The organism is Parvimonas sp. D2, assembly GCF_035282635.1.
Taxonomy (GTDB): Bacteria; Bacillota; Clostridia; order Tissierellales; family Peptoniphilaceae; genus Parvimonas.
The window spans coordinates 1-57,671 of the sequence record NZ_JAYKBO010000001.1 but is presented as its reverse complement, the minus strand read 5'-3'; the positions used below and the strand labels follow the sequence as shown (position 1 = coordinate 57,671).

The window sequence follows — 57,671 nt, the reverse complement described above, 5'->3', positions numbered from 1 at the left end:
ATTATGTGGAAATTCCTCTTGAATATTCTTAAGTCTTTGATAAGTAATTTTCTCGCAAATATTGTTTTCATTATTCGTACAGAGAATATATTTACGATTACCACCATCTTCCTTATTAAGTTGCATAACAGCATGACCTGTAGTTCCAGAACCTGCAAAAAAATCGAGTATAACCAAATGACTCCCTAATTTTTTTAACATATTAAGCAAATATGCAATTAATGATACTGGTTTAGGATTAGTAAATGAGTCTTCTAACTCAATTCCTAGAATATCACTTAATTCCTTACTTGCATCTTCATTAGTCCCAACACCATTATCTGAGCTTATTAAACTTGATGGAGTTTTATATTTATCTAATTGATTATATCTAAGAACATTAAAACCATATTTTGAAGATAATTCTATTTTTGTTCCAAGTTCTACCTCATTGTCTAAAAACTCTTGCGACCACACAAATCTTGCATTCGTTAATAACTCATTTATAATGATTCCGTTAACTACTTCAAAATCATTTAAAAACTCCACACCAGTATTACCTTTTACATATTTCCCAGCTATATATTTACCATCTCTTAATTTCGTAGTTACAACATTTTTTGGAAATACTAGCCTGTGCAAGTTATTAGTACGTTTTACAATTGGCTGATATTTATTAACATATGCTTGTTCTCCAAAAAACTTAAAATCAGACCCTAAAGATGAATAACATAACACAAATTCGGTCATCTTTCTTATCTTATTATTTAAAAATGATCCTTTTTTCTTCCTTATCCATTTAAAATTTCCAATAAAATTATCCTCACAAAATACACTATCACAAAGCAATTTCAGTTGAGCATGTTCATTGTCATCAATTGATATAAATATAACTCCAGTATCTGACAATAAATCTCTCGCAATTAAAAGCCTCTTTTCCATAAAAGAAAGCCATTTACTATGAGAATATCCATCAGTCTTATCAACAAAACTGTCATCATAAATAAAGTCCTTATTCCCAGTATTATATGGCGGATCAATATAGATAACATCAATCTTTCCCTTGTGAGTTTTCTCCAGTAATTTTAAAGAATGAAGGTTATCTCCTTCAAGTAAAAAGTTGTATGGTTCATCTTCGTTTGCAATGATTTTTCTATTCTCCTCTTCAACAAAGATTGGAATATTATGTTCCAACATTTCATCGACTTTTTCCGAATGCTCTTCCCATATTAGTCCATATTTCTTTTCATTAAGTGCATTTTCAATCTCTGTAATAGCACGAATATTTTCATCATCATTATTGATTTCTTTTAATTTTTCAAGATATTCCAGCATTTTTTCACGCTTAATTTTTGATAAATTAGCCATTATATTCCTCTCTATATTACTAATCTTATATAAAATAAGTATATTGTATTTATTATGATTATTTAATATAATCCATCTCTATTCCCACTCGATTGTTGCTGGTGGTTTACTTGTTATGTCATAGACAATTCTGTTTATATTTTCTACTTCGTTTACTATTCTTACGGAAACTCTGTCCAATACTTCATAAGGGATTCTAGCCCAATCAGCTGTCATAAAGTCTGTTGTTGTAACTCCTCTTAACGCTAGAGTGTAATCATATGTTCTAAAGTCCCCCATTACTCCAACTGTTTTATTGTTTGTAATAACTGCAAAATATTGACTTATATTTTTATCTTCTCCTGCTTTTGCTATTTCTTCTCTAAATATTGCATCTGCATTTCTTAGTATTTCTAATTTTTCTTCTGTTACTTCACCCATTACTCTTATTCCTAAACCTGGTCCTGGGAATGGTTGTCTGAAAACTAAATATTCAGGCATTTTAAGTTCTAAACCTAATATTCTTACTTCATCTTTGAATAAATCTCTTAAAGGTTCTATTAAATCTTTAAAATCTACAACATCTGGAAGCCCTCCTACATTATGATGTGATTTTATAACTTTTGCATTTCCAAGACCTGACTCAATAACATCAGGATATATTGTCCCTTGTGCCAAGTAATCTACCTGACCAATTTTTTTAGCTTCATCTTCGAAAACTCTAATAAATTCTTCTCCAATTATTTTTCTTTTTTGTTCAGGATCTGTTACTCCTTTTAGCTTTTCTAAAAATCTGTCTTTTGCATTTACTCTTACAAAATTTAATTCATCATTTTTAAAGGCTTCTTCTACTTCATCACCTTCATTTTTTCTCATAAGTCCAGTATCAACAAACACACAAGTTAATTGGCTTCCAATAGCTTTTGAAAGTAAAGATGCGCAAACAGAAGAGTCAACTCCTCCTGAAAGAGCTAATAAAACTTTTTTATCTCCTACAGTTTGTTTTATTTTTTGTATTTGTTCATTCATAAAGTTTTGCATTGTCCAATCACCACTTGCATTACAAATATCGTAAAGGAATGATTTTATTAATTCTTTTCCTTCTTCTGAGTGATTAACTTCTGGATGATATTGAACTGCATAAATTTTCTTTTCTTCATTTTCTATTCCAGCATAAGGACATGTATCAGTATGTTGAATACAGTCAAATCCTTCGGGAAGTTTTACAACTTGATCTTGATGACTCATCCAAACAGTTGTTTCAGATTTCATATTTGAAATAAGTTTTGAATTTTTATCTTTGATGCACAAAGTTTTTCCAAATTCCTTTTTGTCAACTTTTTCAACAACTCCACCAAATGTTTGAGATATTAATTGCATTCCATAACATAATCCCAAAATTGGTATATTAAATTCAAAAATTTCTTTTTCAATTTTTGGCGCTTTTTCGTCATAAACACTATTTGGTCCACCTGTAAAAATTATGCCGATAGGTTTTTTTCTCTTTATTTCATTAACTGCTTTATTATAAGGAACAACTTCACAATACACATTAAGATCTCTTACTCTTCTAGCAATTAATTGATTATATTGTCCTCCAAAATCAACAACAAGTATTAATTCATTTTTCATAAAATAGTCTCCTTATTTTTATTTAACAATAATATTATATAATAATAATAGCAAAAGGTAAATATTAATATAATCATTTTAATTAAAAAAGGAAGCTCCCGCTTCCTTTTGGTTAATAATTTATTTTACTTCAGTTGGTACAGTAATTTTACCATCTGCAATACTCTTCTTTAATTCTTCAATTTTTTGTTTTAATTCATCAGGAATTTTAATCTTTAATTGATCTTCTTTTCCATATGCAACATCAACACCATTTGTTTTAAGTGAAAATTCTATAGTTTCTCCGCCTCTGAATTTTCCTTCATATAAATCTTTTCCAACACTCTTAATAGCTTCGTTTACTTTTTTGATTGTAGAAGCTACAACATATTCTGGTGCTAAGTAAGATTGATCTCTATCTACACCAAAAACAAATTTTTTGTTTTCTTTGGCTGATTCGATTACTCCATTACCAGTTCCACCTGATGCATGGAAAATCATATCAACACCTGATGAGTACATGCTATTTGCAATAGCTTTACCTTTAGTAGCATCACCAAAACTTTCAGCATATTGAGCAACAACTTCTACTTTTTTGTTATTGTCTTTTGCAGCAAGTTCAACACCTGCTCTGAATCCTGCTTCAAATTTTTTGATTAATGGAGATGTAATACCACCAACAAATCCTACTTTATTTGAAGTAGTTAATGTTCCAGCTAAATATCCAACTAAAAATGAGTTTTCATTATCTGCAAATATTGTTCCAATTAAATTCTTTGGTGTGTTTTCAAAAGAAGAATCAATGATTACATATTTTTGATCAGGATTAGCTTTTGCAGCAGCTTCAATATCTTTTGCTAGCGCAAATCCAATTCCAGCAATTAAATCATTTTTAGCATCAAGTAAAGTTTCTAAGTTCGTTTTGTAATCAGAAGCTTGTTTACTTTCAACATAAGTAGGTTTTTCAATTATACCTTCTTTTTCTAATTCTTTTAATCCTTCATAAGCAGATTGGTTAAAAGATTGATCATTTACACCACCAGTATCTGTTACCATAGCATACTTAATTGGTTTTTTAGTGTTTTCTTTTTTTTCTTCTGTCTTTGTGTCTTTTGATTCATTAGGTTTAGAAGAGCAACCTGTTAAGATCATAGCGCCAACTAAAAGTGCCGCAAAAGTCTTTTTGAGTTTCATATAAAACCTCCTAGTTTATTTAGTCAAATACATTATATATCAAAGTTATCAAAAATTCAATACTTTTTTACTAATCTCCGACTAAATTGTCACCATTTCCTGAATTATTGTCATTTTTCTTATCATGATTAATATTTTCACCTGATTCCGATTTACTATCTAAATACTGCCCTATTATATCTCTAACAATTGGACCACAATAAGCTCCAGCTCCACCTTGAAATATTACTGTTGCAATAGCAATTTCTGGTTTATTATAAGGTGCAAAAGAAACATTCCATGCATAGTTATCATATGCTTGTCCAGTAACTGGATTTACTCCACTTTTTTGTGCAGTACCTGTTTTTGTTCCAATTTCAATTGGTAAATTTTTAAATATTTTAGAATTTTCTGAAGTCTTAGATGCCATATTCATACCTTCCAAAATATACTTTAGATTTTTAGGATTAAAACTAGATTTTTCAGTTTCAGGATTATTTTGAAATGAAACTGTCTTATTATCATAACTTACTATTTTTTCAATAACAGATGTTTTTATCTTCTGACCTCCGTTTGATATCATCGCCATATATCTAGCCATTTGAATTGGAGTATATGCATTTTGACCTTGTCCAATTACTGTATTTAAAGAGTCTGCATTAGACCAAGAAGCTTGATTTAAATAATCAAACTTTATCATATCAGCTAGAGTAGTTTTTGAATTAGAAACAGTTTCTTCTGCTTTTAATTCTAATTTTTCTAATCTTTTAATCACTTCAGTTCTTGATGGAACAGTATCTTCATCAGCCCAACTTACAATAGTATCAATAATTTTATTAAAATCATAGTCATCTTTATTTTTTCCATCCAATATATATTTATCAATTTCTTTTTCGAGTTTTTGCTTTAACATAATTTTTGTTAAAGATTTCTTAGTATTTGAATCAGGAACAACACCCTTACTTTCTTTAGGTACATTAATTTCAATTCCTGTTCTTTCACCAAGACCCAATTCTTTTACTGTTTTTGACAAATCTTCTATTGTAACTTTAGTCCCAGTTTTTTTATTTGATTTTGGGTTTTCTCCTAAAGCTAAAGCGTAAAAATAATAGTTACAACTGTCTCTTAATGCTGTTCTTAAATTTTCATTACCATGAGTTTTTTTATATTGATTCCAAATCCAACAACCAAATTTAGTATCCCCAACATCCATTACACCTTGACAGTTAATGTTTTCATTAGGATTCAATCCTTTTTCAAGCGCTGTTAAAGCAGTTGCCAATTTAAAAGTAGAACCTGGTTGTGAAATACTTTGAGTTGCTATATTATACAGAGGTCTTGGAGCAAGAAAATCTCTTGAATCTTCAGGAAACAAACTTATCCAATCACTATTTGAAATTCCAGTTACAAAAAGATTTGGATCATAGGAAGGATAACTTGCAAGAGCTAACACTTTTCCTGTTTTTACATCGAGAACTACAACCGCTCCACTTGTTGCATTTTTATGACTTTCATTAGGTCTATAGCTTCCCCACTTACTTTTATACTCACTTCCATTTCTTATAGATTCTAAAGTACGTTTTAAAGACTCTTCTGCTACCTTTTGTAAATCTGAATCAATTGATAAATAAACATTTTTTCCAGGAATAGCTTGTGTTTCAGAAATAGTTTCTGTTCTATTCCCTCTATTATCAACCATAACTTTCTTAAATCCATCTTGTCCTTTTAAAGAAACTTCTTGACTTTCTTCTACTCCCGTTTTTCCAATGAAACTATCAGAAGAGTAACCCTTATCTTTACTATATTTTTCAATTTCATCTTGCTGTGATATTTTTCCAATATATCCTAAGATATGTGAAGCCATTTCTCCATTAGGATAGTACCTTATAGGTTCCATTGAAACCGTAAACCCATTGTTATTCTCAAATTTTTCTTTTATATGGGAAATACAGGGTTCAGAAATACCATATGTTAATGTTATAGGAATATATGCTTTATCCCCTTGTAACTCTACTTTTCTATTTAAAACCAAATAACTATATGCATTATAATCATCTAAATTTTCAATAGAATATGTCTTTTTTAAAATTTCAAATAAACTTTCAGCAGTATAATCATCTTTAATTTTATATCTATTTTTTATTTCTGTACGATTTATATTATAAACATAGTCAAATGATTTACTAGTTATTGAAATTTTTAAAATTATATTGTTTTCTGTATTTACTTCTTGAGCAACAGTTTTTATTTCATCTGATAGAACAAAATCATAGAGTATATTATTATCTTCAGCAATAGAAATTAGATGAGTTAAAGGTTCTACATCATTTTTAGAATTATCTTTATAATTAAATTGAACTACTTCCTTATCCTTTTCATCTTTAACAAGAGTATATTCAACATTTGCATCTATACCTTTTTCTTCTAATTTTTTTAATAATATTTCTGCAGGAATGATTTTATTACCATTTTTATCAACTTTGACATAGCTCAATAATTTATCCATAGTAAACTTTCTAACCATATTGTAAAAATCATCTTTTGCACTTGTCTCCATTGTTACCTTAGAATTTTGTTTATTTAATTCAGATTTAATTAATAATAAATTATATCTATTTAAATCAACTAATGGTTTTAATTCAATATTATTTAAAAGATTTCTATTTTTTAATTCATCATAAACTAATTTTCTTGCCAAAGGTTGATCTAGTATTTTTCTTATTATTGATTTATCATCTTTTACTAATGATGCAACATGAGAATAAATACCTTTAGAAAGATCTTTTCCTTTTGCATATTCATCATATTTTGTACCTTTAGTAAAAGTAATTTCTCCACTATCTACATCAAAGAAATCACTTGGAACATATATTCCTTTAAGTTGTAAATCTCTAATAACTTTTTTAATTATATAGTAAGAAAATTCTGATGATGAATTTTTTTCAATCTTTAGTTTTAAAATATCTTCTACTAAATTATTTTCCATAATAATATCAAGTACTTTCTCTTTTGGAGATTTTAATTCAGTAAAATAATCTAAATCTGAAGAATATACAAAGTAATTAATTCCTAAAAAATAATCATCAGTATCCCAACTAGCACCATCCTTATTAAGTATTTTAATTAGTTCTTCAATCTTGTTTGCTTTTTCATCCTTATTTAGTCTATTAAATTCATCTTTTAAAATTTGAACAGCTGGACTAGTTTTTACTCCTGCTAATAACTTTCCATTTTTATCATAAATATTTCCTCTAGGGGCCGTTATTTTTACATCTTTAAGTCTATTATTATCTGCTTTATCTCTATAATCATTACCATTTATAATTGTTAAGTGAAATAATTTGAGAACTAGTGCAGACATCAAAATAAATAAAATTGAATAAACTATCTTATATCTTAATTGTCTATCATTAATCTTTTCTAATTTATTCTTATCAAAAATTTTCATATAAGTACCTACTAAAATCTAAATTTTCTTTTTTTGAATACTTTTCTCAACAAATAATTACATATCAAGTATAATAAAACATTCAAAATTAATTCAATAATTATTGGACCTTTTAAATAATTTAAAAGTTCTACTGAAGATGAATTTCCAAGAATCATATTAATTATAGTATTCATAATCCAATAAAACAAAGTTGCTACTACTGTAATTATGGAACCTGAACGTATATCTCCTTTATTTATTGAATCTTCATTATATCCAACTATAAATCCTATCATATAATAAATTAATGCTCTAATCCCTATTAATTTTGAGAATAAAATATCTTCCAGAAAACCAAGAACAATTCCTGAATAACCTGATATATATGATCCATAATTCATAGCTATTGCTACAACAAGTGCTAGACTCATATTTGCTTTTGAGTTAAAAATACTAAAATTTGGCAATATAGCAGTTTGTATCATAATACTAGCAAAAAACAACAATACAATTTTTAATCTATTCATTCATATCACCATTTCCTTTTAATACGAAAACTCTAAATAAAGTTGTAAAATCTACTGGAGATTTTACACTTATCTTTTTTTCTAAATTATTTTCCGAAGTTTTTACTTCTGTAACTTCACCGATATATAGATTACTTGGAAATACACCACCTCTTCCAGAAGTTACTAATTTATCTCCAACAACAACATCTGCATCTGATTTATACATAAACCCAGATAAATAATCATTTTCTTGACCATTAATAGCACCAAAAGATTGAGTCCTTACAACATTAAATGAAACATTACTTGCAGAATCAACTAAGCTAGAAACTTTACTCCAGTTGTATCCCACTTCTATAACTTTTCCAACGACAGCCTTAATATAAGTGTTATTTTCGTCCCCTACAGTTCCCTGTACAATAATATCTCCAACTTTCACGCCATCTTTACTACCTTTATTAATATTAAATCTTACAAATAGATTATTATTATCTAAAGCAATTACATTAGCACTTAAAAGATTTTCTTTATTTTTCATATATAGATTATATTCATTTTTTAGAAATTCTTCTTTAGCAATTATATTCTCCATATTTGTCGCTTTTTCTTTAAGTTCTGCATTCTCAACTTTTAGTTTTTCATTTTCTTCTCTAATTGCTTTTGATCCAAAAATATTTTTAAAAACTTCCTTTGAATTAGCAATTGATGAATAAATTATTCTTGAAATTGAATTTGTAACAGTTCCTATCGCATTTTCTCCAATATTCATAATAGAAGAATTATTACTGAAAAAAATAATAGAACTTAAAATAATTATAGTGGTGAAAAAAGATATCTTCTTTTTACGTGCTTTAATATTTCTAAATCTATTCATTACTTTTTCTCCTATTATTTTTAACTTTTAATTCACTTGCTAGTATACTAGCTCCAGCACAAGTACAAGTCAATGGATTATCAACGACGTTAATAGCTATCCTCAATTCATTTTGTAAATATTCAACACATCCATTAATTTTGGAACATCCTCCTGTTAAAAAAATCCCATTCCTTAAGACGTTACCAGTCATTGATGGTGGTGTTTTTTCTAATATAACTTTGATTGCATCAGCAACTGCATTAAAAAGCGGAAATAAAGAAGATGTTATATCTTTCCCATAAATTGTTGCATTTCTAGGCATTCCACTATTTATATCTCTCCCAAATATTGATAAATTATTAGTAATATTGCTAGTGATAAATGACGAAAGGTTAATCTTTATATATTCAGCAGTTTCTTTATCTATCATGAGATCATATTTATTTTTAACAATATTTATAATATCATAATCAACTAAATCTCCCCCAATATCTACAAACTTAGTTGCAACAACTCCTCCTAAACTTACTAGTGAAACGTCAACTGTTCCACCACCTACATTAGCTATAATGCTACCTGATGGCTCTAAAGCAGGAAGTCCCATTCCTATTGCGGTTGCTACGGCACTTGGAATAAATTCAACACTTCTAGCTCCAGAATATATTACACAATCTTCTATAGCTCTTCTATCAACTTCGGATATTCCACTAGATATCGCTATATATACTTTAGGATGAAAAATGGAAAAATTTGATTTTGCTTTTTTTAATAAATTAGTAAGCATTACTTGTGCAATCTCAAAATTTATTATTTTTCCACCCTTTATTGGTGATAAAGTTATAATATTATCAGGAGTTTTTCCTTCCATACTTTTTGCTTTCTCTCCGACTGCAACAATTTCATAATTATTTAAATCTACAGCCACTACAGAAGGTTCTATAATCTTACCATCTTTTCTTTTTGAGTAAATTAGAGTATTAGATGTACCTAAATCTAAAGTCAAATCTTCCCCTAAAATCCATGAAAAACTCATTATTCTACCTCTCTTATCTCATTAATCCCTTTTCTTTTAAACTTATATACTTGTTATATCCAATTATAATATGATCTAATAATCTTATTCCAACCAAATCTCCAACATCTTCTAACCTTTTTGTTATGTCTATGTCTTGTGAACTTGGAGTAGGATCACCACTTGGATGATTGTGCAAACAAATAATACTATTTGCACCATATTTCAATGCATACTTAAAAACTTCTCTTGGATGAACGATAGATGAATTCAAATCTCCTTTTGATATTTCATTCCAAGATATTATTTTATTTTTTGTATCTAGTAATAAAACGTAAAAATGCTCTTTCATTTCGTCTCTTAATATATTCATGAATATATCTGCAACACTTTTTGGAGAACAAAACGAAAAATTATCAACACATTCTCTCATGTTTAATCTTTTAAAAAGCTCTAAAGCAGAAATCAAACTACAGGCTTTAGATAATCCAATACCATCAATTTCCATAAGATCATTAATTGTAATCTCACTTATTCTATGAAATTTACTCATATAAATCCATAATTTTTTTGAAAGAGTTAAAACATCTTCTTTTTTTGAACCACTTCGAATTAAAATTGCTAAAAGTTCATATTCTGATAAACTTTCAGGACCAAATTTATAAAGTTTCTCTCTAGGCTTATCCGTTTCCTTTAATTCATTTATTGAAATAGTAAAAGTTTCAATATCTTTATATTCAATATTTTTTAATCTATTTACTTCACTTATTGTTTTATCTGCAAAAGGTATTTCTCCTTCTTTAACTTCTTTTTCAAATGATTCTTTATCTTTTATTTTTTCATTTTTTAAAAATACATTTAAATCTTTTAAAAATTCTTCATAACTATAATTTGACATAATAACCTCGTACAATTTTATACATAAAATTTGAAATCACACCAACTAGTATGCCTGTAAAAATTCCAATCATTCCTAAAATAGGAATAAAATTAACTAAAGTTCTTGAATTTAAAAGAACCATAGAAACTAGTATTTGAACCATAACATGAGAAACAGAACCTAAAACACTTATTCCTATTAAACTTAAAAATTTACTACAAAACTTATTTAATACATACATAATAATAATACTTGTAAATCCAGCAGTAAAATTATATATAAAACTTATTGGATTTCCTAAAATTATCACCAATAAAATAGCTTTTAAAAATGAAATAATAAATGCTTCCTTAAAGCCAAATAATAAAATAGAATTTATTATTATTATATTTGATAATCCTAATTTCACATTTGGTACGGGAATTGGAATATAATATTCTAGTAATGAAACTATTAAAGCTACTGAAACAAATAATGAAATTAAAACTACTTTTCTTGCTTTCACTAATTTACCACATCCAAATCATTAGTTTTTCTTGATTTTATTTGTATTACAAGTCTATTAGGCATACAAATAATTGCCTGTCCAACTTTATTTATTTTACCAAATTTAACATCAAGTTTATCAGGACAACTTGCTTCTATTACTCTAACACTTTCATTATCAACCTCTAGAATATTAAGTCCAAAAGAAGTTCTTATAGGATAAACTTTTTTTTCGTTACCAAAAGTGATTTGTTTAATCTCTTCTCCATTTACTTGAACACTAATATATTTATCACCAGTTGTTATAAAACTATTACTTATATATATAAATGACAGACAAAATACAACGATTAAAGTGAAGATAACAATAATATCACCTTTTTTCATACACACATCCTTATTTTTTATTAGAAATAACAATATTATATATTTTTAATAAAATTTATCAGTTCTTGTAAGGTAACATCATACCTCAGCATTAATTTTATCAAAATTTTATCTAATTTTCAATGTTTTAGAAAATTTTTTTAGAAAATACTTATTTTTTACAATAATAAACAAAAAGTAGTAATATATATTAAAAAATTTACTACTTTTATAGTTAATTTAATATTAAAAATCTAACTAACTGAATTTATATAGTGTCCTTTAAATCCATTTCTATCATTTATTTCTCTTGAATATTTTAAACAATCAATACATTCTTTTAAAATTTTATAGACCATCATCGAATTTTCATAAGTAAAATCAAGTCTTACTCTGTCAACTCCTAATTCAAATATTTCTTTTATATCAGTTCTTAAATCAAGAGCAATATGGTTTCTTATTTCAGTTCTACAAAACATATCTTGAAATAGTCTAAACTCTCTATTTTCCATATCTTTTAAAGCATAATCACTTCTTGCACATTCCGCACAACGTCTATCTTTGTGACAATCCTTTGTTAAAACTCCCATTGCACAGTATTCTGTAAGCATTGATCTAGTATGGCCGTATATTATCATGTCAACATTTGAATTTCTTTCTTTTAATTTATCCAATATGTTTTTTATTTCAAATTTATTTATTTCTTGTGAAAGTGTTATATCTTCAGCATTAAAATATTTTTCAAAAAATTTCAATGAATATGAATTATAGATATTAAAATATGTATCTATATTGAATTTTTTGGTATCAAATTTTGATTTAAAAAAGCTTTTTGACCCCCAAGTTGATATTTGAACTTTATTAAAAATTTCATCATTTAATTTGGATAAATATTTTTCTAATACAGAATACTCTTCATTTCTTATAACACCTAACGCACTATAAATTAATTTTATTCCAATGGCTTTTAGATTATTATAATATTTTTCAAGTAAATTAAAATCCTCAGTGTAAATTTCTCTTATAAACTCTGATATATTTGGATATTCTAAAATTTTATCCAGTTGAGAATTTTGATGTACTTTTAATGTAATCTTTCCATTAAATACTTTTTTACCATTTTGATAACTAAAATTTTTAAAAGGACATACGATTCTTTTTTCTGAAAAATCTAGTTTATATTCCTCATATTTTACTATAGCTTTTCTTCTCATATTATTTAAAACTGAGACCGGAATAAAGGCATCTTTATCAATAAAAATATTTTTAAAAACAAAATTATATGGCGTTCCTCCAGTTTTAGACAATTTTTCAACAATCTTATAAATCTCAACTTCTTTATTCTTTGCTTTTTCTATTTTTTCGTCTGAATAAACTTCGATATTTTCTAAAATAAACTTAGCTTTCTGTCCAACTTTAATAAAAATTTCACATTTTAAATTTATCTTTTTATTCTCAATTCCTTCTCTAAATGATTTATTGGCATTATCTACCAATAATTTATCAGAAGTTTTGTAAACAGGAGTTTTGGGTTTTATATCTTTTAAAAAATCAATTTCTATAATTTCTCCGGCTAGTCCAGAATCAAAAATTTCTCCATTTTTAATTATTCTACCAATGTTTCCACCACCTAAATTAATGCCGTCTCCCTTTGAAAGTTTACCAGATAATATTATTTTCAATTTCTTTTTTTTGGTATTGAAACTTAAAACTTCTCCTACTTTAACTCCAACATTATTAGGCTTATCTAAATTAATAATATCAGAACCGTTTTTACTCATAAGGTATCCTGATGTGAATTTTCTATTAAAAATAGCTTCTAAATCTTCTTTTAAAGCCTTTTTATCATCTGTAATTTTATTATTTATGTAATTGTCTATAGTTTTTCTATATCTTGATATAACAACTGCTACATATTCTGGTCTTTTCATTCTTCCTTCAATTTTTAAGGATTTAACACCCGTATCCAATATTTTTTCGATATTTTCTATACTACATAAATCTTTTGGACTCAATAAGTAACTTCCATTTACATCAATTGTCTTTCCTGTTGTTTTGTTAATCAATTTATAACTTTGTCTACAAGGTTGAGCACAACGACCTCTGTTTCCTGAACGATCTCCAAGCATTGAGCTCATAAGGCATTGTCCTGAGTAACTTACACAGATAGCTCCGTGGATGAATACCTCAATGTCTATATCAACATTATCACAGATTTCCTTAATTTCTTCTATACTAAGTTCTCTTGCAAGAACTACTCTGTTAAATCCAACTTTTTTTAATTCTAAAACGTCATTTAATGAATGTGCAGATATTTGAGTTGATGCATGAAGTTCCATATTTGGATATCTATTTCTTAAAACTTCTGCAACTCCAATATCAGACAAAATTATTGCATCCACACCAATTTTATATAAAAAATCTGTATAAGAAATCAATTCTTCAATTTCTTTTTCTTTTATAGATGTATTTACAGTAACAAATATATTTACATTTCTAAGTTTTGCATATTTTACAGCTTCTACAAGCTCATCATTGTCAAAATTTGTTGCAGAAGCTCTTGCTCCAAAACTGCTACCACCTAGATAAATAGCATCTGCTCCATTTTGAATTCCGGCTTTCAAGGATTCCATAGACCCCGCCGGAGATAAAAGTTCAAACATAATATTCCTCACAATAAAAAATATATCTTTATAAAATGTATAAAGATATATTCTATTATACCATAATTTTTACAATAAAAAAGGAGAAATTATAAAATTCCTCCTTTTAAAATATTCAATCATATTTAAATTTTATAAGAAATGTATTAATAAAAATCAATATAAAATGAATTATTATTATAATTATAAACAATAATATTGATTTAGAACCTAATAATTCAACTTTCTCAAATACAACTGGATACAATATTGCTAATAATTGAAATATTACATAGGATAAATTTATAATTAAAAATTTATAATTTATCTTATACAAAATAGAAAATGTCATATATAATATGAATACTATAATGAATGTTCCTCCATTTAATTCATCAATTATAGGCAAAACCTTTAAAAATAAATATTTATCAATACTGTATATATACTCATGATTTAAATCGACATAATCCAACATAAACATAAGTAAAGTAAATATAACAAAATTTACAATCCATAAATAATTTATAAAATATTTTTTAGCAATATTCATAACCAACACCTCAATATAATATAAAATCTGTTATTTATTAAAACTTAATTTTTAAGATGTTTAAATTGGTATAAATTAATAAGATGTAGCAAAATTATTATAAATATATTTATAATAAAGTACATCATTGAAATACCATTTTCAAAACCTGAACGTCCTATTGTTATTGGATATATATTTAGAAAAAAATATATACTCAAAAATATTTGATTTATAATTAGATATATTCTATTAGAACAAAAAATTAAATTTAAAATCGAATAAAGTAATATGCTGTAAAAAAATATATGAGTCAAACCATATTCAGGGGGTGATAATATCTTATTCACTCTAAAAATATTAATTAATATATATCTGTAATAATTAAATGTAAACTCTTGATTTAACATTATATTTTCTAAAAGAAAAAATGATATTATAAACAAAAATATACTTAAAATAGAAATTGTTCTCGATTTCATAATAATTTTCTCCTATTTCACTGTACAATATATACTTTATAAAAGTATTATAATACAGCAAATTAAAAAAGTCAATCATTTAGAATTTATTTCAAAATTGGAAAGTGAGTTACCATATCTTAATTCCTTTCTTAAATCCTGAATAATATTATCCATTTTCTCAAGCTCTATAAGTAATTCCTTTTCCTTTTCAGTTGTTTCATGTATCGCAACAATAGCTCCATTATTTATTACAATTCTCTTATCAGCAATTAATGCAAGTATTGGATCGTGTGTTGCCATTAATACAATTTTATTTTCACTAACTAATAAATCTAATGCTTTTTTTCTATCAATTCCTGCGTTTTCAATCTCATCAATCAAAACAATAGGCGATGAACTTAAAATAGCTGTATCTGCAATCATTAAAGCCCTTGACTGTCCACCACTCAATGATGTTATAGGAGTGTTTAAGTCAAATTTTTCTCCAGCAAGTTTATTTGCTTCTACAATAATTTTATTAATTATTTCTTCTTCATTTTCAACCATTCTGCTTTTTGCATGAAGTTCTATAAACTCATATGCTGATAAATCCATAACAAAATTCATATTTTGGGAAAGTTGGGAAACTAATTTATTATTTGCACTTAATCGCCATTTCTTATCAGCATCTTTTCCATTTATTAAAATTTTTCTATTAGTAGGAGTATCTCTATCTGCCACCCACTCAATATCTCCTAATAATCTTGACTTTCCACTTCCTGTAGGACCAACTATTGAAATTATTTCTGATTTATTTACTATAAATTCATCGTAATTTTCTTTATTACCAAATTTATCTGTACCAGCTAGTAAAGTTATTGAATTTACTTCATCATCTTCTAGTCCTAAAAAACTTTTCATTTGATTTATATATATTTCTAATGAATCACAAAGCAATTCTTCATCTATTGCAAGTTCTTCTTTTTCTTCTTCAGAAAATGAATGTAAATACTCTGCAAATGATAAATGTTTACTATTTGAAATATCAAAGTTATTTTCTTCAAAAAAAACTTCAACAAAAGGATATTTTTCAATTAATTTTTCAATTTTTAGATTACGCATTTTTATCCTCCAATTTCATTTTTTTGATATTTCCCATTTGATATTTTGCTCCGATTTTCTTTTCTCCCAAGCAGTAAGAACATAATGCAGTTGGCATCGCAAATTTTAATTCCATACCATTAACAGTATTTATTGAATTCTTTTCATCATACAATAAAGTACTTAATTCATAAGTTCCTTGTCCTGTAAGTCCATTTATATTCATAACTATAGAACTTGGATTAACAGAAGCAACTCTTGAAGAAAAAACTTCCCTTTCAGCCTGGGAAACAATATCTCCTTTTGTTATAACAACATAATCCGCACTTTTTAACATTGGACCAATTTTTTTAGGTGTATTTATACCAGATAAATTATCAATAACGCAAACAGCTTTTATATTTTTAATATATGGTGAACATCTATTGCAAAGTCCAGCTGATTCTGTTATTAAAATGTCCAATTCATTACTAATTCCCCATTGAACAACCTCTTCAATATTTGAAACAAAGAAGTGATCTGGACACAAAGCACCAGATAGTCCTTTTCTGACTAAAATATTATTTTTTTTATAAATTAAATCGTCATCAGTATATAAACAGTCAAACTTAACTACTCCTGCTTTAATACCTCTATTTTTTAAGTTGTCAATTGTCTTTACTATTACACTGGTCTTTCCTGATGAAGGAGGACCTGAAAATACTACTAAATTCATATAAACCTCTATTTTAAAATTTCTTCATTAAAAATTCTTTCAGATTCTTTCATAATTTTTACTATATCATTATTATGAATATAATCCCAGCCACAGAATAAAAACCCAAAATCTTCATCCAACATATTATCTACACCATAAATTGTAGTAGGAAATTTTCCATTTGATGAAAGTAATTTTCCAACATTTTCATTTCTAAAAAATTCAACAACTTTTTGAGCCTTTTCATTATCTTTTTTAGCCATTATAAATACAGGACTTATTATTGCCCCATCTTTTGGCCAAACAACCTTAAGTGCTGAACTTCTTGACACCATTTGTGTGAAAAAATATGGAGTAATACTAACAAGTGGATTGTTCTTTGAATCACCTTTTTTCTTAACCATTTCAGCAGGATGTAAACTCTTTTTATATATTCTTGCTAACGCTTTAATACCTTTGATTCCCCATTTTGCAAAAATGTTCACAACTAAAGCATTGAACATATCTAAATCAGATAACGGAATTGCAACACTGTCAGTGTAATTTCCACTAAAAAGCAAATCATCCCATGAAGTAGGAATTTTTCTCCCGTTTAAATTATTTTCATTTATTAAAAATACGCAAGGAACTACTGCAATAATATTATAAATATTTTTAGGATCTCTTAAACAGATTTTTTTATTGTCAAAGTCTTTATTCATCTTCTTATTTTCAACATAAAATTTATTCTTATCGAAAAATTTTCCGAATTTGTTTTTATCAAAAAATAATTCAAATCCTGCTGAAATCATTATATCAGCAACTTTATTAATATCTTCCGAATCTATATCATTTTCAATCCAATCTATACCTAGATTTGCAGATTTTAATTCATAACCAATAGTCAGACCTTTTGTTTTTTCCTCTTCAACAAATTTATCAAAAGATTCTATAATTGGTATTTTTAAAGGACACGGTAAAACACCTTTAACAATAACATCTCCAGTTACAACTTTTTCTTCTTCAAGAGATTTATCAACTGTACTATGTTCATTATTCAAGAATAAATCTAACTTTTCTTCGAATGCTGACTTATTTATACCTCTAACTTTTAAAGCCATATTTAATGAAACCATTTTACCCATAGTTTTCAACATTTTTTCGTTTTTTAATTGATCAAAACCATTATTTATAAAAAATTGTAATAGTTTTTCATTACCATTTAATATGTTATATAATTTATCATCAAAATCTATTTTACTCATAACTACCTCCTAACTACACAATAATATTATAATAATTTTTTGATTATGTATGTTGCAAATGCAATATAAAAAAATAAAATCGAAAATAATTTTCGATTTTATTTTTTCCTTCTATTAATTTGTTTCTCTTTAAAATATAAATTTTTTAAATATATCACACCAACAATTTCTACAATTCCTATTACTATAATTGCAAGATTAGTATAAGATTTTGCTTCTTTTTCACTTATTCCTTTTACATACTTCTCTTTATATATTAAATTTGTTATAAGGTTATTAGGAGCATTTGTTAATGTTATTTCAGAACCTTTTTTTGTATTAATATATTTTGAATTTGAATTAATAATATATTTGTAATCTTCATTTCCATTAAACTTATATTTAAAACTCTTAAAATTATCAAAAGTAGAAAATGAAGAACTTTCTATATTTAGCTTCATTACATTAATATTATTTACTGTTGTTAGTGATGAAGATATTGGATACTCAACAGTTAAATGCTTTTCAACTTTGCTATCGGTTTGAATTTCAAAAATTGCAACAATTTGTTTATCTGTTGTTGATTTTAAAACTCCTAGGCTATCATAACCTGAACCACCCAATATTTTATCAAAATTTTCAACAAAAATCTCATAAAGATTATCTTCTGAGAATCTTTGTTTAACATTATCGGGAATGTCCCCTAGAAATAAATTCTTTAAAAAGTTCTCAACATTCATAGATGTCTTTTCAATATTTTCTTTATAACCAGAATTAATTTGTTTATCACCTAAATAAATTTTAGTTCTTATGCTTACATCATTCCCGATTGTATATAAAACTGGTGTTTTACTCTTTCCACTAAATTCATGAGTTAAAACAATAGTTTTAGAATTTTTATTTTCTTCAACCTTTACATTTTCTCCACCTGATAAAAATAATTTTGTTTTATCTGTAGAATACTTAATTGTAATCTCATATTTTAAATTTTCAATATTATTAGATTCTAAATTAAATTTTCTTAGAGTTCCTACATCTTCCTTTTTAAAATTTACTGGTTCATAGGTTGGAGAATCAATATTATTTATAATTTCTCGATAAAATTCACTACCTGTTGGAGACTTAAATTTATCGTTCAAAAATTTAAGGGTATATGGAACATCTGCTCCATCCATTTTAATTGAAAAATCACTTAATTTTTCTATGCTACTATTAAATGTTATGCCCATCTTAACTGTACTATTATCAGCATTAGAGCTCTTTAGAGCGTAATTCGCTTTATAAACTCCATCTAATTTATTTTCAGTTGGACTAGCATTTGAAAAATCTATTACAGATTCTCCAGATAGCTCTATATTTTTAGTATCAGATAAGTTAAAAGGCTCATATATTCTATAATTATCAGTTAAAGTATTTTCTTCCGCATTATTTCTAAACGTGTTTCCCATAAAAAAACAAAATATCGTTAACGTGAGTAAAATTTTATTTTTCATATTTTCCTCCGACTTTTTATATGAGCTATTATACCATTTCTTATTTAGGTTGTAAAGATTATGGACTATAAAGAAAAAATCACAGATAGATTTATCTGTGATTTAAAATAAATTATAATAATTCAATTTTATGTGACTGTTTTATATTCTTATCAACTGCTATATTTACGGTACATATTTTATTTGCAAGATCAATTACCTTATCAATTTTATCAATACTTGCATCAGTTTTTAAAGAATATTTTGTCCTTATTTCTGAATACTCTTGATTTTTAAATGGAGTTTCTCCTATATTATCAGTACTTAAAACGTCAGCTTCAACTTCAATATTTAATTCTTCAAATTTTATTTTATAATATTTTGCAGATTTAATAAAAGTTAAAACTTTACATCCAGCAAGAGCCCCCATGAACATAGCTCCTGGTGACATATATCCAGAATTTACTTCCTTACATTTTAAACTATGCGTTATTATCTCCTGTCCATTACTGGATAAAATCATATCTCCATTTTTTTCTAATCTTATATTACAAATCATAGCTAAAATAACTTCAATATATTACCGATAAATACACCGTAATAATTACCAATAACATATCCTAAAATACCAACTAACATTCCAGGAACAACTAATTGATTCCAACCTCTAGCAATAGCTAATGCTGCAGCAGTTGTTGGTCCCCCAATATTAGCATTTGAAGCAATACATACTTCTTCAATTGAATATTTGAAAATCTTACCGAAAATAAATGAAACAATCATGTTTATTACAACGATAAGTACACAAAATACTAATAACCATGGTGCTTTCTTTAATATTATCTCAATAGATGCAGGTGCTCCAATGGCGCCAAAGAAAATATGAATTAAAAATGTACCTATTTCTTCTGCACCTGAAACTTTTGCTAAAATTTTTGTATAAGTTGCTAAAATAACAGTTATTGTAGTCATTAATAAATATTTACTACCAACTAGACCGAAGAATAAATCAACAAGAAATCTTAACGCAGTTCCCATATTGTCAGTATTAGGTTTAAATCCTGAAATATAAGTGCCTAATTCTGTAGATACCGCAACAATTACAAAAGAGAATGAAATAACTTTTGCTACATCTAATAGAGAAACATCTTTCTTTGCCCAGAATTGTGCAGCTTTATTTTCTCCAACTGAACCTAACTTTTCCATTTCATCCTCATAAGGATGGCTATAATGTTTTCTAAAGAATTTCATCGTAGGTATAATAGTTAAACTTACAAAATAAATTCCCATAAATAAGTTATCAGCTACTACAGCAGAACCAACTAATCCTTTATCATCCAAAGGAAATGCATCAGCCATTGCAGTTAAGTTCATACTACCCCCAGTATAAGTTCCAACCATCATTGCACTTAATTTATAAAGTTCTGGAATAAAATTCTTTAATAAGAAAAATGCTACGAATGCACCTAAAATTGTACCTAAACCACTTAATAAATAAATTCCAATAAGCCTTCCTGATTCTTTCCAAACCTTTTTTAAGTCAGCCTTAAAAAGTAACATAGGAATTGCAAGAGGAACTACCCAACCCCATACTATATCATATGCTTTTGTATCTTCAGCAGGGATAATCCTAAAATTTGATAAAACCATGGTGAAAGCTAGTGCAAGAATACATCCTGTAATTTTCCCAGCCCAACTATAAGTTTGTTCTAAGTAAATACTAAATGCAGCTATAGCACATAAAATAGCTAGTAATACCAAAGTATTATCTACCTTAATAAGTGACCAATATTTCTGTTTTGCCACTTCTTGAGCAAAATATAACATAAAAATACCTCCTTTAAAAATATGTAATGCTTTTCACATCATAATTTATTATATACTCACTCTTTAAATTTGTCAAACTTATATTTTTAAAACATATAGTGTTCTAAATGTCTTATCTGTCTTATTCTTAAAATTTTCAAAATCAATAATTTCTATAATTTGAAAATTATTCTTTTTTATTACATTTAAAATATCATTTTCAGAATATATATATTGTCTTTGTATTTCTTTAATTTTTTCATATGTGCCATACTCAGTCTTTAAGAAAAAATCAATATCAAAATCTATATATTTATTATGAAGATAATTTCTCCAAACATAAAATAGTTCATCTTCTTCATCTACAAAAATATTATTTCCTAAATATTCTCTTAGTTTATACTCAGAGTTTATATCAAACATTAAAATTGAGTTTTCATCCATTTGATTTTTACAATTATTTAAAAACATATCAATTTCGTTTATATTTTTCAAATAGTTTAAAACATCAAAAAAACAACATATTAAGTTATATTTCCTATTAGAATAAAAAGTTCTAATATCTCCTTTTAAGATATTAATGTTATCATAAAGTATCAATTTATTATAAGCAATGGATAACATATTGTCAGAAATATCAAAACCATCAACATAAATTCCTCTTTTCAAAAATTGTTCTGTTAAATTTCCACTACCCATTCCACATTCTAAAATATTTTTTACTTCCACATTATTATTTATACAAATTTGTATAACATTAGAGGCAAGTAAATCATAATCTACTTGCCTTTTCATTAATTCATCATAAATATAAGAAAATTTATCGTACATATTAGTCCTCATACGAAAAAATATAAGGAATATTTCTATATTTATTACCATAGTTAAGTCCATATCCAACTATAAACCAATCTTCAATTTCGAAACCAAAATAATCAGGAACTATATCGACTTCTCTTCTACAAGGTTTATCAAGCATAACACAAGTTTTAATACTTTTTGGATTTTTATTTAAGAGATATTCTTTAATATTTTTTAGAGTATTTCCTGAATCCATAATATCATCTACTATTAGCACATCTTTCCCTTCAATATCTTCTCTAAGATCAGAAATAATATTAACTTTACCAGTTGAAATTTCAGAATGTTCATAAGATGATGTTGTAATAAAATCTACAACTATAGGTTCATTTATCTCTCTAACTAAATCTGCAAGAAAAACAAAACTACCTCTCAAAAGGCCAATAGCAACTAAGTTTTTACCAACATAGTCTTTTGAAATTTGTTTTCCAAGTTCTTTTACTCTATTGGAAATTTCTTCTCTTGTAAATCTAGTAACCTCTCTTTTGTTCATCAAAATAGTCCTCCTTCGCTACTTTTTTACTATTTTTATTTTTTTCAAATTCAATTCTTTTCTTTTCAGAGTCTTTAATTTCCTTTAAAATCATTAATATTTTATTCAAAGTATATTGAATACTAACAAGTATTATAATCAAAAAAGTCATAAATATAACATTAAAATCTATATTCATATAAAATCACCTAATTATTTTTTATTTTCTCAATGCTTGATATAATTTCATCATAGATATTTTGATATTTCTTTAATTTTTCTCTTTCCTCATTAACAACTTTTTCAGGAGCATTATTTACAAACTTTTCGTTTGAAAGTTTAGAAGATGCCCTTTTTATTTCTGATTCATATTTCTGTAAATCAGTATTTAATTTTTCCAATTCCTTCTTATAATCTACAAGCCCATCTAAAGGAATATAAATTTTTTGATTATTACAGATAACAACCAGAGAATTAGAAATTTCTTCATCTTTATCCATAACTATTACTCTAGAACATGATGCCAAAAATCTGTATAAATGTTCTAATGATGAAGTATAAACTTTTGTAATTTCACTATTTGAAACAAAATATAATTCAGATTTCTTTGAAGGCGGAATATTCTTTTCGCTTCTCTTATTTCTAATAGCAGTAATAGTTTCAATTAAGTTTTCAACTTCACCTTCTTCTTCTATAAACATACTACTCTCATCATATTCAGGAAAACTTGAATTAATAAGCTTTTCATTAATGCTAGGCATAAAAGAATAAATTTCTTCTGTTATAAAAGGCATAAAAGGATGTAATAATTTTAGAATATTATTTAAAACATAAATTAAAACAGACTTAGCAACTAATTTTTTCTCAACATTATCTCCATACAATCTTGTTTTAGAAAACTCAATATACCAATCACAAAATTCATTCCATATAAAGTCATAAATTTTTGCTGAAGCTAACCCAAATTCAAATTTTGATAGATTTTCTGTTAATTCTTTAATTGTTCTATTTAATCTTGTTAAAATCCACTTATCTTCAATTTCTATCTTACTTAAATCAACATCATATTTCTCTTCATCATTTAAATTCATAAGTACAAATCTTGATGCATTCCAAAGTTTGTTTGCAAAATTTCTGTTGGATTCTACTCTTTTTTCATAAAATCTCATGTCATTTCCAGGAGTATTTCCTCCAACTAATGTAAATCTTAATGCATCTGCACCATATTTATCTATTATTTCAATCGGATCAATTCCATTTCCTAAAGATTTACTCATCTTTCTTCCAAGTTCATCTCTAATCAATCCTGTAAAATAGACATCTTTAAAGGGAATTTCATTTAGATTATATAAACTTGAAAAAACCATTCTAATAACCCAGAAAAATAAAATATCATAACCTGTAACTAAAGTATTAGTTGGAAAAAAGTATTTTAAATCTTCCGTTTTATCAGGCCAACCTAATGTTGAAAATGGCCATAATGCAGAAGAAAACCAAGTATCTAAAGTATCCTCATCTCTAATAAATGTTTTTCCTTCTTCTTTTGGTTCTTTTTTACTTACAACAACTTCTCCTGTTTCTTTACAATAATAAACAGGAAGTCTATGTCCCCACCATAATTGACGAGAAATACACCAATCTTTAATATTATCTAACCAATTTATATAAACTTTTCCAAATCTCTCTGGAATAATGTTTAACTTTCCATCTAAATAAGCTTGCTTAGCAGGTTTTGCTAATTCTTCCATTCTAACAAACCATTGTTTTGATATAATTGGTTCAATAATCGTCTTACATCTCTCGCAATGTCCTACAGCATGATTATGTGGTTCAATTTTAATCAAATATCCATTTTCTTTAAGTTCTTTTACTATTTCTTTCCTTGCAACTTCTCTTTCTAATCCAGAAAATTTTCCGAATCCTTTAGCAATTTTGCCATCATAATCCATAATAAGCTTTTGTCCTAAATTATGTCTACTTCCAACTTCAAAGTCATTCGGATCGTGTGATGGAGTAATCTTAACACAACCTGTACCAAATTCCATATCAACATAATCATCTGCTATAATAGGAATTTCAATATTTAAAATGGGTAAAATTAAAGTCTTTCCTACCTTATCTTTATATCTCTCATCATCTGGGTGTACTGCAACAGCTAGATCACCAAGCATTGTTTCAGGTCTTGTTGTTGCAATTGTTAAATACTCTTCACTATCTTTAAAAAAGTATTTAATATGATAAAAATTTCCATCTTCATCATTATGTTCAACTTCAGCATCAGAAATAGCAGTACCACAATTACAACACCAGTTTACAATTCTGTCTCCTCTATAAATTAATCCATCATTGTACATTTTTATAAAAACTTCTTCTACTGCCTTAGAAAGATTCTTATCTAAAGTAAATGCATCTCTTGACCAATCACAAGACACGCCTAGTGTTTTTAATTGATTTTTAATATTTCCTCCATATTTTTCAGTCCAGTCCCATGCTTCTTTTAAAAAACCATCTCTTCCAAGTTTTTCTTTAGAATTACCTTCTTTATTTATTTTTTCAACAACTTTTGCCTCTGTTGATATTGATGCATGGTCAGTTCCTGGAACCCAAAGAGCCTCATAACCACTCATTCTTTTCCAACGAATTAAAATATCTTGAATAGTATTATTAAGAGCATGTCCTAAATGTAAATTACCCGTTACATTAGGTGGTGGCATTACAATAGTATATGGTTTTTTATCTGTATTTATATGTGCAACAAAATCTTGATCTTCTAACCAACTATTATATATTTTATTTTCAAAGTCTTTTGGACTATAAGTCTTTTCTAAATTTTTCATAAAACCTCCTCATATAAAATAATATAAAATATTCGTATTATCTAATTAATCAATTAAACACTTTTACTTGTTGTAATATTATAATTTATATAATTATAATATTAATACTTTGAATTGTAACATATTGTTATAATTTCACAATAAAAAAACTTCATCCCATATATAGGACGAAGTTATCGCGGTACCACCTAATTTTCATAAAAAATGACTCTCTAAATTTATAACGTAATTACCCGTTTTTCAAAGCTAAAAAGCTACCTTCACAAAAAATGAATTAAATTTTTACACCGAACAAATTCTCTCTGAAAATTCTTTTTATGTTACTCCTCTTTTATATGCCTATATTTAATTTTTAGATAAAAATATTAGATATATTATAACACGAAAAATATTAAATTTCAATAAAAATTAAGAATTTTATTTATACTTTCTTATCATTATCTGTCCCCTAAATTTATTAATAGGATTTTTACCTTCAAATCTAATTAACATATAATATATTTATAAAAATTTAATTTATATAAATAAAAAAAAGACCGAAAACTAATTTCGGCCAATTTATTATTAAATTAAATTTTACCAACTAAATCTAATCCTGGAGTTAAAGTTTCATCGCCTGGTTCCCATCTTGCTGGACATACCTTATCCCCATGTTTAGCTACAAATTGTGCAGCTTGAACTTTTCTTAACAATTCTTTAGCATTTCTTCCAATTCCATTAGCATTTACTTCATAAAGAACTATTTCACCTTGAGGATTTACAACGAAAGTTCCTCTTAAAGCTTGTCCTTCGCCTTCAATTAATACGCCAAATTGTTCTGAAAGAGAAAGAGCTCTGTCTGAAATCATTGGATATTGAATTTTTCTGATTGTTTCAGAAGCATCCCACCAAGCTTTATGAACAAATTCAGAATCTGTTGACACTGAATAAATTTCACAACCTATTGCTTTGAATTTATCATAACTTAAAGCTAAATCTTCTAATTCAGTTGGACACACAAATGTAAAATCTCCTGGATAAAAGAAGAAGACACTCCATTTACCTTCTAAATCTTTGTTTGATACTGTGATTAAATCCCCATCATAATATGCAGGAACTTCAAATTCTTCAATTTTTTTCCCAATTAAACTCATACTAATACCTCCTATATTTGCCTTTTTTACTAAGACATTCATATTATACCACTTTTCTATTCATTCAAACAAAAAAGAGAGCAAAAAGCTCTCTTTAAATTTATAATTATGAAATATATCCTTTATTTGACAAGATTTCTTTAGATTTTTCTAGATTTGCATCATTGACCATTACTACAGGTCCAGTACAACCCATTCCAGTTTTTGCAAATATATTATTTTTCCACAAAGCAACCTTAGCATCTTCAAGTTCAAGAATATCAATTCCACCAATAGTTGCAGTAGCTTGTTCTTCTGCAGGACATTTAACTTCTTCTTCTGGTTCAGCTTTTTTTGCACCAGCAGAAGTAATCTTTTCTAAAATAGCTTTTAGACCAGCTTTATTAGCTTTTTCAAATTCTTTCTTTGAAACTTCTTTAATATTTCCTTTAACTAATTGTCCTGCATAAGTCATAGCATTTGCAATAACAGGGAATCCTGAAGCTCTTGATACTATAAGAACAAGTCTATCATATCCTTCACCAATTCCTGGTCCATAACCATAACCCATAGCTTCAAATCCACCACCAGTAGTGTATGATGAGAAAACTTTCATCAAAAGATTTCCAGTTAATGTATCATTTACCATTACATCTGGGACTCCTTGCAATAAGTCATTTCCTCTCATTAATACTCCACCATCAGCTCTGTTAGACTCAGCAAAGTTCATATCATAACCATTTTCTTTTAATTCTTTAAATGCTCTTTCAACAGAAACCGCATTATCTACATTCAATATACCTACTGTAGGATTTTGAATACCTAATGCTTTTGCAACAATAACTCCATAGATACCATTTTTAACCATACCTTCTACTCTATGTGCAGAAGAAGTACCAGTAGTTGTCGCAATAATCATTTCCTTTGCAGCAGCTGGAGTAATAACTCTACCTACAGTAGAAACTCCAATTGGAAAACTATAATGCATAGTTACACAACCATCAATTTCACCACTATCTAAAAGTGATTCCATTTTTTTGTAACCTTCTTCTTCATTAGCAACAACATATTGCTTTAATGAAGTATTTACTTCTGGTCCAATAATGCAATATTCTACACTATTATCTCTTGATTGAGCAAGCTCAGCTCCTTTTACAACATTATCTAATCCATGTTCACTGCCTAAAGTTGTAACAGCAATCCTTGGTCTTGTTCCAAATGCACCTGTTTCTAAACCAGTAGCAATTTCTTCAAAGACATTACCTATTACTTTTTTTATATCAGACATGAAATCACCTCTATTCTTCAATTAAAGAAGATGCAAAATTTCTCATTGCTTCAGCAACTAATTTCTTAACTTCTTCCTTAGAAACTCCAGAGTTGTCTTCTAATTTACCTGAATTTCTTTCTAAAACAATTGATACACCATCAAATAAGTTAGTCATTCTTCCTAAGAATAAAGAACCCTTACCAATAATCATAGCTCTATTTAATTCACCTGATGTTAAATCTTCACGGCAGAATCCTAAATAAGGTACTCCTGAAGGAATATGTCCTTGAGTTGGAGCCCATCCTTCCATACCATGATCTTCAATAAAGCTAGCAATTTCAGCTTTTTCTAATTGTTTTTTCATTACTCCTAAAGCACCAATCATCTTGAAGTTAGCATTTGGAACATCTCCAGCTCCAGCAGGTTTAGTTATGTCAGGATTTTGCATTTCAGCTGAGTATTTATCAACATCTTTTACTGTTAAATTAGCTTTTTCCAATGGCGCAGTAACTAATGCTGACATAACGGCTTGTGGTGATGAACCAGTTCCTACTGTATGTCTACCAACTATGTCAGTTCTTAATACTGGGTTAACTCCATCATTTTCTGAAATTAACGCAGCAAATCCACCAATACAATCTTCTAATATAGGTAATCCTTTCTTAAGGTGGTCTTTACCGTTCATTCCTAATTTAGCTGTACATCCACCTGCAACTATAACAACATTTTTGAAAGTTCCAGAATGAACATGAGATGATGCAGCAATTAAAGTATGAGTTGGAGCAGCACAGAATCCTCTTATATCAGAACCTGAAGCATTGTCAAATCCAGCTAATTCAGCTATAGATTTTGCAAAGTTACCACCACCTCTTTGGTTCATATCTCCACATGCTTCTTCTGAACATTCAATAACATATTCTACATCATTAGGATCTAAATTATTCTTTGCAACTAAATGTAAAGCAGCTAACAATCCAGAAGCTTTTGTAACCAAATTTTCTAACATAACATGAGCTGATAAGTTAACATCAACATCATGAGCTCTAGTAACTACACCTACTAATTTATCTTCAAAGTATAAACCTTCAGCATGATTATTCATATGTCCTTCAAGAACTGATTGATCAACACCTTCTTTTAATCTTGCAACTAATCCTTCGCTAATTAGTGGATGTTTTTCCAAATCAGCTTTAACAGATTCAGTAAACTCTTTGTTAAGATAAACTAAATCAAAGGCATCACAAATTTTCATAAGACCAACAAATTCATGTTCTGGCATTATTTCACCATATTTACCATCTCTTGGAGCTCCAGATAAATATTTATCTGCATCTGACCATGGTTGTGGCACAGCCTTTAAATCTTCTGGTCTTTTGTTTCCAATGTAAACTTGGTTTGGTAAATAATTTAATACTTCTTCATATTTTCTAATATGATTTGGTATTTCCTTTAAATATTCTGAATCAGGATTTAAAGCCTTTTCAGTAGTTTGAGTTGTTCCATTTTGAATTATCATGTCTGGTGCATGAACTAATACGTAAGAAGTTCCTTTTAATACAGGAAAATTCATCTTAATTACCTCCTTTAATATAAAAAACAGATAGCATAGTATGTATTGCATATAAGCCAACTACCCTCATCTAATAGAATACCATTAAATTAAAAAGGTGTCAATACCTGACACCTTTTTTACTAAAAAATTATTCAAATATTGTTTGTCCTTCAACTTCTGTTGATAAAGCATTTAATGCTTTTTTAACAATATTCATTCTTAAAGAATATTCTTCCTCAGCAGTTAATTTAGGATTACCTAATGGGTGAGGAATTGCTATAGCAGGAACAATTCTATTAGCTCCTACTGTCATTGAAATTGGAGTTACAGTACATACATGTACTACTGGGATTCCAGCTCTCTCAATTTCTTTAACCATCGTTGCACCGCAACGTGTACAAGTACCTCAGGTAGATGTTAATATAACTGCATCTACTCCATCAGCAACCAATTCTTTGCTGTATTTTTCTGCAAATGCTTTTGCAGAAGCTACAGCTGTACCATTTCCTACTGTAGTATAGAAATATCTATGAAGACTTCCAATTTCACCCTTCTTTTCAAGTTCTCTTAAAACATCAACAGGTAAAACTCTATCTGCATCTTGATTAGCATAAACAGGATCATAACCACCATGCGCTGTTTCCCATTCGCCTTCTTTAAGATCCATTACACCTTCAATATCATATTTACCATATTTTGAAGCTGATGAAGACTCAATATGATCAGGATTTCCATGAGGAACAATACCACCTGATGTTACCAAAGCAATCTTAGCTTTTGTAATATCTTTAACAGCTGGATTTGGATCTACTCTGTCAAAGTGTGGCATTGGAAATTCTGTTTCGAATTCCTCACCTTTTAACTTTTTAATCATCATATTTACAGCTCTTTTACCACCGAAATCTTCTCTAAATATGTTCTTTCTAACTCCTCTTTCAATGTAACCTTCTTTAGCTGGAGAACCAATTTCTTCTCCTTTAACAAGTTTCATTGCAAGTGGAACCATTTTGCTTACAGCATCTTTCATACCTGCAGCACTATTTTTAGTTGAAACTATATATATGCTCTTTTTGAACATATCTGCACCTGGGTTTTCAATATACATACCAGTTAAAGCCGGAATACCCAATTCATTTTGAACAGCTTCAGTAATTGTACCAGCAGCAACTCCATAACGACCAGCATTAAATGCAGGACCTGCTATGAATAAATCTGGATTGTACTTTTTAACCATTTCTAAAACTTCTGCTTTAGCTTGGTCCATATTTTCACCAAAATAGCTGTCTCCGCAAATAACTGTAGCAACTATTTCAGCTTCACCCTTAAAACCGGCATTTAATGCTAAACCAGGTCCAATTTTTTCTTCTCTGACTTCTGGTTTATAATCTGCCTTTTCTTCTCCACCTATACCAGCAAAGAATTGGTTTATATAGTGAACTACTCTTAATTTTTCCACACTAATCACCTCTCTATCATATATTTATATATGATTTTTTTCTTAATTACAAATTATAATGAATTTCTAATTTCACTTACAGCTTCAATGATAGCATCACAGTCAAGAACCATTTCCATCATACCAATTTGGTCATCATAAACTGATTCATCAACTTCTGCTTTAAATTCAGGTTCAACTGCGTGATATACTTTAAGTCCTAACTGAACTCCTGCTAATGGACCTGCAAAAGTAGGGTCTCCTGTAGTTACAGTTTCAGCTGCTAATGCTGCTGATTCTGCTTCAGATGCTCCTAAAAGAACTAAACAATTTTCTGCTCCGTATTTTTCTGCTAATTCTTTTACCCTTCTTTGATTTTCTAAGTCCATTGCTCCTGCTGCAGTTCAGACAAAACATTCAGTTGCTGAAAATACTATTTCTGCAGGAGTTGTAGCGACACATTCTTCCATAGCTGGTCCTGGTATACCATCTCTATCACCGATTATGATTACTTTTGTATTTTCTGTAAAAAGTGCCATATCGCTAACACATCCTTTCTATATATTTTATTTTCGTTTAATTTTATATAATATTCCGTGTATTTAATAAATTTTAATAGCCAGTAGCTGATAATCTATTAAATCCTAATTCATTTGTTGCACCTGTAATTGCTTGTAATTCAACCATAATTGAACCATCTTCTCTTAATGATCCATCGAATCCACCTGCAATAATGTCAACATAATCTAAAGTTCCAATAACTTTGTCCATCTTAGGTAATACAATAGTTTCGTTAGCATTACCACCAGTTACTACCGCATTTGCAGCAACATCAGCATCAGCTAAAGATTGACTTGCACCATCTCTACCAGCATATTCATCAGTAATGATAACTGTTTTAACGCCTTTACCTTCGATTTTTTTACAGTTCATAATTAAATCTGTATCCGGGTTACCAAATCCTTCTTGTGATACGATAGCTCCATCAAGATTTAAAAATTCACATAATTTAGCAGTCCAGTTTGATGATCTTTCTTTATCTGCTAAATATACATTTTCGTTAGTGATAATAACACCAACAAAGTTGATTTCTTTTCCATGCTTTTCATACATTGCTCTAACAACTGGGTTGTTTAAGTGATGATAAGTTGTATTCTTATCACAAGCAGATACACAGTTACCACTTAATATAGCTCCATCCATCAATTCTGTTGGATATAATAGTGTTGGAACTATTTGTTTTGCATCTACACCGTAAACATATGTATCATGTAATAATCCTTGAGATTGTAACATTTGAACATAAGCAACTTTTGGTAAATGTTTTAATTCTTCAGCTTGTTCGAATAATGGCTTAGTTTCGAATACTTCTACTTCATCAGGTTCAACTTCTTTACCAGCTAATCCTAAATAAGTAGCAGCTTTTAATCCTGCCATTCTAACAGCTTTTTCGTAAGCATGAGCTTCAACACCTTCAGCTGGTTCCACAATTAAAACTATATTATTAGTTTTAGAGAATGGTGTATATTCAGCTCCAGGTCCTTGCATATCAACAATACCTTCTTGGAAGCCTACTATTTTACCAACTGTCATTACTGCGGCTCCTTTAAGAACATGAGTTCTTCCTGAACCAACTACATCAACTTTTGAAATCATTCCAGGGAATACTCCGCCTGCTCCGTTAACCTTTACTCTTGGTTCTACAACATCCTTAATTGGAGTAATTCTTACACTTTCACCTGGTTTTGCAAGATCTACGTCTACTGATTTTAAGTGTTCATCATCCATTAAATGAGCTATTAATTCTTCCTTATTAATGTATAAAACACCTTTGTCAACTTTTGTTTCTGAACAAAATTTAACATCGTTAATTAAGATTTTTCCTAATTCTAGACGCATATACTCACCTCCTTAAAATTTATATATTTAATCCTTTCGGAATTAAATTCATTTATTCAAAACTTTCGACATATTTTCTAGCATTTATTGCAGCTATTGCACCATCATTAACAGCAGTAACCACTTGTCTAAGTTCTTTTACTCTAACATCTCCAGCAACAAAAACACCTTCAACATTAGTTCTCATAGTTTCATCTGAGACTATATAATTTCTATCAGTTTCAATCTTTCCTTCAAATAATGAACTTTCAGGTATATAACCTACGAAAATAAAAACGCCAAAAATCATATCGCCTTCTCTTGGAACTATCTTAGTTTTTTCTCCAGTTTTATTATTTACTATATTCATAGCTCCTAACAAACTAGCGCCTTCAAAACTTTCTACCTCAACGTTCCACATAATCTTCAGTTTTTCACATTTTAAAGCTTTTTCTTCTATTGATTTAGCCACTGATAATTTATCTTTTCTTACTAGTAATGTAACATTTCGTCCAAATTTTGTAAGATACATCGCTTCTTCAACTGCAGCTTCTCCTGAGCCAACAACATAAATATCCAAATCTTGGAAAAAAGGTGCATCACAAGTTGCACAATATGCTATTCCTTTACCAGTAAATTCTTTTTCACCCGGAACATTAAGTAATCTTGGATTTGATCCAGTTGCAATTATCACAGACTTTCCTTCATAAGTAGCATTTTCCCCTTGAACTACCTTTATGTTCCCAGAAAAATCAACATTAATCACTGTATCTGTTACAAATTCTGCTCCAAACGATTTGGCTTGTTTAACCATTCTTTCAATTAATTCAGGACCTGTTGGGACATCTTCTGCCCCTGGATAATTTGCTATTTCGTCAGTCTTAGCTATTAATCCACCTGGTGTTCCCTTTTCAATAATTATTGTTTTCATACTAGCTCTTGCAGCATAAATTCCTGCACTTATTCCCGCAGGACCAGCTCCAATTATAATACAATCATACATAATTTACCCCCAATTACAGTATCAAAATAATAAACTGTAATGAAAACACATTCGTTTATTATTATATATTAAGTTTACCCAATTGTAAAGCATTTTTTGATAAAATCATAATAAAACTTTTTTATAACTTTAAGTATTTGTATATAAAATTCACAATCTTTTTAAAGTTCCTTTCCTAATGTGTAATTTGCAATATTCACACTATGGTCTGCAATTCTTTCAAAATTTGATAATATGTCAAGAAATTTAACTCCAGCATTTGTATCGCAAATGCCTTTATTAATTCTATCCATATGGTTTCTTCTATAACTTTCTTCTAATATGTCTACTTCTTCCTCAATATTAATACAATTTTTTGCTAACTCAAGATTATTATCTTTATATGCAATAGTTGTATCAATTACAATTTTCATAACATCTGAAGATATTTTTTCATATTCATCAAAAGCTGTTTTACTAAATACAGAATTTTCATCTTTAATTTCTTGAATCAATTCTATTATATTTTCGCAATGATCTCCAATTCTTTCATAATCATTTATAGCGTACATCATAACAAATACTTTATGTTTTTCTTCATCAGATAAATTTTTATCAGCTAAGGGAACTAAATAGTCAATAATTTCCTTTTCTAATCCATTAATCATTTTTTCTCTATTAAAAACAAATTCTATATTCTTGCCACTTTTAGTCTTAAATGCCTCAATTGTCTTTTCAAGAGATTCAATGACAATTTCTCCCATTCTAGCAACCTCTTTTTGAGCTTGAATAATTGCAATACTTGGTGTTTCAAAAAATCTTTTATCCAAATTTTCAGAATAATGTTCTTCTACGACATCATCTCCTTTTATTACTAATTGTGATATTTTAACTAAAAGACTAGAAAATGGCAATTGAATTAAAACATTTATTATATTAAAAAATGTATGAGCATTAGCAATTTGCCTTTGAACATTTCCTGGAGAAATATATTCAACTAAATATTGAACTGGAATTCTTAGAACAGTCATAAATATTATAGTTCCTATTAAATTGAATAGAAAATGAATAAAAGCAGCTCTCTTTGCATTTTTACTTGCTCCTATTCCAGCAATCATAGCGGTTGTTGTTGTCCCAATGTTATCACCAAAAAGAACTCCAAAAGCCTGGTTTATATTAATTGCTCCTTGCATTCCCAATGCTTCCAACAATCCTATTGAGGCAGATGATGATTGAAGTACAGTAGTTAATAAGAATCCGGCTAAAACTCCAATAAATGGGTTATTTAATTTTACAAGTATATTCTTAAACCATTCTTCTTGTGCAAGAGGTTCTAATCCACTACTCATAATAGACATACCTAAAAATAATATTCCAAAACCAATTAATATTTCAGATATATCTTTTTTTCTATCGTTCTTTGCTCTCATCCACATAAAAACACCTATAGCGATAACTAATGGTGCATATTTTGAAATATCAAAAGCAATAATTTGTGCAGTTATAGTAGTCCCAACATTTGCACCTATTATTATTCCAACAGATTGAGCTAAAGTCATAAATCCAGCGTTTACAAAACCTATAGCCATTATAGTAGTAGCAGAACTAGATTGAATAATCATTGTAACAAAAATACCAACCAATACTGCATATATTTTATTTTTTGTTATTGCAGCGATTATTCCTTTCAATCTTTCACCACAAGACTTTTGTAGTCCTGCACCCATTAAATTCATTCCATATAAAAATAAACCTAAACCGCCTAAGACAGAAATGAAAATAGACATATTTCCTCCAAAAATTATAAAAAAAATCAAAATATTAGCTCATATATTATATATAAACTTATCAATAATAGTATACCATAAAATGAAATAAAAATAATATTTATTTCAAACAATTCAATAAATTAATCTTAAAATTTATATAAATAATGAGCTAATCAAAAATTATTATACTCTATTTAATATTATAAAATGCAGATAATCCTAAAAATTTAGAATTTTCTCCAAGTCTGTCCTCAATTCTCAATAATTGATTATATTTACAAATTCTATCAGTTCTAGATGCTGATCCTGTTTTTATTTGACCAGCATTAACAGCAACAGCTAAATCAGCAATAGTTGTATCTTCTGTTTCTCCAGATCTATGAGAAATTACACAAGTATAACCATGAGTTTTAGCAAGCTCTATTGCATCAAGTGTTTCAGTTATTGTTCCAATTTGATTTAATTTAATCAATATTGAATTAGCAATTCCTTTTTCTATTCCCATATTTAATCTTGAGTAATTAGTAACAAATAAGTCATCACCAACTAATTGAACTTTTTTTCCAATTTTTTCAGTTAAAAGTTTCCATCCATCCCAATCATCTTCAGATAATCCATCTTCAATTGAAATAATAGGATATTTTTCAACTAAATCACAATAATAATTTACTAATTCTTCTGAGGAATAAATTTTTCCTTCTCCTTTAAAATTATATTTTCCATTTTCATACATTTCACTTGATGCTACATCCAAAGCTAAAAATATATCTTTTCCTGCTTTATAGCCAGCTTTTTCAATGGCTTCCATAATTGTTTGTAGGGCTTCTTCATTAGAATTTAAATTAGGGGCGAATCCACCTTCGTCACCAACTGCTGTATTATATCCTTTTGACTTTAAAACAGATTTTAAGTTATGGAAAACTTCTGTTCCCATTCTTAGAGCTTCTTTAAATGAACAAGCTCCTGCAGGCATAACCATAAATTCTTGAATGTCTACATTATTATCAGCATGTTCTCCACCATTTAAAATATTCATCATCGGAACAGGTAAAGTTTTTGCGTTAACTCCACCTATATATTCGTAAAGAGGGGTATCTGATTCAATTGCTGCAGCTCTTGCAACTGCCATGGAAACTCCTAAAATTGCATTTGCACCTAATTTTGATTTGTTTTCAGTTCCATCAATTTGAATTAAAGCTCTATCAATTCCAACTTGATCAAAAATATCAAATCCAATCAATTCATCTGCTATAATTTCATTAACATTATTAACTGCATTTAATGTTCCTTTTCCTAAATATCTAGATTTGTCACCATCTCTAAGTTCAACAGCTTCATGTACTCCTGTTGATGCCCCTGAAGGGACAATCGCACTTCCAACTGTACCGTTTTCAGTTGTAACCTCAACTTCAACAGTAGGATTTCCTCTTGAATCTAAAACTTCTCTTGCATAAATTTCAACTATTAAGCTCATAATATTCTCCTTATTATTTATAATTTATTAATGCACAAAAACTAGCACTTTCTAAGCAAGCTCCACCAACTAAAGCACCATCTACATTCTCTTTTTGCATTAAATCTTTTATATTGTTTGGTTTAACACTGCCTCCATATTGAATTCTTATATTTTCAGATAAATTTCCATAAATATCAAATAAAATTTCTCTAATAAATTTAATCATATTTTCAGCATCATCGGAAGATGCAGTTAAGCCTGTTCCTATTGCCCATATTGGCTCATAAGCAATTATTACTTTTTCAATATCAGTTTCACTAATACCTTCTAGAGTATTTCTTATCTGTTTTTCAACAACTTCTTTTTCTACTCCTGAATTTCTTTCTTCAAGAGTTTCACCACAACATAATATTGGAATCAATTTATTTTGTAATGCAGATTTTACTTTTTTATTAATCATTTCATCAGTTTCGTTAAAAATAGTTCTTCTTTCTGAATGCCCTAATATTACATATGACACTCCACAGCTTTTTAACATTAAAGGAGAAATTTCACCTGTAAATGCACCTTTGTTTTCAAAGTACATATTTTGAACCCCTAAACCTACATCAGAACCTTCTAACAGTTTATTAACTTCTGTAACATAAACAAAAGGAACACATACTACTTTCTCAACATTATTATCTAACTTCTCTGATACAATTTCTTTTACTAATTTCTTGGCTTCATCTAAATCTTTATTCATTTTCCAGTTTCCAATAATAACAGGTTTTCTCATACTACCTCCAATTATTTATTATCTATTGAGTCAATTCCTGGTAAAATCTTACCTTCTAAGAATTCTAAAGATGCGCCTCCACCTGTTGAAATATGTGTTATTTTATCTTTATAACCTGATTTTTCAGCAGCAGATGCACTATCTCCTCCACCAATAATACTAATCGCTTCACTTTCTGCAATAGACTTTGCAATTTCAAATGTACCCTTTGCAAAATTTGACATTTCAAAAACTCCCATTGGACCATTCCAAACAACAGTTTTTGCATTATTAATTTCATCTGAAAATAGTTTAACTGTCTTTTCTCCAATATCTAATCCCATATAATCATCTTCTATTGAATCTATATTAACTGTTTTAAATTCAGAATCATTAGAAAATTCTTTACAAACAACCACATCTATAGGTAATAACATCTTAACATTTTTACTTTTTGCTTTTTCAATCAACTCTTTTGCTAAATCAATTTTATCTTCTTCCAATAAACTTTTACCTACTGAATAGCCTAAAGATTTTAAGAATGTAAATGCCATTCCTCCTCCGATTATTATACTGTCTACTTTTTCAATCAAATTTTCAATAACAGTAATTTTATCAGATACTTTTGCCCCTCCTAAAATTGCTACAAAAGGTCTTTCAGGATTAGAAAGCGCTTTTCCCATTATAGAAATTTCCTTTTCCACTAAAAATCCCACAGCTGATGGTAAAAACTTACAAAGTCCAACATTTGAACAATGAGCCCTATGACTTGTACCAAAAGCATCATTTATATATAATTCACCCAGCTCAGCCAATTCTTTAGAAAAATCATCGATATTTTTTGTTTCTTCGTTTCTAAATCTTGTATTTTCTAATAAAGCAACTTCTCCATCTTTTAATTTTAAAACTTCATTTTTTACATTATCATCCACTACTAAATTACTTTGTAAAAATTTAACATCTTTATTTAAAAGTTTAGATAATTCTTTAGCTACTGGTGCTAATGAAAATTCTTTCTTAGCTTCTCCCTTTGGCCTACCTAGATGAGATAATAAAATTATTTTTGCATTATTTTCAATTAAATATTTGATTGTAGGTAATGCTGCTACTATTCTAGCATTATCAGTAATTTTACCTTCTTCTGTTTTTGACATTGGAACGTTAAAATCAACTCTTACAATAACTCTTTTTGAGGTCACTTCTAAATCAGTAATAACTTTTTTATTCATAATTACTCCTTACTATACAATATGAGGTGAAAATCTCCACCTCATATTATTATTAAATAATAAGATTCCAATTTTGGAAATTCTTATTTATAGACTATTTTGAAAGATTAACTAAATATTGGAAAGTACGTATCAAGTTTGCAGTATATGACATTTCATTATCATACCACGCAACTGTTTTAACTAATTGTTTACCATCAACTTCAACTATTCTAGTTTGAGTAGCATCAAATAAAGAACCAAATTTTATTCCTATTACATCTGTAGAAACTATAGGATCTTCAGTATACCCAAATGATTCACTTGATGCTTCTTTCATTGCATTGTTAATTTCTTCAACTGTAACAGTTTTTTCTAAAACTGTTACCAATTCTGTCAATGATCCTGTAGCAACAGGTACTCTTTGGGCAGAACCGTCTAGTTTTCCTTTTAATTCAGGAATAACAAGTCCAATAGCTTTAGCTGCGCCTGTTGTATTTGGAACTATATTTATTGCAGCAGATCTAGCTCTTCTCATATCACCTTTTCTATGTGGAGCATCTAAAGTATTTTGGTCGCCTGTATATGCATGAATAGTAGTCATAATACCTTGAACAATTCCAAATTTATCTTGTAAAACTTTAGCCATTGGTGCTAAACAGTTAGTAGTGCAAGAAGCTCCTGATAAAATTTGTTCTGTTCCATCCAATATGTCATGATTTACACCATAAACTACTGTTTTCATGTCACCTTTCCCCGGTGCTGATATAATTACTCTTTTAGCACCAGCATCAATATGGAATTGTGCTTTTTCCTTTGCAACAAAGAAACCTGTACATTCTAATACAACATCTATATCTAATTCTTTCCAAGGTAAATTCTTAGGATCTGCATCTGAGAAAACTTTTATTTCTTTCCCATCTATAGAAAAACATCCTTCTTTTACAATTACTTCTTTTTCAAATCTTCCTTGAGTTGAATCATATTTTAACAAATGAGCTAACATATTTGCATCTGTTAAATCATTTATAGCTACTACTTCAACTCCTTCCAAATCGTGCATTAATCTAAATGCCAATCTACCTATTCTTCCAAAACCGTTAATCGCAACTTTCATTTCGATTCCTCCTTAAAATTTTATAAAAAGCTTTCGCTTATAATATATTTAAAATCTTTTTAGCTGATTCTTTATCTGTAACTAAAGTCATATCTTTTCTAATGTTACAAATAGAAATAATCGCCTTATACTTTTCTCCATAACCCGCAATTGCAATTACTTCTTTAATCTTTAAATACTGATCCATATCTAATCCTATAGTATTCGAACTATACACAATGTTTCCACTAATATCAAAGTAATTTCCAAATGCTTCACTAACTGCATTTTTTTCATTTAATATTTTTATTTCATCTTCAGTTAATGAACGTCTTTTTGCCATAGCATCAGATCGTCCAATACCAAAAACTAATACATTTATCTTATTTAAATATTCAATTAGCGTTTTTACTTCTTCTAAGTCCTTTAATCTATCAAATGTTAAATCATCTAAATAATCTGGTAAAAAAGTTCCGAAAAAATTTGCCCTAAGTTTTTTTGATAAATTATTAGCCACAACATTTGACTGGTATTCTAAGCCATTACCTAAACTTCCTCTAGCAGGTATAACAGCAATTTTATCATATGATTTTTTAACATTCATTATATCTACAAATGTTTTAACTGTTGTACCTCCTGATATTCCAATTACATCATTCTCAGAAATTGTATTTAAAAAATACTCCGCTGCAACCTTTGCAATTTGTTCCTTTCCCAAAGATTCATCACCAAACGAATCACTAACTATAACTTTTTTTATTCCTAATTTTAGCTTTAACTTATCTGCAATATCTTGGTTTTCATTAAAATTATTAACCAAATCTCTAAGTTCTATTAACATAGACTCTCCAAGATCAGTTATAAAAGTTCCGGATTTAATTACCTCAACAAACTTTTCTTCAGTAAAAAATTCTAATTCATTTCTTACTAGGCGCTCTCCAACACCTAAATATGACGAAATATTTCTTCTCCCGACAGGGGCATTCATGGAAATGTATTCTAGAATTTTATATCTAAAAACAAATTTTTCAATCAAATCTGGAACAAACTTTTTTAAATAATCTATATCATTCATTTTTGTCCCGTTATATACTATTTGTCCCTATATTTATTTTTTCCCATAATTTTACAATCTTTATGTTATGATTATACTATTATTTAATAAAAAATGCAATAAAAAAATAATAAAATTTTATAATTTTAAGTTATAATTATACTATTCATACAATGATTGATCTGTTAAAATTAAAGGCCCATCTTTTGTAATAACAAAAGTATGTTCATATTGACAAGAAAGTCCTCCATCAATTGTTCTAGCTGTCCAGCCATCATCATCAATTGTACATCTCCAGTCACCTGTATTAATCATAGGTTCAACTGTTATTACCATACCTTCAACAAGTCTAACACCTTTTGTTGCAGTAATATAATGAGGAACTTGTGGATCTTCGTGCATTTCAGCACCAATTCCATGTCCACAAAAATCTCTGACTATGGAATATCCTTTGGGCTCAACATAATTTTGAATCGCCTTTCCTATATCAACAATTCTATTTCCTATTATTGCTGCATTAATACCCTTATACATTGCTTCTTTTGTTACTTCCATAAGATTTTTAACTTCATCTGAAACTTCACCAACAGCATAACTCCAAGCACTATCTGATAAATATCCATTTAAATCTACAACCATATCTACAGTTATCAAATCACCAGATTTTAACACTTGTTTGCTTGGAAATCCATGGCAAATTACGTCGTTAACAGAAGTACATGTTGCATAAGGATATCCGTGATATCCTATTTGTTTAGGTTTTGCTCCATGTTTTAACATAAAATCATGACAAAATTTATCTATTTCTAAAGTTGTAATACCAGGTTTTATGATATCTCTCAAACCAATATGAATTTTTGACAAAATTTCCCCTGATTTTTTCATACCTTCTATTTCATGTTTACTTTTTATTGTTATCATAATTATCTCCTTGTTTTTTATAAACTATAAACAATTTTTATTAAATATAAATATTATATAAATATAAATATTTATATTTCACAACAAAAAGACATACCAAAAAGTATGCCTTTATTTATTAATCTTCTAATTTTATATATGGAACACCTGCTGAAGATGGCCCCTTTGATTTTCCTACAAAGAAAATGAGTACTAATAATGTACTAATATATGGTACCATTGGCAAAATTGATTCAGGAATATTAATATTCAAACTTGGTAATAAAATTGCTAACTCTTGAGCTGCTCCAAAGAATAAACATGCTCCCAAAACACCATATGGTTTCCATTTTCCAAAAATAACTGCTACTAATGCTATAAAACCATGTCCAGAAACTAAAGACTGTGAAAAATTTGATACAGTAGCTAAACTCATAGTTGCGCCACCAAAACCAGCTAACAATCCAGATATTATTACAGCAAAATATCTATATAAATAAACATTTACATTTAGAGTTTCTGCAGCTTTAGGATGTTCGCCTACTGCGATTAATCTTAACCCAAATTTAGTTTTATATAAGTAAATTGACATTAATATAACTAAAGCTATAGCTACATAAGTTGTAACATATTGTCCTAGAATTTTATCTATAAAATCAACACCTGTTAAATTATCAAATATTTTTAACATTTTTCCTTCACCTTCGGCAACAGGAATAGTTTGTTTTGCTCCATCAAACAAAAGTGAACATATAAATAAAGCCACACCAGGTCCAATAAAGTTAATAGCAATACCAGAAACAACTTGATCCGCCCCAAATGTTATACTAACAATTGCGTGGATAAGTGCTACTAGAGATGCTGCGATACCTCCTGCTAAAAATCCTAATAATGCACTTTTTGTAAAATATCCTACTGCAGCGCCTGCAAAAGCACCTATAGTCATCATGCCTTCTAATCCGATATTTGTAACACCTGCTTTTTCTGTAAACATTCCACCTAAAGCAGTAAATAATAATGGAGTAGCAAATAATAATGTATCAGATATAAATAAAGCTATTTTTAATAAACTCATTACTTTTTACCTCCAACTTTCTTAAATTTACTTGAAATGATTTTTATAACTAAAGGCATCGAAATAAATAAAACAATTATACCTATAATAATTTGCACAATTTCATAAGGAACTCCAAGTAGTTGTTGAACCCTAAATCCGCCTCTTTTTAAAACACTAAAAAAGAAACCGGAAAATATTGACCCAATAGGATGACTGTTAGCTAAAAGTGCAACAGACATGGCATCAAAACCATTACCTTCAGCTACAGTTAATCTTGCAACATTTCCTGCAAACCCTAAAACTTTTACAGCTCCTGCAACCGCACATAGTGCACCTGATAATCCCATTGATAATACAAGATTCTTACCAACGTTTATACCACCAAATTCTGCAGCATTTGGATTTAATCCAACTGCTTTTAGTTCATATCCTTTGGATGTTTTATTTAATAAATAATAAACTAAAAATGCTAAAATTATTGCCAATATAATTCCAAAATTTATATCAGCAGAAAAGAAATCTTTTACGAAAGGAATAGAAGAATTTCTTAATCCTTGAAACATTTTTATACTTGCTGTAGATTGAATATCGTTTGAAGTTTGTCCAGTTTCATTATAAAACTTTCCAAATGTCACTACTAAATTTGAAAAATATAAAGCTATCCAATTTAACATAATTGTTGTAATTACTTCATGAACGCCAAACTTTGATTTAATCCAACCTGCAAATCCACCCCAAGCCATTCCTGCCAAAGCAGCTAGTATAATACAAACTATTGGATGAATAATTGGAGGTAATTTTAAAAAGTATCCAAAAAATGCAGCTGTCAAAGAACCAATTATAAATTGACCTTCAGCTCCAATATTAAATGCTCCAGTTTTAAACGCTAGCGAAACTCCAATACTTCCTATGATTAATGGAACTGCATCAACTAATGTTCTAGCAAAAAATTTTGGTCTTGAAAAAGTAGTTTCTATCATTATTTTATAATAATTAATAGGATTAAATCCTGCTATCATAATAACCATAGAACCTACAACAAATCCGATTAATACAGAGAATAAAAGTAATAGTATTTTTTTTCTACTATTCATTATTAATAACACCTCCCGCCATCATAAGTCCTAATTCATTTTCGTTGGCATCTTTTGCTAATTTTTCCCCAACAATATTGCCTTTGTAGATAACAGCTATTCTATCAGATAAATCCATTACTTCGTCTAATTCAAAGGAAATTAATAATACAGCTTTTCCTTTATCACGTTGCTCTACAATATATTTATGGATTATTTCAATAGCACCAACATCTAGTCCTCTTGTAGGTTGTGCAGCTATCAATAAATCAGGATTGTTATCAATCTCTCTTGCTAAAATTACTTTCTGTTGATTTCCACCAGAAAGTCCTCTGGCAGTAGCATGAATATCATTTGGTCTTATATCAAATTTATCAATCATCTTTTGTGTATATGATTCTATCTCTTTAAAATTTAATATACCTTTTTTAGAAAAAGGAGCTTTACCTCTTTTTTCTAAAATCATATTTTCTGATACTGAAAAATCTAGCACTAAACCATGTTTATGTCTATCCTCAGGAATTGTACTGATTCCACTTTCAATAATTTCATAAACTGATTTATTAGTTATATCTTTACCAAGGATGGTAATATTCCCTGACTCAACTTTTCTAAGGCCTGTAATAGCTTCAATAAGTTCTGATTGACCATTTCCGTCAACTCCAGCAATACCTAAAATTTCACCTTTTCTTACATTAAGACTCAAGCCTTTTAAAGCTGGTAAATATCTATTATTAAGAACATTAATATCTTTGATATCTAATACAATCTCACCAATTTCGTTATCTTTTTTATTTACACTAAAACTAACTTCTCTACCAACCATTTTCTCAGCTAACTCTTTTTGTGATGAGTTAGCAACAGTAACTTTATCAATAAACTTTCCACGACGAATAATAGTACAATAATCTGCCATTTTTTTAATTTCATCTAATTTATGTGTAATTATTATGATAGATTTTCCTTCATTTCTTAAATTATTACAGATATTAATAAATTCTTCAATTTCTTGAGGAGTTAATACCGCTGTAGGTTCATCAAAAATAATTATTTCGGCACCTTTATATAATGCTTTTAAAATTTCAACTTTTTGTTGAGAACCAACTGTAATATCTTGAATTTTTTCATCTAAGTCTATATTGAATCCATATTTTTCAATTATAGAAAGTACTTTTTTACGTGATTTATCAAGATCAATAAGTAAACCTTTAGTATCCTCCGTTCCTAATACAATATTTTGAATAACACTAAAAGGTTCTATCAACATAAAATGTTGGTGAACCATACCAATACCATTCTCAACTGCTATTTTTGGTGTCATATTTGTATATCGTTTGGAATTAATAAAAATTTCTCCAGAATTTGGTGAATATAACCCATAAAGTATATTCATTAAGGTAGTTTTTCCAGCACCATTTTCTCCCAACAGAGCATGTATTTCTCCCTTTTTTAATTCAAAGTCTACTTCATCTAAAACTTTATTTTTTCCAAAAATTTTAGTGATGCCCTTCATAACTACTATACTGTCATTAGTTTTGCAATCAGACAAGTCAAAGCCCTCCTCTAAATTGTTTGTATTTTTTATACCATTACTAAATATTATACAATAAAAACTATCTTAATACAAGAAATAAAAATGTAAATTTCATAAAAAACTATATAAAATTTACTATTATTTTAATAGCATTATAATAATTATTTGAACTAATCAACAAATACAGACCCATATTTCTCACCATTAATCTTAATTAAACAATTGTTTGATGTTTCATTAATAATAATACTTTCTATTAATTTATAGTTTTCTTTTTTAATTGATAAATTGATTTTTACTTTTTCTAAATACTCTATATTTAGTACATCTAAACCTAAATTATTTATAATGTTCTCAATTTTTCCCCAATAAACATAGTCTAATACAATATCCAAATCATAAAAAAGTTCTTTTTTAACAATTTTTGACTTTTCTAGTACTCCAACTATTGATTTTGTATATGCTCTAACAAGGCCGCCTGCACCTAATAAAATACCACCAAAATATCTTGTAGAAACTACTAAACAATTAGTTAAATCTTTTTTTCGGAGCACTTCAAGCATTGGAATTCCCGCAGTTCCTGATGGCTCACCATCATCTGAATATTTTTGTATTAACTTATCCACTCCAATAATATATGCAAAACAATTATGCGTAGCATCTTTATATTTCTCTCTTATTTTTAAAATATATTTTTCAGCCTCATCAACACTTTCTATATAGAAAGAATGGCCAATAAACTCTGATTTATTAATAATGAAACTATACGATTGATTACTATGAATGCTTAAAAATGCTTCGTTATTTTTCATTTACTTCATATCCTTTATATATTAAATAGTCTTCTGGTTTTAAAAAGACTTCCAAAAAACAGCCATTTGCAATATGCTCAATAAATTTCGGTGAATAATTATTTAAAATATTACTCAAAATTTTCTGACTATCATAAGGAATTAACAGCCTTGTTTTTACTAATGATGAAAATAGTTTTTTCTCAATTTCGTTTAAAAGTATAATAATATCTTCATCACTTTTTGCGCTAATAAAAACTTTATCTTCAATATTTGCATATTCTAATTTAATATTTTCATCAGTTATTTTATCTAATTTATTGAAAACATAAATTAATTTTTTATCGTTACATTCAAGTTTTTTTATCATATCATTTGTTATTTTTATTTGTTCATCAACATTTCTATTTGAGATATCAATAACATGTAAAATTAAATCAGAGTATTTTATTTCTTCAAGTGTTCCTTTAAAACTTTCAACTAAATTATGTGGAATATCAGAAACAAAACCTACAGTATCTACATACATTACTTTTGAACCATTTAAAAGTAATCCTTCTCGCACAAATGTATCTAATGTAGCAAACAACATATCCTTAACAAAAACTTCTTTAATTTCAGAATTTTCATCTTTTCCATATGAAATTAACTTATTTATTAAAGTTGACTTCCCAGCATTTGTATATCCAACAAGAGAAATAATTGGCTCTATTGAATTAATTCTCTTTTTTCTAATTTCATTTCTATTTTTCTCAATCTCTTTAAGTTGCAAAGTGATATTTGATATTTCTCTATTTATAGTTCTTCTATCCAATTCAATTTGTTGTTCGCCAATTCCTTTACCACCAATTCCTCCCTGCTGTCTAGAAAAACCACTTCTAAGTGCAGATAATCTTGGTAATGTATATTTTAGTTTTGCAAGTTTAACTTGAAGTTTAGCCTCTTTCGTTCTTGCTCTTTCGCTAAAAATATCTAAAATTAAATTAGTCCTGTCAATAACCCTAATACCTATAATTTCTTCTAGGTTTTTTACTTGAGAGCCTGTCAATTCATTATTAAAAACTACAAATTCAGCATCCAATTTTTCGCAATAGTCTTTAATTTCATTTACTTTTCCTTTCCCAACGTAAAAAGCCTTATCGATATATGACTTTTTTTGAGTCAAACTTAAAACTACTTCTCCATCTAAAGCTTCAACTAATTTTTCTAATTCATTAACTTTATCTTCTAAAGTTTTTTCATCCATATCTATATTTACAGTAACTGTAATAACTTTTTTATTCATAAGAACTCCTTAATTAATACTAAGTTTAATTGTATCATAAATTAATATATAAAAACAAATAAGAACCCCACCCTTCCACGACGCTTTGAATCGGGTAAGTTCCCGGGAACCTTGTTGTTTCACAATAAAAAAGCACACTGAAAAGAGTGCACTTACTTAAAATATTTTACTTTCATTTTTAAAGAAGAAAACTTCTCCAAATTTTCTATTTAATTCTGTTGATATGGTCAGAGCAAGTCTTACATCTGGAATAAAACTACCATTTTCTATTGAAACTATCATTTCAGTTGAAACACCTATTAAAATAGCTAATTCTCTTTGAGAAAGTTCACTTTCAACTCTAAATTTTTCAACATTATTCTTTTCAGATAATTTTCTATTCATAAGATCACCCCTTTTTTAGTAAAACTTAAAATATAGTTTTAATTACAAGTTATATTATGTTTTTATTCTATCATTAAAAGCTTTAAAAGTCAATTTATTAATGTATATCTTAATTATATTTTGTAGTATTAATTAATTTATATTTAAAAAGATTTTTATAAAACATAAAATATGATATAATGTATTTGAATAAATTATATAAATTTTTTTAATAGGAGGAGATATATGAATTTAAAAGAAAATTCTTTGGAAAAAAGCAAAAATATAGCTAATGAACTACGAATTGCATTAGAAGAAAAAAACATTTTTCATTTAAGAGATATAATTTACGACACAAATGAAGTAACTCTTGCAAATATTTTTGAAGAATATTTTGATATAAAAGAAATTCTATTTATGTTTAAAGTTATAAAAAAAGAAAAAACTGCTGAAATTTTTGCTTATCTTCCTCAAAATATGAAGCAACAAGTAATAAATGGTCTACAAGATCATGAAATAAAAGTTATGTTGGACTATATGTTTACAGATGATATAAGTGATTTTTTAGAAGAACTTCCAGCAAATATTGTTAAAAGAGTCCTTAACTCAGCTTCTAATCAAAGAAGAAGTGAAATTAATATGATTTTAAACTTCAAAGAAAATAGTGCTGGTTCTGTAATGAGTACTGATTATGTTGAACTTGATCCAGAGATTACAGCTGATGAAGCACTAAAAATGATTAAAGATAAAGAGAGACTTGCTGAAACTATTTCTTATTGTTATATAACTAATGATCAACATATACTTTTAGGCTTTGTTTCAATGAAAAGTATATTACTTGCTTCTTCAAATACTCTAATTTCTGATATTATGGAAACAGATGTTATATCTGTAGAATGTGACGAAGATCAAGAAGAAGTAGCAAAAATATTTACTAAATATGATTTATTGGTACTTCCTGTTGTAAATGATCAACATAGGCTAATTGGGATTATAACTATTGATGATGTATATGATATTATTCAAGAAGAAGTTACAGAAGACTTACAAAAAATGGGTGGTATTACACCAATAGAAGGATCTTATATAAATATGTCTATAATTGAAATGGTAAAAAGTAGAATAACTTGGCTTTTAATACTTATGATTTCTGCAACAGTATCTGGATTTATTCTAGCTAAAAATACCGACTTAACTTTAAAATTTCCTTCTTTAGTAATTTTTATTCCAATGCTTATGGATACTGCAGGAAATGCTGGAAGTCAATCTAGTGCGATGGTCGTTAGAGGTATTGCTGTAGACAATTTAAGTATTAGTGATTTTAAATATGTAATAAAAACAGAATTTTTAAATTCCTTGATTTTAGGTGCAATATTGTTTACTGTAAATATATTAAGAATTTTAATTTTTATGCCAAATATTTCTATTTCTATAGCAATCTTAATTTCAGGAACGATTTATATAATTATAACTATTGCAAATTTAATTGGTGGAATTTTACCATTGTTGGCAAGTACTCTTAAGCAAGATCCCGCTTCTATGAGTGGACCAATTCTGACTACCGTTTGTGATGCAATATCACTTACTGTATATTTTGCTCTTGCTTCTTTGTTTTTAGGGGGTAGAATTTATGGAATATAACTTTTTAGAATATAGTAAAGAACAATTATCTTCTCTACTTCCTGAATTAATAAAAGAGAAAAAAGTATTATTAATAAGAGAAATTTTTGATGAATATAATATAGTTGATTTAAGTGAAATATTTAGTGAATTAGAACTTGATGAAGCAATTTTTGTTTTTAAAATTTTACCAAAGGATATTTCCGCTGAGTTATTTACTTATTTAGATCCACTACATCAAGAAAGATTAATTTCAGCTCTATCATCTATGGAAGTAAAAGGCATTTTAGATAATATGTTTAGTGATGATATAATAGATTTTCTTGAAGAAATGCCTGCTAATGTTATTAAATATATTTTAGATAATGTACCATCAGAGCACCGAAAGGAAATTAATACTCTTTTAAGTTATGAAGAAAATACAGCTGGGTCAGTAATGAGTACTGACTTTGTTGAACTTTTTGAAGAAGATACAGTTGAAGAAGCAATAAAAAAAATAAAAGAACAAGCTGAAATTGCGGAAACTGTAAATGTCTGCTTTGTTATAGATAAAAGAAGAGTTTTAGTCGGCATAGTAAATTTACGAGATATTATTATTGCAAAAAATGATAAATTGATATCAGAAATAATGGATAAAAATATTCACTATGTTTATACAAATACAGACCAAGAAGAAGTTGCTTATTTATTAAGTAAATATGACCTAACAACTATTTGTGTATTAAATGATCAAAATTGCTTAATTGGAATTGTTACTGCTGATGATGTTTTGGACATTTTAAATGAAGAAGCAACCGAAGATATCCATAAAATGAGTGGTATTGTTCCTACTGATGGATCTTACTTAAAAACAGGAATTAAGGAAATGGTAAAATCAAGAATATCCTGGCTTTTAATTTTAATGATTTCTGCAACTTTTACAGGATATATTTTACAATATTTTGAAGATAAACTTAGTGCATTAGCCATCTTATCAGCATCAATTCCTATTATAATGTCAACTGCTGGTAATGCTGGAGCACAAAGTTCAACTATGGTAATTAGAGGAATAGCTGTAGATGATTTAAACATTAAAGATTTTTTTATTGTTCTAAAAAAAGAATTATCTGTTGGGCTACTTTGTGGATTAATATTATTTATTACTAATTTTATTAGATTATATATTTTTGGATCTAAAAGTACAACTTTTGCAATAAGTTTTGTTGTTAGTCTTACCATAGCAATTTCGCTAATTTCTGCAAATTTAGCGGGTGGAGTACTTCCATTAATTGCAAAAAAACTTAAAATGGACCCAGCAAGTGCCGCTGCACCTCTTATAACAACTATTGTAGACGCAACTAGTTTAATAATATATTTTATGCTAGCTATAGCTATTTTAAAAATTTAGTATTTGATATTAAAAAGTGTAGATGAAATAATAGAACATCTACACTTTTTTTACATTTATATAAATTTTTTAACTATAAATTAACACAATACATAACAACCTTTCCTAAAATGCTGAATTCATCATCTTTTGAAAACTTAAAATCTGTAAATGAATGATAAGTAGAACAAGGCCTAAAAATTATATCTTCCCCATCTCTGAAAAATAACTTTAAACTATATTCCCCATTTTCAGAAAAGACTACAATATCTTCATCTTCTAAATTATAAATAGGATAATTTAGTTTAACCGCAATGTAACTTCCATTTGGTATCACTTTATTCATACTCTCTCCATTAACATGCATTATGAGAATATCATCGTCATTTGCATAAGGTCCCATAACTGAATCACTTATTTCTATCTTCTCAAGTTCAACATCATAATTAGGACCATCAGGTAATCCTGCAGAAACCCCATAAGGTAAATAATTATATACTGATGCCTTTGTTGAATTAGGAGAATTTGAATAGTGCTCCCATCCTAAAATTTCTATTGGACTTGAATTATAGATTTCCGCTAACTTCAATAATCTATCTATTGGAATATTTGTTATTATATCATTTTCATACTTAAATAAATTTTGTTTACTTGTGCCAATAAGTTCTCCTGCATCTTGCAGTGTAAGATTAGCTTTTTGTCTAAGTTCTTTTAATCTTTCTCCTGTTGTCATACTATCACCTCTACTATTCTACAATAATTATACAACAAAATAACTTAAAAAGCAATTTATTTTATATTTTTTTAAATTTTTCTTAAAAAGTATCTTGACAAGTTATTTTTTGTGTTGTATAATAAAAGTAACTTAAAAAGTGATTTATTAATTGGAGGAAAGAATTATGCAAAAAAGAAAAAATAGAAATTCAGAGTTTAATACTCTAGAAATGCTTAAATTACTGTTAACTTTTACAACTTTCACTTTATCATGTTTTTTTATGATAATGTATGGAGTAACTGGAAAGTTGATTTAATATAAATTATAAATTATAAATTATTAAGGAATAATTTTATATTCTATTAAAAGTTGAGTAATACTGGATTAAAAAACATCTTATATTGAGATGTTTTTTTATTTTTGATATAATTTAATTATAAAAATTTGTTAGGAGTATTTTATGAATAATTATGATATTATTTTAGCTAGTAATTCACAAAGGAGAAAAGAGCTTTTAAAATTCATATATAAAGAATTCAAAGTAATTCCTGCTAATATTGATGAGAGAAATTTAGAACATCAGTTTTTAAGTAGGACATCTAAAGATAACAAGTCAAAATTTAGCAAATTATGTGATATACTATCATTTGAAAAATGTAAAGATGTAGCTAAAGATTACAAGAGTGCTTTAATTATTTCAGCAGATACAATTGTTTATGATGATATGTATTTGTTTGGAAAGCCAAACAATTATGAAGAAGCAAAATATATGTTAGAATATTTATCTGGAAAAGAACATATCGTCCAAACCTCAGTTACAATATACTTTAATAATACTTTCTCAACATTTTTAGAAAAAAGTTATGTATCATTTTATGACTTGGACGAAATTCAAAAAGAAACAATTGAATCATACATTAAAAATGAAAATCCATATGATAAAGCTGGTGGATATGGAATACAAGATGGTGCTAGTCTTTTAATAAAACATATAAATGGTGATTATTTTAATATTGTTGGGCTTCCTATTTCAAAATTAAATAGAAAATTATTAGAAATCGTATCGTAAAAAATCTAGTGAATAAACACTAGATTTTTTACTTTTTATATTATATTTTTCAATCACACATATCATCATTAGGATTATAGAATATATTTCTCATTTTTAAGAGTTTTCCATTTTCTTGTGGAATAAATTCTCCAATTCCAATAAAAATATTATCACAGTATATTTTAAATATTCCTTCTTGTTCAATATTAAATATTTTTCTAAGCCCATTTGAAATATGCTTAAAATATTTTTTATCAAAATTTATGCTTTCATATTCAAAAACATCTTCTACCTTAATCAATGAATTTTTTAATTGCATTTCATCAAAGTTTTTGAGTCGTTCTAATGATAAAGCATTTTCAATTGAAAATATTCCATATTTACTTCTACATAGAGAACTCATATAAGCAAAATTATCTGTATCTGATGCAATGTCATTAAATAACGTGCGGATATATGTTCCTTTTGAGCAGTTTACTTCAAAACGTATTTTATTATCATAAAAATTTAGAATTATAAGAGAATAAATTTCAGCCTCTCTTTTTTCTCTTTCTACTTCAATTCCTAATCTTGCATATTCATATAATCTTTTTCCATCTTTTTTTAAAGCAGAAAACATTGGTGGTGTTTGCAAAATTGTTTTGTTATCATATCTTTTTATAACTCCAAAAAACTGATTTTTATCTAAATTTATTTCTTTAGAATTAAGACTTTCACCCCAAATATCTAAAGTATCAGTTTCAATTCCCAGAGTCATTTCTCCAACATAACATTTCCCCATACTTTGAATATATTCAACAATCTTTGTAGCATTACCAATAGCTATGGGTAAAACACCTGTTGCATTTGGATCAAGTGTACCGGCATGTCCGACCTTTTTGGTCTTATATATTTTTCTAACAATATTTACTACATCCCTACTTGTAAATCCTTTTGGTTTATAGACATTTATTATACCATTAAAACTCATTAGGATACTCACTTTTTAATTTTTCTAAAAATAAATTAACAACTGTATTAAAATCTCCATCTATAATACAACCAGCTGCTCTTGTGTGCCCTCCACCGTTAAAATGACTACATACCTTAGAAACATCTACAAAATCTTTACTTCTTATGCTACCTTTAAATAAGTTTTCTTTCATTTCTTTAAATAGAATAGAAACTTCAAATCCATTAATATCTCTATAATAATTTACAACATCATCAACCATATCCATTGTTAAATCGGTACCTTCAAAATCAGATTCGAACATTCCTATTACTGCAACTTTATTGTCAAAATATAATTTCGCTCTATTTATTAATTTATTTTTTAGCATTTCAACTTCAAAAATATTATTTTGATAAAGTTTTTTATAAATATAGTCTTTATCTGCACCTAAATCATAAAGATTAGCACATACTCTTAAAGTAGAAGAGGTAGATGATTCATATAGAAATCTATATGTATCAGTATTAATTCCTACTAATAGAGCATTCGCTATATTTTTTGAAATTTTAAAATCAAATTCTTTGAATAAATTATAAACTATTTCACAAGTTGAACTCATATTAGGAAATACATAGTTTAAGTCTCCAAAATAATCATTAGTCTTATGATGATCTATATTTATAGTTTTTTTAACTCTTTTTCTAAAAAGTTCACCAATATCTCCAGGTCTATCTATCTCACCACAGTCAACATAAATTAATAAATCTAAATCTTGTTCTGCAGTTTCTATAATATTATCAATAGTATCAAGAAATAACAAGTTTTTTGGAAAATCATCTACTTTTATTCCAAAAATATTTTTCTCCAAATTCTCTCTTATTCCAAGTATTACAGATATTGTAGAGCCTATATTATCTCCATCAGGATTTTTGTGAGAAATAACTCCAATATTTTCAGATGATTTAATTAAGTTTAAAATTTCTTCAGTGCTATTGTTCTTCTTCATCAACATTACCATATAATTCTCTCTTTTCTCTATCCTCTTTTGAAACTTTTATTATTAATTCATTCATTAAAGCTGCTTTTTCAAAAGATTCATCCAACTTAAAAATTAATTTTGGAGTATGTCTTAAATCTAAAGCATCTGCAATTCTTTTTTTCATATATCCAGTTGCACTTTCTAAACCCTTCATAATTTTATCTTTAGTTTTTTCATCTCCAAAAATACCTATGCTAACGTAACAAATACCTAAATCATTTGTTACGCTAACTTTTGTTATATTTGTTATTGATGGATTTATTCTATTATCTTTAATTCCATTATATATAGCATCTGATAAAACTCTATTAATTTCAGATTCTATTCTCCCAAGTCTTTTTGTATTCATAAAAAACCTCTATCTTTCAACTTCCTTGTCAATATAAGCTTCAATTATATCAGTTTCTTTTAAATCATTATAATTTGCAATTCCCAATCCACCTTCATATCCAGTTAAAAGTTCTTTTGCATCGTCTTTAAATCTTTTCAATGAACTAATTTCTCCTTCATGTAAGATTATTCCATCTCTAAGAAGTCTGACTTTTGCATTTCTAGTAACTTTACCATTTAATACATAAACTCCAGCTACAGTACCTATTCCTGGAACTTTAAATGTTGCTCTAACTTCAGCTCTACCAATTACTTCTTCAACAAAAGTAGGAGCTAACATTCCTTTTACAGCTAATTTAATATCTTCAATTGCATCATATATTACTCTATATGTTCTGACATCAACATTTTCATGTCTAGATAAGTCGATTGCTCCTTGTGATGGTCTAACATTAAATCCAATTATTATAGCATTACTTGCAGCAGCTAACATTACATCAGATTCATTGATTCCTCCAACAGCACCGTGGATTATATTAACTTTAACTTCTTCATTACTCAATTTTTCTAAAGAATTTTTAACTGCATCAACAGTTCCTCTTACATCAGTTTTAACAATAATTTTAATTTCTTTTAAATTACCATCTTGAATCTTATCAAATAAATCATCAAGTGATACTTTACTTCCTGAAGCAATCATATTTTCTTTTTGAACATTTATAATTCTTTGAGCATATCCTCTAGCTGTTTTTTCATCCTTAACTGCATATATAAAACTTCCAGCTTCTGGTACTTCTGAAAGTCCTAAAATAACGGCTGGCATTGAAGGTGTAGCCTTCTTAATTTTCTTTCCTTTATCATCAAACATAGCTCTAATTCTTCCTGTAGAAGTTCCTGAAATAACTATATCTCCAGAATTTAAAGTACCTTTTTGTACTAAAATTGTCGCTACTGGCCCTCTTCCTTTATCAAGCTGTGCTTCAATTACAGTTCCAATAGCCATTCTATTTGGGTTTGCTTTTAATTCTTCAACTTCAGCAACCATTAATACCATTTCTAATAATTCATCAATTCCTTCTCCAGTTTTTGCTGATACTGGCATAGTAATTACATCTCCACCCCAGTCTTCAGGTAATAATCCATTATCTGCAAGTTCAGTCTTTACTCTTTCAGGATTAGCTCCTTCTTTATCTATTTTATTGATGGCTACTATAATTGGTACTCCAGCATCTTTTGAATGATTAATTGCTTCAATAGTTTGAGGCATAACTCCATCATCTGCAGCAACTACAAGAATAGAAATATCAGTAACTTTTGCTCCTCTAGAACGCATTGCTGTAAATGCTTCGTGCCCAGGAGTATCTAAAAATACTATTTTACTATTATTAATATTTACTGTATAAGCTCCTATATGTTGTGTAATCCCACCAGCCTCTTGAGATGTAACTTTAGACTTTCTAATATAATCTAACAAAGAAGTCTTACCGTGGTCAACATGACCCATTACTGTTACAACAGGAGGTCTTGTTACTAAATCTTCTTTTTTATCTTCATAATCTAATGATAAAATTTCATTTTCTTCAGTTATTTCAGGTGTTTCTAATACAACTGTTTTTCCAAACTCTTCTGCAATCAAACTTGCACAGTCAAAATCAATTTCTTGATTAAGCCCAGCCATTATACCTAAAGCAATTAGCTTTGAAATAACTTGAGAACTATTAACTCCTAAACTTTCAGAAAAATCTTTAACTGTAATACTTTCAGGAATTTTAATTTCTCCAACATTTTCTACCTTATTTTCAAATTCTAAGTCACTATCACTTTTAGTTTTATGGTTTGCTTTATTCTTCTTTTTAGTAGGTTTTAAAATAAGATTAGGATTTCTATCTTCTCTCATTTTATGTTCATTTAATGACTTATTTTTTTTGTTTTTTTCTTGACCTTGTAAATGTGTTTTTCTAGCATCTCTCTTTTCTATTGCTGGATCTACTTCTACAACATCATCTAAAAACTCTCTATTCCTATCGTCGAATTTTTTTCCAAAATCTTTTTTATCCTTACTAAAGTTTCTATTGTCTTTATTGTATCCATCTCTTTTATCTTTATTATAAGGTCTATTATCTTTATTGAAATTTTGCTTTTTATCCTTATTATAAGCATCTTTTTTGTCTTTACCAAAATTTCTATTATCTTTATTATAAGAATCTTTTTTATCTTTATTAAATGACTTACTATCTTTATTGAAATTTTGCTTTTTATCCTTATTATAAGCATCTTTTTTGTCTTTACCAAAATTTCTATTATCTTTA

51 protein-coding genes and 1 other annotated feature (1 of these 52 running past the window's edge) are annotated in these 57,671 nt (G+C 27.9%); of the genes, 4 read left to right on the top strand and 47 right to left on the bottom strand.

Features of this window, described 5'->3' with window-relative positions; translation table 11 throughout:
• The 42 genes from VJI77_RS00255 to VJI77_RS00050 all read right to left on the bottom strand — a co-directional run.
• Window positions 1-1,347, bottom strand: partial view of a site-specific DNA-methyltransferase gene (locus VJI77_RS00255; protein WP_323987843.1) — the 5' portion only. Its footprint begins 324 nt before the window's first position; only the first 1,347 of its 1,671 coding nucleotides appear in the window; its start codon is at window positions 1,345-1,347; the stop codon falls past the left edge of the window.
• 78 nt (window positions 1,348-1,425) lie between these two features.
• Window positions 1,426-2,958, bottom strand: a complete 1,533-nt coding sequence (gene guaA, locus VJI77_RS00250) for a glutamine-hydrolyzing GMP synthase (RefSeq protein ID WP_323987842.1) — start codon at window positions 2,956-2,958, stop codon at window positions 1,426-1,428.
• A 120-nt stretch (window positions 2,959-3,078) separates the two neighbouring features.
• On the bottom strand, window positions 3,079-4,131 hold the full coding sequence (locus VJI77_RS00245; protein WP_293439675.1) for a BMP family ABC transporter substrate-binding protein: 1,053 nt from the start codon (window positions 4,129-4,131) through the stop codon (window positions 3,079-3,081).
• A gap of 70 nt (window positions 4,132-4,201) precedes the next feature.
• Complete coding sequence (locus VJI77_RS00240; protein ID WP_323987841.1) at window positions 4,202-7,558, bottom strand: penicillin-binding transpeptidase domain-containing protein; 3,357 nt, start codon at window positions 7,556-7,558, stop codon at window positions 4,202-4,204.
• An 11-nt stretch (window positions 7,559-7,569) separates the two neighbouring features.
• Window positions 7,570-8,067, bottom strand: coding sequence for a rod shape-determining protein MreD (gene mreD, locus VJI77_RS00235; protein ID WP_009354286.1), 498 nt, complete (start codon window positions 8,065-8,067; stop codon window positions 7,570-7,572).
• On the bottom strand, window positions 8,060-8,923 hold the full coding sequence (gene mreC, locus VJI77_RS00230) for a rod shape-determining protein MreC (protein ID WP_323987840.1): 864 nt from the start codon (window positions 8,921-8,923) through the stop codon (window positions 8,060-8,062). The genes mreD and mreC overlap by 8 nt, the downstream gene beginning before the upstream one ends.
• The gene (locus tag VJI77_RS00225; protein ID WP_293439669.1) at window positions 8,916-9,938 is read right to left on the bottom strand and encodes a rod shape-determining protein; all 1,023 of its coding nucleotides are present in this window, start codon (window positions 9,936-9,938) and stop codon (window positions 8,916-8,918) included. Before VJI77_RS00225 ends, mreC begins: the two co-directional genes overlap by 8 nt.
• 13 nt (window positions 9,939-9,951) lie before the next feature.
• On the bottom strand, window positions 9,952-10,815 hold the full coding sequence (radC, locus tag VJI77_RS00220; protein WP_323987839.1) for a RadC family protein: 864 nt from the start codon (window positions 10,813-10,815) through the stop codon (window positions 9,952-9,954).
• Window positions 10,802-11,302, bottom strand: a complete 501-nt coding sequence (locus tag VJI77_RS00215; RefSeq protein WP_293439665.1) for a Gx transporter family protein — start codon at window positions 11,300-11,302, stop codon at window positions 10,802-10,804. Before VJI77_RS00215 ends, radC begins: the two co-directional genes overlap by 14 nt.
• Window positions 11,302-11,670, bottom strand: a complete 369-nt coding sequence (locus VJI77_RS00210; RefSeq protein WP_293439663.1) for a NusG domain II-containing protein — start codon at window positions 11,668-11,670, stop codon at window positions 11,302-11,304. Before VJI77_RS00210 ends, VJI77_RS00215 begins: the two co-directional genes overlap by 1 nt.
• A gap of 233 nt (window positions 11,671-11,903) precedes the next feature.
• The gene (locus VJI77_RS00205) at window positions 11,904-14,282 is read right to left on the bottom strand and encodes a U32 family peptidase (protein ID WP_323987838.1); all 2,379 of its coding nucleotides are present in this window, start codon (window positions 14,280-14,282) and stop codon (window positions 11,904-11,906) included.
• Between the two features lie 145 nt (window positions 14,283-14,427).
• Window positions 14,428-14,844, bottom strand: a complete 417-nt coding sequence (locus tag VJI77_RS00200) for a hypothetical protein (protein WP_323987837.1) — start codon at window positions 14,842-14,844, stop codon at window positions 14,428-14,430.
• Between the two features lie 536 nt (window positions 14,845-15,380).
• Window positions 15,381-16,388, bottom strand: coding sequence for an ATP-binding cassette domain-containing protein (locus VJI77_RS00195; RefSeq protein WP_313960734.1), 1,008 nt, complete (start codon window positions 16,386-16,388; stop codon window positions 15,381-15,383).
• Complete coding sequence (locus VJI77_RS00190) at window positions 16,381-17,082, bottom strand: GTP-binding protein (protein ID WP_293439655.1); 702 nt, start codon at window positions 17,080-17,082, stop codon at window positions 16,381-16,383. The genes VJI77_RS00195 and VJI77_RS00190 overlap by 8 nt, the downstream gene beginning before the upstream one ends.
• Before the next feature lie 8 nt (window positions 17,083-17,090).
• The gene (locus VJI77_RS00185) at window positions 17,091-18,308 is read right to left on the bottom strand and encodes an ABC transporter substrate-binding protein (protein ID WP_323987836.1); all 1,218 of its coding nucleotides are present in this window, start codon (window positions 18,306-18,308) and stop codon (window positions 17,091-17,093) included.
• A gap of 98 nt (window positions 18,309-18,406) precedes the next feature.
• Window positions 18,407-19,780: a hypothetical protein gene (locus VJI77_RS00180; protein WP_323987835.1), complete on the bottom strand. Its 1,374-nt coding sequence runs from the start codon at window positions 19,778-19,780 to the stop codon at window positions 18,407-18,409.
• A gap of 112 nt (window positions 19,781-19,892) precedes the next feature.
• Window positions 19,893-20,318 carry an OsmC family protein gene (locus VJI77_RS00175; protein ID WP_009372744.1) on the bottom strand — a complete coding sequence of 142 codons (426 nt, stop codon included), beginning with the start codon at window positions 20,316-20,318 and terminating at the stop codon, window positions 19,893-19,895.
• A 2-nt stretch (window positions 20,319-20,320) separates the two neighbouring features.
• A complete protein-coding gene (locus tag VJI77_RS00170) occupies window positions 20,321-21,586 on the bottom strand; it encodes a DUF819 family protein (protein ID WP_323987834.1) in 1,266 nt (421 codons plus the stop codon).
• Between the two features lie 78 nt (window positions 21,587-21,664).
• A complete protein-coding gene (locus VJI77_RS00165) occupies window positions 21,665-22,396 on the bottom strand; it encodes a class I SAM-dependent DNA methyltransferase (RefSeq protein WP_323987833.1) in 732 nt (243 codons plus the stop codon).
• 1 nt (window position 22,397) lies between these two features.
• Window positions 22,398-22,919: a hypoxanthine phosphoribosyltransferase gene (hpt, locus tag VJI77_RS00160; RefSeq protein WP_009372514.1), complete on the bottom strand. Its 522-nt coding sequence runs from the start codon at window positions 22,917-22,919 to the stop codon at window positions 22,398-22,400.
• Complete coding sequence (locus tag VJI77_RS00155; protein ID WP_009372405.1) at window positions 22,897-23,097, bottom strand: hypothetical protein; 201 nt, start codon at window positions 23,095-23,097, stop codon at window positions 22,897-22,899. Before VJI77_RS00155 ends, hpt begins: the two co-directional genes overlap by 23 nt.
• A 10-nt stretch (window positions 23,098-23,107) precedes the next feature.
• A complete protein-coding gene (locus tag VJI77_RS00150; RefSeq protein ID WP_323987832.1) occupies window positions 23,108-25,735 on the bottom strand; it encodes a valine--tRNA ligase in 2,628 nt (875 codons plus the stop codon).
• Between the two features lie 160 nt (window positions 25,736-25,895).
• Window positions 25,896-26,080 (bottom strand) — a binding site (T-box leader).
• Window positions 26,081-26,304: 224 nt separating this feature from the next.
• Window positions 26,305-26,868: an alkyl hydroperoxide reductase subunit C gene (gene ahpC / locus VJI77_RS00145; RefSeq protein ID WP_009372322.1), complete on the bottom strand. Its 564-nt coding sequence runs from the start codon at window positions 26,866-26,868 to the stop codon at window positions 26,305-26,307.
• 106 nt (window positions 26,869-26,974) lie between these two features.
• Window positions 26,975-28,135, bottom strand: coding sequence for a glycine/sarcosine/betaine reductase complex component C subunit alpha (grdD, locus tag VJI77_RS00140; RefSeq protein WP_323987831.1), 1,161 nt, complete (start codon window positions 28,133-28,135; stop codon window positions 26,975-26,977).
• A gap of 10 nt (window positions 28,136-28,145) precedes the next feature.
• The gene (gene grdC, locus VJI77_RS00135; RefSeq protein WP_293439635.1) at window positions 28,146-29,687 is read right to left on the bottom strand and encodes a glycine/sarcosine/betaine reductase complex component C subunit beta; all 1,542 of its coding nucleotides are present in this window, start codon (window positions 29,685-29,687) and stop codon (window positions 28,146-28,148) included.
• 130 nt (window positions 29,688-29,817) lie between these two features.
• Entirely contained in the window at window positions 29,818-31,125 is a 1,308-nt protein-coding gene (grdB, locus tag VJI77_RS00130) for a glycine reductase complex selenoprotein B (RefSeq protein WP_323987830.1), read from the bottom strand.
• Window positions 31,126-31,178: 53 nt separating this feature from the next.
• On the bottom strand, window positions 31,179-31,643 hold the full coding sequence (grdA, locus tag VJI77_RS00125) for a glycine/sarcosine/betaine reductase complex selenoprotein A (protein ID WP_081446160.1): 465 nt from the start codon (window positions 31,641-31,643) through the stop codon (window positions 31,179-31,181).
• 73 nt (window positions 31,644-31,716) lie between these two features.
• On the bottom strand, window positions 31,717-33,003 hold the full coding sequence (locus VJI77_RS00120) for a glycine/sarcosine/betaine reductase component B subunit (RefSeq protein WP_009732728.1): 1,287 nt from the start codon (window positions 33,001-33,003) through the stop codon (window positions 31,717-31,719).
• A gap of 52 nt (window positions 33,004-33,055) precedes the next feature.
• Window positions 33,056-33,985 (bottom strand): NAD(P)/FAD-dependent oxidoreductase, encoded by a 930-nt coding sequence (locus tag VJI77_RS00115; RefSeq protein ID WP_323987829.1) that lies wholly within the window; start codon window positions 33,983-33,985, stop codon window positions 33,056-33,058.
• Window positions 33,986-34,146: 161 nt separating this feature from the next.
• Entirely contained in the window at window positions 34,147-35,751 is a 1,605-nt protein-coding gene (locus VJI77_RS00110; protein ID WP_313960726.1) for a Na/Pi cotransporter family protein, read from the bottom strand.
• Window positions 35,752-35,923: 172 nt separating this feature from the next.
• Window positions 35,924-37,207, bottom strand: coding sequence for a phosphopyruvate hydratase (gene eno, locus VJI77_RS00105; RefSeq protein ID WP_293439624.1), 1,284 nt, complete (start codon window positions 37,205-37,207; stop codon window positions 35,924-35,926).
• Between the two features lie 13 nt (window positions 37,208-37,220).
• Window positions 37,221-37,967 carry a triose-phosphate isomerase gene (gene tpiA, locus VJI77_RS00100; protein ID WP_293439622.1) on the bottom strand — a complete coding sequence of 249 codons (747 nt, stop codon included), beginning with the start codon at window positions 37,965-37,967 and terminating at the stop codon, window positions 37,221-37,223.
• A gap of 11 nt (window positions 37,968-37,978) precedes the next feature.
• Window positions 37,979-39,175 (bottom strand): phosphoglycerate kinase, encoded by a 1,197-nt coding sequence (locus VJI77_RS00095; RefSeq protein ID WP_323987828.1) that lies wholly within the window; start codon window positions 39,173-39,175, stop codon window positions 37,979-37,981.
• A 94-nt stretch (window positions 39,176-39,269) separates the two neighbouring features.
• Complete coding sequence (gene gap / locus VJI77_RS00090) at window positions 39,270-40,271, bottom strand: type I glyceraldehyde-3-phosphate dehydrogenase (protein ID WP_416383254.1); 1,002 nt, start codon at window positions 40,269-40,271, stop codon at window positions 39,270-39,272.
• Window positions 40,272-40,308: 37 nt separating this feature from the next.
• Window positions 40,309-41,325: a sugar-binding transcriptional regulator gene (locus tag VJI77_RS00085; protein ID WP_323987827.1), complete on the bottom strand. Its 1,017-nt coding sequence runs from the start codon at window positions 41,323-41,325 to the stop codon at window positions 40,309-40,311.
• 141 nt (window positions 41,326-41,466) lie between these two features.
• A complete protein-coding gene (gene map / locus VJI77_RS00080) occupies window positions 41,467-42,225 on the bottom strand; it encodes a type I methionyl aminopeptidase (RefSeq protein WP_323987826.1) in 759 nt (252 codons plus the stop codon).
• Between the two features lie 118 nt (window positions 42,226-42,343).
• Window positions 42,344-43,279 (bottom strand): ABC transporter permease, encoded by a 936-nt coding sequence (locus VJI77_RS00075; protein ID WP_009372761.1) that lies wholly within the window; start codon window positions 43,277-43,279, stop codon window positions 42,344-42,346.
• Window positions 43,279-44,355: an ABC transporter permease gene (locus VJI77_RS00070; RefSeq protein ID WP_323987825.1), complete on the bottom strand. Its 1,077-nt coding sequence runs from the start codon at window positions 44,353-44,355 to the stop codon at window positions 43,279-43,281. Before VJI77_RS00070 ends, VJI77_RS00075 begins: the two co-directional genes overlap by 1 nt.
• Entirely contained in the window at window positions 44,348-45,883 is a 1,536-nt protein-coding gene (locus tag VJI77_RS00065) for an ABC transporter ATP-binding protein (protein WP_416383253.1), read from the bottom strand. The genes VJI77_RS00070 and VJI77_RS00065 overlap by 8 nt, the downstream gene beginning before the upstream one ends.
• 155 nt (window positions 45,884-46,038) lie before the next feature.
• A complete protein-coding gene (locus VJI77_RS00060) occupies window positions 46,039-46,680 on the bottom strand; it encodes a YigZ family protein (protein ID WP_313960720.1) in 642 nt (213 codons plus the stop codon).
• Entirely contained in the window at window positions 46,670-47,944 is a 1,275-nt protein-coding gene (hflX, locus tag VJI77_RS00055) for a GTPase HflX (protein ID WP_323987824.1), read from the bottom strand. Before hflX ends, VJI77_RS00060 begins: the two co-directional genes overlap by 11 nt.
• A gap of 156 nt (window positions 47,945-48,100) precedes the next feature.
• Window positions 48,101-48,328, bottom strand: coding sequence for a helix-turn-helix transcriptional regulator (locus VJI77_RS00050; RefSeq protein WP_009354291.1), 228 nt, complete (start codon window positions 48,326-48,328; stop codon window positions 48,101-48,103).
• A 225-nt stretch (window positions 48,329-48,553) separates the two neighbouring features.
• Here VJI77_RS00050 and mgtE (VJI77_RS00045) point away from each other — a divergent pair, with 225 nt between their 5' ends.
• A complete protein-coding gene (gene mgtE / locus VJI77_RS00045) occupies window positions 48,554-49,948 on the top strand; it encodes a magnesium transporter (RefSeq protein WP_323987823.1) in 1,395 nt (464 codons plus the stop codon).
• Window positions 49,938-51,314 (top strand): magnesium transporter, encoded by a 1,377-nt coding sequence (gene mgtE, locus VJI77_RS00040; RefSeq protein ID WP_323987822.1) that lies wholly within the window; start codon window positions 49,938-49,940, stop codon window positions 51,312-51,314. The genes mgtE (VJI77_RS00045) and mgtE (VJI77_RS00040) overlap by 11 nt, the downstream gene beginning before the upstream one ends.
• Before the next feature lie 73 nt (window positions 51,315-51,387).
• Here the strand turns inward: mgtE (VJI77_RS00040) and VJI77_RS00035 are convergent, their stop codons facing one another.
• Window positions 51,388-52,026, bottom strand: coding sequence for an XRE family transcriptional regulator (locus VJI77_RS00035; protein WP_009372567.1), 639 nt, complete (start codon window positions 52,024-52,026; stop codon window positions 51,388-51,390).
• A gap of 166 nt (window positions 52,027-52,192) precedes the next feature.
• On the opposite strand from VJI77_RS00035, the gene VJI77_RS00030 reads away from it, so the two are divergent.
• Both VJI77_RS00030 and VJI77_RS00025 read left to right on the top strand, forming a co-directional pair.
• Window positions 52,193-52,324: a hypothetical protein gene (locus VJI77_RS00030; protein ID WP_009354266.1), complete on the top strand. Its 132-nt coding sequence runs from the start codon at window positions 52,193-52,195 to the stop codon at window positions 52,322-52,324.
• A 144-nt stretch (window positions 52,325-52,468) separates the two neighbouring features.
• On the top strand, window positions 52,469-53,077 hold the full coding sequence (locus VJI77_RS00025) for a Maf family protein (protein ID WP_323987821.1): 609 nt from the start codon (window positions 52,469-52,471) through the stop codon (window positions 53,075-53,077).
• Window positions 53,078-53,126: 49 nt separating this feature from the next.
• Here the strand turns inward: VJI77_RS00025 and truB are convergent, their stop codons facing one another.
• The 4 genes from truB to infB form a co-directional block, all read right to left on the bottom strand.
• The gene (gene truB / locus VJI77_RS00020; RefSeq protein WP_323987820.1) at window positions 53,127-54,029 is read right to left on the bottom strand and encodes a tRNA pseudouridine(55) synthase TruB; all 903 of its coding nucleotides are present in this window, start codon (window positions 54,027-54,029) and stop codon (window positions 53,127-53,129) included.
• Window positions 54,019-55,011, bottom strand: coding sequence for a DHH family phosphoesterase (locus VJI77_RS00015; protein ID WP_323987819.1), 993 nt, complete (start codon window positions 55,009-55,011; stop codon window positions 54,019-54,021). The genes truB and VJI77_RS00015 overlap by 11 nt, the downstream gene beginning before the upstream one ends.
• Window positions 54,983-55,381 (bottom strand): 30S ribosome-binding factor RbfA, encoded by a 399-nt coding sequence (rbfA, locus tag VJI77_RS00010; RefSeq protein WP_009732815.1) that lies wholly within the window; start codon window positions 55,379-55,381, stop codon window positions 54,983-54,985. The genes VJI77_RS00015 and rbfA overlap by 29 nt, the downstream gene beginning before the upstream one ends.
• A 9-nt stretch (window positions 55,382-55,390) precedes the next feature.
• Window positions 55,391-57,671 (bottom strand): translation initiation factor IF-2 (gene infB / locus VJI77_RS00005; protein ID WP_323987818.1); only part of this gene is annotated, 2,281 nt, incomplete at its 5' end.

Bases quoted from the DNA above. Each gene is read 5' to 3' on its own strand.
- guaA (WP_323987842.1), bottom strand. From the start codon at position 2,958: ATGAAAAATGAATTAATACTTGTTGTTGATTTTGGAGGACAATATAAT.
- VJI77_RS00245 (WP_293439675.1), bottom strand. From the start codon at position 4,131: ATGAAACTCAAAAAGACTTTTGCGGCACTTTTAGTTGGCGCTATGATC.
- VJI77_RS00240 (WP_323987841.1), bottom strand. From the start codon at position 7,558: ATGAAAATTTTTGATAAGAATAAATTAGAAAAGATTAATGATAGACAA.
- mreD (WP_009354286.1), bottom strand. From the start codon at position 8,067: ATGAATAGATTAAAAATTGTATTGTTGTTTTTTGCTAGTATTATGATA.
- mreC (WP_323987840.1), bottom strand. From the start codon at position 8,923: ATGAATAGATTTAGAAATATTAAAGCACGTAAAAAGAAGATATCTTTT.
- VJI77_RS00225 (WP_293439669.1), bottom strand. From the start codon at position 9,938: ATGAGTTTTTCATGGATTTTAGGGGAAGATTTGACTTTAGATTTAGGT.
- radC (WP_323987839.1), bottom strand. From the start codon at position 10,815: ATGTCAAATTATAGTTATGAAGAATTTTTAAAAGATTTAAATGTATTT.
- VJI77_RS00210 (WP_293439663.1), bottom strand. From the start codon at position 11,670: ATGAAAAAAGGTGATATTATTGTTATCTTCACTTTAATCGTTGTATTT.
- VJI77_RS00205 (WP_323987838.1), bottom strand. From the start codon at position 14,282: ATGGAATCCTTGAAAGCCGGAATTCAAAATGGAGCAGATGCTATTTAT.
- VJI77_RS00200 (WP_323987837.1), bottom strand. From the start codon at position 14,844: ATGAATATTGCTAAAAAATATTTTATAAATTATTTATGGATTGTAAAT.
- VJI77_RS00195 (WP_313960734.1), bottom strand. From the start codon at position 16,388: ATGCGTAATCTAAAAATTGAAAAATTAATTGAAAAATATCCTTTTGTT.
- VJI77_RS00190 (WP_293439655.1), bottom strand. From the start codon at position 17,082: ATGAATTTAGTAGTATTTTCAGGTCCTCCTTCATCAGGAAAGACCAGT.
- VJI77_RS00185 (WP_323987836.1), bottom strand. From the start codon at position 18,308: ATGAGTAAAATAGATTTTGATGATAAATTATATAACATATTAAATGGT.
- VJI77_RS00180 (WP_323987835.1), bottom strand. From the start codon at position 19,780: ATGAAAAATAAAATTTTACTCACGTTAACGATATTTTGTTTTTTTATG.
- VJI77_RS00175 (WP_009372744.1), bottom strand. From the start codon at position 20,318: ATGATTTGTAATATAAGATTAGAAAAAAATGGAGATATGATTTTATCC.
- VJI77_RS00170 (WP_323987834.1), bottom strand. From the start codon at position 21,586: ATGTTATATTTTGCTCAAGAAGTGGCAAAACAGAAATATTGGTCACTT.
- VJI77_RS00165 (WP_323987833.1), bottom strand. From the start codon at position 22,396: ATGTACGATAAATTTTCTTATATTTATGATGAATTAATGAAAAGGCAA.
- hpt (WP_009372514.1), bottom strand. From the start codon at position 22,919: ATGAACAAAAGAGAGGTTACTAGATTTACAAGAGAAGAAATTTCCAAT.
- VJI77_RS00155 (WP_009372405.1), bottom strand. From the start codon at position 23,097: ATGAATATAGATTTTAATGTTATATTTATGACTTTTTTGATTATAATA.
- VJI77_RS00150 (WP_323987832.1), bottom strand. From the start codon at position 25,735: ATGAAAAATTTAGAAAAGACTTATAGTCCAAAAGACTTTGAAAATAAA.
- ahpC (WP_009372322.1), bottom strand. From the start codon at position 26,868: ATGAGTTTAATTGGGAAAAAAATTGAAGAATTTGAAGTTCCTGCATAT.
- grdD (WP_323987831.1), bottom strand. From the start codon at position 28,135: ATGTCTGATATAAAAAAAGTAATAGGTAATGTCTTTGAAGAAATTGCT.
- grdC (WP_293439635.1), bottom strand. From the start codon at position 29,687: ATGAATTTTCCTGTATTAAAAGGAACTTCTTACGTATTAGTTCATGCA.
- VJI77_RS00120 (WP_009732728.1), bottom strand. From the start codon at position 33,003: ATGCGTCTAGAATTAGGAAAAATCTTAATTAACGATGTTAAATTTTGT.
- VJI77_RS00115 (WP_323987829.1), bottom strand. From the start codon at position 33,985: ATGTATGATTGTATTATAATTGGAGCTGGTCCTGCGGGAATAAGTGCA.
- VJI77_RS00110 (WP_313960726.1), bottom strand. From the start codon at position 35,751: ATGTCTATTTTCATTTCTGTCTTAGGCGGTTTAGGTTTATTTTTATAT.
- eno (WP_293439624.1), bottom strand. From the start codon at position 37,207: ATGAGCTTAATAGTTGAAATTTATGCAAGAGAAGTTTTAGATTCAAGA.
- tpiA (WP_293439622.1), bottom strand. From the start codon at position 37,967: ATGAGAAAACCTGTTATTATTGGAAACTGGAAAATGAATAAAGATTTA.
- VJI77_RS00095 (WP_323987828.1), bottom strand. From the start codon at position 39,175: ATGAATAAAAAAGTTATTACTGATTTAGAAGTGACCTCAAAAAGAGTT.
- gap (WP_416383254.1), bottom strand. From the start codon at position 40,271: ATGAAAGTTGCGATTAACGGTTTTGGAAGAATAGGTAGATTGGCATTT.
- VJI77_RS00085 (WP_323987827.1), bottom strand. From the start codon at position 41,325: ATGAATGATATAGATTATTTAAAAAAGTTTGTTCCAGATTTGATTGAA.
- map (WP_323987826.1), bottom strand. From the start codon at position 42,225: ATGATAACAATAAAAAGTAAACATGAAATAGAAGGTATGAAAAAATCA.
- VJI77_RS00075 (WP_009372761.1), bottom strand. From the start codon at position 43,279: ATGAGTTTATTAAAAATAGCTTTATTTATATCTGATACATTATTATTT.
- VJI77_RS00070 (WP_323987825.1), bottom strand. From the start codon at position 44,355: ATGAATAGTAGAAAAAAAATACTATTACTTTTATTCTCTGTATTAATC.
- VJI77_RS00060 (WP_313960720.1), bottom strand. From the start codon at position 46,680: ATGAAAAATAACGAAGCATTTTTAAGCATTCATAGTAATCAATCGTAT.
- hflX (WP_323987824.1), bottom strand. From the start codon at position 47,944: ATGAATAAAAAAGTTATTACAGTTACTGTAAATATAGATATGGATGAA.
- VJI77_RS00050 (WP_009354291.1), bottom strand. From the start codon at position 48,328: ATGAATAGAAAATTATCTGAAAAGAATAATGTTGAAAAATTTAGAGTT.
- mgtE (WP_323987823.1), top strand. From the start codon at position 48,554: ATGAATTTAAAAGAAAATTCTTTGGAAAAAAGCAAAAATATAGCTAAT.
- mgtE (WP_323987822.1), top strand. From the start codon at position 49,938: ATGGAATATAACTTTTTAGAATATAGTAAAGAACAATTATCTTCTCTA.
- VJI77_RS00035 (WP_009372567.1), bottom strand. From the start codon at position 52,026: ATGACAACAGGAGAAAGATTAAAAGAACTTAGACAAAAAGCTAATCTT.
- VJI77_RS00030 (WP_009354266.1), top strand. From the start codon at position 52,193: ATGCAAAAAAGAAAAAATAGAAATTCAGAGTTTAATACTCTAGAAATG.
- VJI77_RS00025 (WP_323987821.1), top strand. From the start codon at position 52,469: ATGAATAATTATGATATTATTTTAGCTAGTAATTCACAAAGGAGAAAA.
- truB (WP_323987820.1), bottom strand. From the start codon at position 54,029: ATGAGTTTTAATGGTATAATAAATGTCTATAAACCAAAAGGATTTACA.
- VJI77_RS00015 (WP_323987819.1), bottom strand. From the start codon at position 55,011: ATGGTAATGTTGATGAAGAAGAACAATAGCACTGAAGAAATTTTAAAC.
- rbfA (WP_009732815.1), bottom strand. From the start codon at position 55,381: ATGAATACAAAAAGACTTGGGAGAATAGAATCTGAAATTAATAGAGTT.